Source organism: Shewanella sp. SP2S2-4, from assembly GCF_031932025.1.
Classification (GTDB): Bacteria; Pseudomonadota; Gammaproteobacteria; order Enterobacterales; family Shewanellaceae; genus Shewanella; species Shewanella baltica.
Map to the genome: position 1 here is coordinate 1 of NZ_JAUOER010000035.1, position 50,622 is coordinate 50,622.

48 protein-coding genes are annotated in these 50,622 nt (G+C 45.5%); 24 read left to right on the forward strand and 24 right to left on the reverse strand.

Annotated features, from left to right (window positions below; all coding sequences use genetic code 11):
• Positions 1-559: 559 nt before the first annotated feature.
• From Q4Q54_RS20305 to Q4Q54_RS20315, 3 genes are all read right to left on the reverse strand, one after another.
• Positions 560-769 (reverse strand): cold-shock protein, encoded by a 210-nt coding sequence (locus Q4Q54_RS20305; protein WP_011789734.1) that lies wholly within the window; start codon positions 767-769, stop codon positions 560-562.
• A gap of 306 nt (positions 770-1,075) precedes the next feature.
• A complete protein-coding gene (gene rlmA, locus Q4Q54_RS20310) occupies positions 1,076-1,891 on the reverse strand; it encodes a 23S rRNA (guanine(745)-N(1))-methyltransferase (protein WP_311989412.1) in 816 nt (271 codons plus the stop codon).
• Positions 1,892-1,931: 40 nt separating this feature from the next.
• A complete protein-coding gene (locus Q4Q54_RS20315; protein WP_311989413.1) occupies positions 1,932-2,774 on the reverse strand; it encodes a hypothetical protein in 843 nt (280 codons plus the stop codon).
• Positions 2,775-2,950: 176 nt separating this feature from the next.
• On the opposite strand from Q4Q54_RS20315, the gene sbcB reads away from it, so the two are divergent.
• Both sbcB and cdd read left to right on the forward strand, forming a co-directional pair.
• On the forward strand, positions 2,951-4,363 hold the full coding sequence (sbcB, locus tag Q4Q54_RS20320) for an exodeoxyribonuclease I (RefSeq protein ID WP_311989414.1): 1,413 nt from the start codon (positions 2,951-2,953) through the stop codon (positions 4,361-4,363).
• 210 nt (positions 4,364-4,573) lie between these two features.
• Positions 4,574-5,464, forward strand: a complete 891-nt coding sequence (gene cdd, locus Q4Q54_RS20325) for a cytidine deaminase (protein WP_006087443.1) — start codon at positions 4,574-4,576, stop codon at positions 5,462-5,464.
• A 282-nt stretch (positions 5,465-5,746) separates the two neighbouring features.
• Here cdd and Q4Q54_RS20330 read toward each other — a convergent pair whose 3' ends face one another.
• The 3 genes from Q4Q54_RS20330 to Q4Q54_RS20340 all read right to left on the reverse strand — a co-directional run bounded on the left by Q4Q54_RS20330 (position 5,747) and on the right by Q4Q54_RS20340 (position 7,109).
• Complete coding sequence (locus tag Q4Q54_RS20330; RefSeq protein ID WP_311989415.1) at positions 5,747-5,977, reverse strand: DUF1289 domain-containing protein; 231 nt, start codon at positions 5,975-5,977, stop codon at positions 5,747-5,749.
• Positions 5,952-6,302 (reverse strand): VOC family protein, encoded by a 351-nt coding sequence (locus tag Q4Q54_RS20335; RefSeq protein ID WP_107404793.1) that lies wholly within the window; start codon positions 6,300-6,302, stop codon positions 5,952-5,954. The genes Q4Q54_RS20330 and Q4Q54_RS20335 overlap by 26 nt, the downstream gene beginning before the upstream one ends.
• 102 nt (positions 6,303-6,404) lie before the next feature.
• Positions 6,405-7,109 (reverse strand): DUF445 domain-containing protein, encoded by a 705-nt coding sequence (locus Q4Q54_RS20340; RefSeq protein ID WP_311989416.1) that lies wholly within the window; start codon positions 7,107-7,109, stop codon positions 6,405-6,407.
• Between the two features lie 506 nt (positions 7,110-7,615).
• Between Q4Q54_RS20340 and Q4Q54_RS20345 the strand changes: the two genes are divergently transcribed.
• The 3 genes from Q4Q54_RS20345 (at position 7,616) to Q4Q54_RS20355 (ending at position 12,251) form a co-directional block, all read left to right on the forward strand.
• A complete protein-coding gene (locus tag Q4Q54_RS20345) occupies positions 7,616-7,996 on the forward strand; it encodes a VOC family protein (protein WP_106650202.1) in 381 nt (126 codons plus the stop codon).
• 254 nt (positions 7,997-8,250) lie between these two features.
• The gene (locus Q4Q54_RS20350) at positions 8,251-11,523 is read left to right on the forward strand and encodes a DUF748 domain-containing protein (RefSeq protein WP_311989417.1); all 3,273 of its coding nucleotides are present in this window, start codon (positions 8,251-8,253) and stop codon (positions 11,521-11,523) included.
• A gap of 371 nt (positions 11,524-11,894) precedes the next feature.
• Positions 11,895-12,251, forward strand: coding sequence for a glutaredoxin family protein (locus Q4Q54_RS20355; RefSeq protein ID WP_107947090.1), 357 nt, complete (start codon positions 11,895-11,897; stop codon positions 12,249-12,251).
• 183 nt (positions 12,252-12,434) lie between these two features.
• Here the strand turns inward: Q4Q54_RS20355 and Q4Q54_RS20360 are convergent, their stop codons facing one another.
• Entirely contained in the window at positions 12,435-13,124 is a 690-nt protein-coding gene (locus tag Q4Q54_RS20360; protein WP_311900295.1) for an energy-coupling factor ABC transporter permease, read from the reverse strand.
• 132 nt (positions 13,125-13,256) lie between these two features.
• Here Q4Q54_RS20360 and Q4Q54_RS20365 point away from each other — a divergent pair, with 132 nt between their 5' ends.
• On the forward strand, positions 13,257-13,718 hold the full coding sequence (locus Q4Q54_RS20365; RefSeq protein ID WP_011846514.1) for a hypothetical protein: 462 nt from the start codon (positions 13,257-13,259) through the stop codon (positions 13,716-13,718).
• 164 nt (positions 13,719-13,882) lie between these two features.
• Here Q4Q54_RS20365 and Q4Q54_RS20370 read toward each other — a convergent pair whose 3' ends face one another.
• From Q4Q54_RS20370 to Q4Q54_RS20385, 4 genes are read right to left on the reverse strand one after another with little or no spacing between them, the layout of a single operon-like run.
• Positions 13,883-14,062: a Trm112 family protein gene (locus tag Q4Q54_RS20370; RefSeq protein ID WP_006081200.1), complete on the reverse strand. Its 180-nt coding sequence runs from the start codon at positions 14,060-14,062 to the stop codon at positions 13,883-13,885.
• On the reverse strand, positions 14,049-15,068 hold the full coding sequence (gene lpxK, locus Q4Q54_RS20375; RefSeq protein WP_311989418.1) for a tetraacyldisaccharide 4'-kinase: 1,020 nt from the start codon (positions 15,066-15,068) through the stop codon (positions 14,049-14,051). Before lpxK ends, Q4Q54_RS20370 begins: the two co-directional genes overlap by 14 nt.
• A complete protein-coding gene (gene msbA, locus Q4Q54_RS20380) occupies positions 15,069-16,877 on the reverse strand; it encodes a lipid A export permease/ATP-binding protein MsbA (protein ID WP_106650197.1) in 1,809 nt (602 codons plus the stop codon).
• Between the two features lie 32 nt (positions 16,878-16,909).
• A complete protein-coding gene (locus Q4Q54_RS20385) occupies positions 16,910-19,282 on the reverse strand; it encodes a DNA internalization-related competence protein ComEC/Rec2 (protein ID WP_311989419.1) in 2,373 nt (790 codons plus the stop codon).
• Positions 19,283-19,314: 32 nt separating this feature from the next.
• Here Q4Q54_RS20385 and Q4Q54_RS20390 point away from each other — a divergent pair, with 32 nt between their 5' ends.
• From Q4Q54_RS20390 to Q4Q54_RS20415, 6 genes are all read left to right on the forward strand, one after another.
• Entirely contained in the window at positions 19,315-19,824 is a 510-nt protein-coding gene (locus Q4Q54_RS20390) for a DUF2062 domain-containing protein (protein WP_311989420.1), read from the forward strand.
• A 344-nt stretch (positions 19,825-20,168) separates the two neighbouring features.
• Positions 20,169-21,341: an NnrS family protein gene (locus Q4Q54_RS20395; RefSeq protein WP_311989421.1), complete on the forward strand. Its 1,173-nt coding sequence runs from the start codon at positions 20,169-20,171 to the stop codon at positions 21,339-21,341.
• 138 nt (positions 21,342-21,479) lie between these two features.
• Positions 21,480-21,884: a phosphate-starvation-inducible protein PsiE gene (locus Q4Q54_RS20400; RefSeq protein ID WP_106650194.1), complete on the forward strand. Its 405-nt coding sequence runs from the start codon at positions 21,480-21,482 to the stop codon at positions 21,882-21,884.
• 158 nt (positions 21,885-22,042) lie between these two features.
• Positions 22,043-22,345: a PilZ domain-containing protein gene (locus tag Q4Q54_RS20405; protein WP_106650193.1), complete on the forward strand. Its 303-nt coding sequence runs from the start codon at positions 22,043-22,045 to the stop codon at positions 22,343-22,345.
• Between the two features lie 76 nt (positions 22,346-22,421).
• Positions 22,422-23,090 (forward strand): AAA family ATPase, encoded by a 669-nt coding sequence (locus Q4Q54_RS20410; protein ID WP_106650192.1) that lies wholly within the window; start codon positions 22,422-22,424, stop codon positions 23,088-23,090.
• Positions 23,077-23,421, forward strand: coding sequence for a ribbon-helix-helix domain-containing protein (locus Q4Q54_RS20415; RefSeq protein WP_106650191.1), 345 nt, complete (start codon positions 23,077-23,079; stop codon positions 23,419-23,421). The genes Q4Q54_RS20410 and Q4Q54_RS20415 overlap by 14 nt, the downstream gene beginning before the upstream one ends.
• A gap of 150 nt (positions 23,422-23,571) precedes the next feature.
• Here the strand turns inward: Q4Q54_RS20415 and Q4Q54_RS20420 are convergent, their stop codons facing one another.
• On the reverse strand, positions 23,572-23,814 hold the full coding sequence (locus Q4Q54_RS20420) for a YecH family metal-binding protein (RefSeq protein WP_106650190.1): 243 nt from the start codon (positions 23,812-23,814) through the stop codon (positions 23,572-23,574).
• Positions 23,815-23,942: 128 nt separating this feature from the next.
• On the opposite strand from Q4Q54_RS20420, the gene Q4Q54_RS20425 reads away from it, so the two are divergent.
• The 5 genes from Q4Q54_RS20425 to Q4Q54_RS20445 all read left to right on the forward strand — a co-directional run bounded on the left by Q4Q54_RS20425 (position 23,943) and on the right by Q4Q54_RS20445 (position 29,322).
• Complete coding sequence (locus Q4Q54_RS20425) at positions 23,943-25,640, forward strand: sensor histidine kinase (RefSeq protein ID WP_220592619.1); 1,698 nt, start codon at positions 23,943-23,945, stop codon at positions 25,638-25,640.
• Positions 25,637-26,347 carry a two-component system response regulator BtsR gene (gene btsR / locus Q4Q54_RS20430; RefSeq protein ID WP_311989422.1) on the forward strand — a complete coding sequence of 237 codons (711 nt, stop codon included), beginning with the start codon at positions 25,637-25,639 and terminating at the stop codon, positions 26,345-26,347. Before Q4Q54_RS20425 ends, btsR begins: the two co-directional genes overlap by 4 nt.
• A gap of 197 nt (positions 26,348-26,544) precedes the next feature.
• Positions 26,545-28,005, forward strand: coding sequence for a carbon starvation protein A (locus Q4Q54_RS20435; RefSeq protein WP_311989423.1), 1,461 nt, complete (start codon positions 26,545-26,547; stop codon positions 28,003-28,005).
• 182 nt (positions 28,006-28,187) lie between these two features.
• The gene (locus Q4Q54_RS20440) at positions 28,188-28,571 is read left to right on the forward strand and encodes a VF530 family protein (RefSeq protein ID WP_006087426.1); all 384 of its coding nucleotides are present in this window, start codon (positions 28,188-28,190) and stop codon (positions 28,569-28,571) included.
• Positions 28,572-28,863: 292 nt separating this feature from the next.
• Positions 28,864-29,322 carry a FlxA-like family protein gene (locus Q4Q54_RS20445; RefSeq protein ID WP_311989424.1) on the forward strand — a complete coding sequence of 153 codons (459 nt, stop codon included), beginning with the start codon at positions 28,864-28,866 and terminating at the stop codon, positions 29,320-29,322.
• A gap of 95 nt (positions 29,323-29,417) precedes the next feature.
• On the opposite strand, the gene Q4Q54_RS20450 is transcribed toward Q4Q54_RS20445, so the two are convergent.
• From Q4Q54_RS20450 to Q4Q54_RS20480, 7 genes are all read right to left on the reverse strand, one after another.
• On the reverse strand, positions 29,418-30,380 hold the full coding sequence (locus tag Q4Q54_RS20450; RefSeq protein WP_311989425.1) for a hypothetical protein: 963 nt from the start codon (positions 30,378-30,380) through the stop codon (positions 29,418-29,420).
• A 57-nt stretch (positions 30,381-30,437) separates the two neighbouring features.
• The gene (gene ribA, locus Q4Q54_RS20455; RefSeq protein ID WP_006087423.1) at positions 30,438-31,052 is read right to left on the reverse strand and encodes a GTP cyclohydrolase II; all 615 of its coding nucleotides are present in this window, start codon (positions 31,050-31,052) and stop codon (positions 30,438-30,440) included.
• A 273-nt stretch (positions 31,053-31,325) separates the two neighbouring features.
• Entirely contained in the window at positions 31,326-31,682 is a 357-nt protein-coding gene (locus Q4Q54_RS20460) for a YibL family ribosome-associated protein (RefSeq protein ID WP_107947079.1), read from the reverse strand.
• 114 nt (positions 31,683-31,796) lie between these two features.
• Entirely contained in the window at positions 31,797-32,258 is a 462-nt protein-coding gene (gene nrdG / locus Q4Q54_RS20465) for an anaerobic ribonucleoside-triphosphate reductase-activating protein (RefSeq protein WP_311989435.1), read from the reverse strand.
• A gap of 119 nt (positions 32,259-32,377) precedes the next feature.
• Complete coding sequence (gene nrdD, locus Q4Q54_RS20470) at positions 32,378-34,495, reverse strand: anaerobic ribonucleoside-triphosphate reductase (RefSeq protein WP_259521933.1); 2,118 nt, start codon at positions 34,493-34,495, stop codon at positions 32,378-32,380.
• A gap of 259 nt (positions 34,496-34,754) precedes the next feature.
• Complete coding sequence (locus Q4Q54_RS20475; RefSeq protein ID WP_311989426.1) at positions 34,755-35,444, reverse strand: hypothetical protein; 690 nt, start codon at positions 35,442-35,444, stop codon at positions 34,755-34,757.
• 120 nt (positions 35,445-35,564) lie between these two features.
• Complete coding sequence (locus tag Q4Q54_RS20480; protein ID WP_311989427.1) at positions 35,565-36,113, reverse strand: MarR family transcriptional regulator; 549 nt, start codon at positions 36,111-36,113, stop codon at positions 35,565-35,567.
• Between the two features lie 147 nt (positions 36,114-36,260).
• Between Q4Q54_RS20480 and Q4Q54_RS20485 the strand changes: the two genes are divergently transcribed.
• A complete protein-coding gene (locus Q4Q54_RS20485; RefSeq protein WP_311989428.1) occupies positions 36,261-37,274 on the forward strand; it encodes an NADP-dependent oxidoreductase in 1,014 nt (337 codons plus the stop codon).
• A 130-nt stretch (positions 37,275-37,404) separates the two neighbouring features.
• On the opposite strand, the gene rssA is transcribed toward Q4Q54_RS20485, so the two are convergent.
• Entirely contained in the window at positions 37,405-38,352 is a 948-nt protein-coding gene (gene rssA / locus Q4Q54_RS20490; RefSeq protein ID WP_311900213.1) for a patatin-like phospholipase RssA, read from the reverse strand.
• Positions 38,353-38,601: 249 nt separating this feature from the next.
• Between rssA and Q4Q54_RS20495 the strand changes: the two genes are divergently transcribed.
• From Q4Q54_RS20495 to Q4Q54_RS20510, 4 genes are all read left to right on the forward strand, one after another.
• Positions 38,602-39,957: a DEAD/DEAH box helicase gene (locus tag Q4Q54_RS20495; protein WP_006087417.1), complete on the forward strand. Its 1,356-nt coding sequence runs from the start codon at positions 38,602-38,604 to the stop codon at positions 39,955-39,957.
• A 202-nt stretch (positions 39,958-40,159) separates the two neighbouring features.
• Positions 40,160-40,597 (forward strand): DUF3010 family protein, encoded by a 438-nt coding sequence (locus tag Q4Q54_RS20500; RefSeq protein WP_006081174.1) that lies wholly within the window; start codon positions 40,160-40,162, stop codon positions 40,595-40,597.
• Positions 40,598-40,644: 47 nt separating this feature from the next.
• Positions 40,645-41,169 carry a M48 family metallopeptidase gene (locus tag Q4Q54_RS20505; protein WP_006081173.1) on the forward strand — a complete coding sequence of 175 codons (525 nt, stop codon included), beginning with the start codon at positions 40,645-40,647 and terminating at the stop codon, positions 41,167-41,169.
• Positions 41,170-41,259: 90 nt separating this feature from the next.
• Entirely contained in the window at positions 41,260-41,715 is a 456-nt protein-coding gene (locus tag Q4Q54_RS20510; protein WP_311989429.1) for a hypothetical protein, read from the forward strand.
• Between the two features lie 374 nt (positions 41,716-42,089).
• On the opposite strand, the gene Q4Q54_RS20515 is transcribed toward Q4Q54_RS20510, so the two are convergent.
• From Q4Q54_RS20515 to Q4Q54_RS20530, 4 genes are all read right to left on the reverse strand, one after another.
• Positions 42,090-43,391, reverse strand: a complete 1,302-nt coding sequence (locus Q4Q54_RS20515) for a peptidoglycan DD-metalloendopeptidase family protein (RefSeq protein ID WP_311989430.1) — start codon at positions 43,389-43,391, stop codon at positions 42,090-42,092.
• Positions 43,392-43,656: 265 nt separating this feature from the next.
• A complete protein-coding gene (locus Q4Q54_RS20520; RefSeq protein WP_311989431.1) occupies positions 43,657-46,713 on the reverse strand; it encodes an SMC family ATPase in 3,057 nt (1,018 codons plus the stop codon).
• Entirely contained in the window at positions 46,710-47,855 is a 1,146-nt protein-coding gene (locus Q4Q54_RS20525; RefSeq protein ID WP_311989432.1) for an exonuclease SbcCD subunit D, read from the reverse strand. Before Q4Q54_RS20525 ends, Q4Q54_RS20520 begins: the two co-directional genes overlap by 4 nt.
• A gap of 400 nt (positions 47,856-48,255) precedes the next feature.
• Positions 48,256-49,026, reverse strand: a complete 771-nt coding sequence (locus tag Q4Q54_RS20530; RefSeq protein ID WP_106650169.1) for a TSUP family transporter — start codon at positions 49,024-49,026, stop codon at positions 48,256-48,258.
• Positions 49,027-49,183: 157 nt separating this feature from the next.
• Between Q4Q54_RS20530 and Q4Q54_RS20535 the strand changes: the two genes are divergently transcribed.
• A complete protein-coding gene (locus Q4Q54_RS20535; RefSeq protein ID WP_311989433.1) occupies positions 49,184-50,071 on the forward strand; it encodes a LysR family transcriptional regulator in 888 nt (295 codons plus the stop codon).
• 147 nt (positions 50,072-50,218) lie between these two features.
• Positions 50,219-50,581, forward strand: a complete 363-nt coding sequence (gene tnpB / locus Q4Q54_RS20540) for an IS66 family insertion sequence element accessory protein TnpB (protein WP_311989434.1) — start codon at positions 50,219-50,221, stop codon at positions 50,579-50,581.
• The last annotated feature ends 41 nt before the right edge of the window (positions 50,582-50,622 follow it).

Here is a 50,622-nt window from a genome sequence, read left to right on the forward strand (position 1 = left end):
GCATGTTACCAATGAACACAGTGCTGCATAAACAGACTCTAAAGCGTTAATAGTGCCCTGCTGCTTCTGATCCTCCAGATTCATACAACAAAAAAGTGATGGGATGCACACGCAGTCGGCCTAGAGAGTTAAGTTACGCTATGGCTAAATACTGTGTTGAAAGGTAAAAACCTGTAATATAACTGAAGCAAAAACATGGAGGATGAATCGAGGAAGCTTTATTGAAGATTAACTCTCTGAAAATGAGGTGTTTTGGAGATGAAGAGGAAATCTGGAAGCGAGAGCTAACAGTTAAATTAATACGGTAGGCTAAGAAAACGGTTGAGCAACTTAAGCTCATGCATCTAGCAACTGTATATTTTACTTTCTTACTTTCTTACTTTCTTACTTTCTTACTTTCTTACTTTCTTACTTTCTTACTTTCTTAGAAGACTACCCACTCTAGTAGAGCATCTAACCTAGAAGAATATTTTAAATTTCACACAAATAAAAAGAGCCATGGAATAAACCATAGCCCTTTAATCCATTGCTATCAGCTCTAGGCTAACAGCACTGAAAATTAACCAATGATAGTTACGTTTTCAGCTTGTGGACCTTTTTGACCTTGAGTCACAGTGAAAGACACTTTTTGGCCTTCATCAAGAGTTTTGAAACCGTCAGAATTGATCGCACGGAAATGTACGAATACGTCTGGACCAGATTCTTGCTCAATGAATCCGAAACCTTTGTCAGAGTTGAACCACTTAACAACACCAGTAACTTGAGACATGATATAAATCCTGTAAATAAAAAATTAAAGCCTTAACGGCGGTGGAGCTGGAAAATGCCGGTATTACTTATGTTTACAGGACGAACTGGTCGTATTGAACACATAAATATAAGCCCAACCTTCAAGCTGATAAGACTATAAACCATTCTAAAGATAAGTCAACACACTGCGACACTTTGGATTATTTATTTTGCCTAAATCTACTTTGCGGTTTTGCAACCGGCTAGCAGAACATTCAGTTCATGCTGCTTAGCATTTACAGTTAAACATTTTAAATAATTTATTTCAATAGCTTAATCTATTCACTTATCTTGAAATGCGATGCACTTCAATTTGGAAATCCAATTCACAGCTTAGTCCTTGCAGAGCAAATGCTCGCTTTTGCGCATCGGTAAACTTCCAAGCGTAAGGCGTCATTTCTAAAAAATGAGCAATGTGATCACTTTTTGTCAGTTCAAGCTGAGAAATTAGGCGTTCCTGATGCAGGCACTCAAAACCAGCAATATACGCAGCAGATACAGGATGCAATCTAGGTTCTGCATATATTTGTTGCTTCAAAGCGAAGTGATGCGAAGGTCCGGGAGAGACTGTTATCAAGATACCACCATCGGCCATAATGCGTTGTAACTCTTCAACTTTGGAAGGGGCATAAATGCGAATGGCAAGATCGACACTTTGAGAGGCGATGGGCATCTCATAGGCACTTGCCACACAAAATGCTAAATTGGGGTAGCGTTTAGCCGCATATTTAATTGCTGACTTAGAAATATCTATGCCTTGTAAATCACAATCATGGTGCTGACTCAACACATTGAATAAACGCTGGCTGTAGTACCCTTCCCCACAGCCTATATCAAGGATCTGTTTTGCATCAGCACCAAACTCGATCGCGAGTTCATTCACTTTATCACTCAAGCCTTGATAATACCCTTCGTTTAAAAATTCACGCCGAGCAAACATCATCTGCTTGTTATCACCAGGATCTTTTGAGTTTTTCTTCTGTACGGGCAATAAGTTGACATAACCCTCTTTAGCCATGTCAAACTTATGTTGCTGTGGACAACCCCAAGTGCGCTCCGTTAACGTCAGCGGCGCGGAACACAGAGGACATAAATAGTGCATAGTGGACTCTTATCTTTAACTAAATTTGGGCAAGAAAGGTTTACGTTTCGTCTTCCATTAATCGGTCAACCATCTGGATCAGTTCAGGTGGCGCAAGTAACTCATAACACTCTAATTTTCTTAATAACTTGTCTGTGTTATCAGCATCATTAGCGGCGCGACTATAATTGGGACGCTCAAACATATGGGTATAGGTTCTAAATAACCACTGTTGTTTCTGAAGTAACAAGGGATCGAGCCTTAATACCTCGTCGGCAAGGCTAGCCTGACATTGACCAAGCTCCCCACGTAGAAAAGCTTGTAATTCTAACCTAACTTGCTCAATTTCGGTCATGTAAATGGCGAGGGATTCAGATGATGCGGCATAATCGTATTGCCTTGCTAACAGAGCTTTAGCGACCATTAGCGCTTTAGGTTCATGCAAAACACGTAAATCGGCTTCTAAAGGCACTAACTCAAACTTTGAATCCGCTTGTAAAGCAAACGTTAAGCAATTATATACGACTGAATTATCTTCATCTAAACCATTAGTCATGTCTAAGGTAAAAGATACACCCCGTCTCAATTCTGCCGCGCAAAATTTTGCAGCAGTGCCCATTCGCGTATAGAGCCGAAAACCTTGCCCAAGACTTCGAGTGATCGGTGTATTAAAGGCCTGTGCACTTTGCGGTAACGATTCAACTTTAAGACCCATAAACGGTTGAAAACGAATCGCAATATTTTGTGGGGTTCCAGCTTCAGCAATAACGATAACCTCTAGTAAAGGCGCACTGAACGCCTGTAACACAATAAAATCACTGATATCGTCGGGTAACCGCAACGTGAGTATCGACGCCTTTTCGGCATCAAGCACCATAGGCTCATTTAGAAATTGATGATACATAAGACATTATTCCCCTGTTCAGCCGCGATTGTACCTTTGAATCTGAATGAAGATCACCAATTAAGTCTTTATATTCTCAAGATAATGACTTAATTACCTTAATGGTGTAAATGTTCATTCGGGGAGTTTCGGTGTTAAGATGTTATTATTCGATAAACTGTCATTTGAATTTAATTATGTCTAATCATTCCCAGCCAAGCATATTTTGGCACGACTACGAAACATTTGGAGCGAACCCAGCGAAAGACAGACCCTCGCAATTTGCGGGCATTCGCACGGATTTAGATCTCAATATCATCGGCGAGCCTGAGACATTTTATTGCAAGCAAGCCCCTGATTATTTGCCGTCACCAGAAGCGATATTGATCACAGGGATCACTCCGCAGTTAGCCAATTTAAAAGGCATCCCTGAAACTGAGTTTATGGGGCGTATTCAAGCACTGTTTAGCCAGCCAAACACCTGTGTCGCGGGCTACAACTCACTGCGTTTTGATGATGAAGTGACCCGTTATGGCTTTTATCGGAACTTTATCGATCCCTATGCCCGTGAATGGCAAAATGGTAACTCTCGTTGGGATATCATTGATTTAGTGCGCGCGTGTTACGCATTTAGACCCGAAGGGATCAATTGGCCAACCAAGGAAGATGGATCTCCTAGTTTTAAGCTAGAACATTTGACCCAAGCGAATGGTTTAAGCCATGAGAAAGCCCATGATGCCATGTCTGATGTGTATGCAACCATAGCCATGGCAAAACTCATTCGCGAGAAACAGCCTAAGTTATATCAGTACTATTTTGACTTGCGCCGTAAGCAAGCGGTGAGCGATCAAATCGATGTGCTCAATATGCAGCCGTTAGTACACGTGAGCTCTAAAATTAGTGCGCGCAATGGTTGTACGACGTTAATTTCCCCCGTGGCGCACCATCCAACCAATAAAAATGCGGTTATTTGCGTTAATTTAGCCATGGATTTAACGCCACTCTTTGAGCTAGATATTGAGCAAATTAAGACGCGTATGTATACGCCAAGAGCCGATCTTGCCGAAGACGAATTACCGATCGCGGTAAAACAAATTCATTTAAATAAGTGCCCTTTTATCACTTCGGCTAAAATCCTCAGCGATGAACATGCCGCTCGTTTAGGCATAGATAAAGAATTTGCCAGAGAGCAATATAAACGCCTTAAACTTCACCCAGAACTACGTGAAAAACTGGCGCTATTATTTGAGCACGATGACAGCAGAGCGACCACAGATCCCGATTTGATGCTGTATTCTGGTGGTTTCTTTAGCCAAGCTGATAAAGCGAAAATGGAAATCATCCGTCATACCCTACCGCAAAATTTAGCGGCGCTAGACTTGCAGTTTGATGACCCACGTATCCCTGAAATGCTGTTTCGTTACCGTGCCCGTAATTACCCTGAACTACTCGATTACGAAGAGTCACAGCGCTGGCGTGAATTCTGTCAAAATCGCTTAGCCGATCAAGACTACGTACTTAAATTAGAAAATCTGCTGCAAGATACGCAAGCGGATGAGACTAAACAGAAGTTACTGGCTGCCCTCTGTCATTATTTGCGTGAACTTTAAGTTTAATCAATTCAAGCTTAAGTCTTTTATTTAATAGTCTTAAGCTTGTTTATATTCGTGAATAGACTCACTCTATTAGTCGCATAACTTAAATTGTTTACTATCGAACACACACATTTGCAGCGTATAAACGCGAGCTAACTCGCATTTATGCTGTAACAAAATTACTAGAATGTTCTTCCATGAACTTAACAAATAAGGAATCGGGAAATGCAAGATAGATTCATTCGTAGCATAACCCAACTGCCAACGCCGTTAGCCGATGCTCTCATTCCGATGTTGCACCAGAATTTTGCTGGACACTTAGATGCGCAACAACTTGCCACGCTCACAAGTGCAAGCAAGATGACCGAAGCAGAAGTGTTACTGGCACTGCTGCCGATAGCTGCTGCACTGGCGAAACCGCCTATTAGCGAGTTTTATGTCGGTGCGATTGCCAAAGGCAAAAGTGGCGATATCTACATGGGGGCCAACTTAGAATTACCCGGTGAAGCGCTGTTTCATTCTGTCCATGCAGAACAAAGTGCGATCAGCCATGCATGGCTCAGCGGTGAAAGCCAAATTGTTGATATCATAGTCAATGCCAGCCCTTGCGGCCATTGCCGTCAATTTATGAATGAGCTGGTTGAAGGAAGTAAGATCAGCATTCATCTACCCGCACAGGAAAGCCATCCACTGGCGTATTATTTACCCTATGCCTTTGGCCCAAAAGACTTAAATGTCACTTCGCCTTTAATGGCTAAGCAACAAACTGAATTTGCTTTAGATAGTGCCGATCCTATGATCATCGAAGGTTTAGATCATGCCGGTTTAAGTTACGCGCCTTACACTCAGAGTTTTGCTGCCGTGGTTTTAGAAACACGCGATGGCGCAACCTATTGTGGTCGCTATGCAGAGAACGCGGCATTCAATCCTTCTATGTTGCCGATGCAGATGGCCTTGTCGAATCTCGTTCGTCATAATCGCGAATTTAGCGATATCAGCCGCGCGGTGTTAATTGAATCATCTCAAGGAAAAATCAGTTTAGTCGGCGCGACTATGGATGCACTCCATACCGTTGCCGCCATCGAACTTGAGCACATAGTCATCGATCCCGTGTAACGCCTGCTTCAAAATGCCAAGGGGCTTCAAAATGCCAACGGCGAAATACGTTAATGCGTATTTCGCCGTTGGATTGTTCGACTAATACTTCAACATCAAGTGATCACCCGCTAATGCTAACGGCTAAAACGTCGAAGTAGCAGTCCTCAGCTTTAATGTCCAATCCTCAAACGTGACGCATAGTGCTCAAACGCAAACGCTAGTACTTAAACTTAACTCTGAGTATTCAAATGTGAAAGCTAACTAGGCATAAATGGTTAACCTCAGCACAATTATGCAAGGCTACTCACTATCCAGAGTTCTATTTACGCCACTTCTTCTCGCCTGAAGCTCAGCTTTACGCTGCGCCATTCTGGCAAAACAAGCTTGCCGCTCCACATCTGACATAGCGCGCCAGGCTAAAATCTCATCGAGATGCCTAAAGCAACCTAAGCAAATATCTTGCTGATCTAAACAACAATTGCGTATACAGGGATTGGCATTAGGATCATTCTGACCAGACGGCATATTCATTGCCACAGGGTTCAGTGAAGTGGAATCGGCGACCACCGGGGAAACTAAAGATGTCTGCCGTGATTGCGCCGCCAGCGGCCACGACAGCCGTCAGAGTCAATTCTAAGTTCTGGCTGTAGATCACAATCAGCGGGCAGCCTTTTGCGAGGGTAAAATCCACCTCGGCTTGATAGAAGCCACCTGTGATCCCGACATCCATAAAGCAGCTGTATTCAGGACCGTAATCGACATAGGTCCAGCCAAATACCTGGCTAAAAAAGGCCTTAGAACTCGCAATATCGCGGCTCGGGATTTCCAAATAATTGATGCTGTGTTGAAGGTTCATAGACTTCCTTGCTATTTAATGAGGGACAAAATGATAGGCACAAAATGTATGAATAAAAAATGGGAGCCAAAGCTCCCATTCCATCCGCGGCTTTAACTCAGGTTAACCTTGGATTAAGGCTGCAACAAGTCCAATCAGACCACCAAACACCCCGCCCCAGATCACTAACCAACCTAAATGCGTTTGGATCATGTCCTGAACGATTTGTTTCACCATTTGCGGTGTCAGCTCGTTTAACCTTTGTTCCACTATATTGGCAATTTTAGTTTGCAGATCGGCCATCACATTTGGCTGTTCGATTTCTTGTTTCAACAGCTCGTGGAATGCATCACTTTGCGCCATTTCAACTAAAGAAGCTTTCATCTTCACAATAAACGGCTCTTTTAGCGGTAATAACGCATCCGTACCGCCGAACATAGACAACATGCCGCCAAAGGAAGATTGCGCGACTGTGCTAATTAAGGCATCGAAAGAAGGCGCTAAATCGACCTTCTCAATCACGGGGGCCAAGTCTATTTTACTCAGCCCTTCTTTTTCCGATAGGAATCGGTCGATATTTTCTGTGGTAAAAAACTGCTTCATCATCAAATGAGCAATGCCCGCCTTAAACTCTTCGAAACGAGAAGGCACGACTCCTGAGCCATAGAGTCCGGGGACTTTCTCAAACAACATATAAACTGCAACCCAGTTGGTAATCGCACCCGATAAGGCAAACAATCCGACATTCAAAACAATTGCCGACTGCATCAGGTAGCCCGCAACCACCAAAGCCGCCGCCAATAAATTTGTTACTAAACTCTTATTCAATCTCGTATCCCCTAAGGTGGCATCGATAAGATGCAAAACTAGCCTATATTAACAAGTTAACGGGAGTCAGGTCTAACACTCAAACCACAGTAAACGAACTCGTTTTCAAATCTGTTTTCTGTGCTAAGTCTTGGCGCGACAAGCTGCATCCAGCACATCACCAAAGCCACAATGTTATTGAACCACTAACAGCCGACTGGCCTATCCAAAATAAGTGAATCCCCTTGTAGAACATTAAGTTAATTTAATGTCATACAAGCTCAAAAAACAGAAATTTTAATTTACCGCCTGTGAATTATCAACCAGCCTCAACTACACTCAATTTGGGTCAGAAACCCGAAATAGGCTTCCCAAATACAAACTCAGAATTCAGGGCTTAAATATAGCGTTTGGGTACAAGGCTTAAACACTGGCTTTAAACACAAGCCTTAAACTCAAGCCTTAAACACAGTCACTGAACAACGACTCAAATAAAAAGTTAACCACAATAAATTAAGGATGCGCTTATGGAATCGGCTTTTAATACTGCAGGTGCGTTAAGTTGGCATGAACTCACAACCAATAACACCGAAGAGGCCATGTGCTTCTATGCTGAGATTTTTGGCTGGCACTTTAAAACCGTCAAAATGCCCCACGGCCATTATCATATTATTGAAAATCAGGGCGTCAGCATTGGCGGAATTACCGACAGTTTAATCCCCACTCTTCCATCACATTGGACTGGCTATATTACCGTTAGCGATGTGGATCAAGTGGCTATCAGTGCCAAAAAACTCGGCGGTGACATTCTGTTTGGCCCTGAAGACATTCCAGAGGTGGGCCGTTTTTGTTGGATAAAAGACCCACAGGGCGCCATTATTGCGGCCATTAGCTATTTAAAACGCTAATGTAAAAACTGACCTAAACATCATGATGAGTTTCGACTCAAGGGATACGCCGCAGGTTGATACAGATGTAGCTATCAATGTAGAAGATAGGTTGTCATTCAGCAACGACGGGGGTCGGAAGAAGTTGTCGTCGGGTAATGCTAAGATTTCATTGATAAAATATAAATAATCTCTGGAAACATTAGCGTTAATCGCTAGAATGTTCGCACTTATGGCAGTTTTCCCCTGTCTTATGCATTGGAGCCTTGATATTAATGCTGACCCAGCTATCGCAATTCAAACACACTTTTTTTGCTCTCCCAAGGTACCTGCGTGTGCTTGTTTACCTCACCGCCGTCTACCTTAGCTATGTCTGCACATTAGGCTTAATCCTGCCCTATGCGATAACCACGCTGGCACCCGAAAAACTCTCTGCTTTACTCGGCCGTCCCGTCACCCTCGGGGATATCCGCATCAATCCCTTTAATTTCAAAGTCGAAATCGACCAACTGGCCATTAAAGAAAAAGACGAAAAACCGTTTGCAGGCTTAGCGCAAGTCCAATTCGAAGTGAACTTTTGGCAATCTGTTTTTAATCGCGCCGCCGTTATCGAAAACATACACATACAAGCGCCCTACGCACACATCATCCGCGTGGAGAAAAAAGGCAAAGCTGGATTCAACTTCGACGATATTCTGCAGACCTTGAACGAGCATTCCTCCGCGAGCACAGAAACAACACCCGCAGAAGCCAGCGCCCCCGTTCGTGTCCTGCTCAACCAATTTGTGTTAGATGCAGGGCAATTTAACTTCGATGACAAAATTACCCATGCTCAAATTAATTATCCCAATATCAATTTAAAACTCAGTCAGCTCGATACTGAATATTTGATGTCGGCATTGTCGGCCTCAGTAGCACCAGCCACAAAAGCAAATAAGACTGAAGCCAACCCGACACCAAACGCCCAATCATCCTCTGATACTGGCTCTGGCTCTGGCTCCCAAGTTATGCCAATTCAGCACAATCACTATGCGATACAACTCAGTGATGATCATGCTGGTGAAATCAGTTTGCAGGGGCAATTCCAACTGTTCCCACTAAAAGTTGCGGGTGACGTCCACATCGCCAAACTGAAACTGAGACCACTCTGGCGATTTATCGACGATCAATTTAAGCCAGCACTTACCGATGGCGAGATCACGGCTAAGACTCAGTATCAAGTGGATCTTGCCGAGAATGGCGAGTTACAAGTCACCAGCAACAATGGCCAGTTTATTGTTGAAAAACTGAACTTTAACGACCAAGAGCGCTCAGTGGTCAAGCTGCCAATCTTTGCCCTCGACGGTATTACAATGGATCTGAAGCAGCAGCAAGTACGCATCAATAAGCTTCACAGTGATGGCCTTACTGTAAACGCCATTTTGAATCAAGATGGACTCGATCTCGCCAGCTTGTTCATGCCGAAATCCGCCAGTGCGTCTACAAGTGCAGCGCCGCCAGTTGCTAATTCCATAGATGCTAAGCCGGCAGATGCTAAGTCACTAGAAGCCAAAAATGTTGAGAGCGTACAAGTCGCGCAAGTGGAAGAAAAGCCTCAACAGCCAATCAAGCAAACACCAGTAACGGCGTCAACAGACACTTGGTTCGTGCAACTCGATGCGCTCAATATTGAAAACTACGATCTTAATCTGTCGGAGCAAAAGTTAACTGAGACACCGCAGCAATGGCGTGTGTATCCACTTAATTTTTCAACAAAAACTATCACCAGCGCCTTGGCCGAGCCGATTGAATATGCGCTACAACTCAGCATTAATGACAAAGGTACTTTAAGCTCCCAAGGCCAGGTCGATGTGCCAGGCGAAGCCATAGATGCCGATATTCAACTCGATAAGCTCGCGTTAATCCAGTTCCAACCGTATCTTGCCCCCTACGTGAATATCCAGCTTAAGAGTGGTTTATTAAGCTCTGCAGGCAAGCTCACGGCTGATGCCAAGGGTAAAGCCATTTACGGCGGCAGTGTTGAGCTCGATGATTTAGCCATTCATGACAAATTGCGTAATGCTCCGCTGGTCAAATGGCAAAAGATGAATATCAATCAGCTCGATTTTGACCAACAAAAAAATCAAATCAAAATCGATCACTTAGCCTTTAATCAACCCTACGCCAAAGTGGTGATCGCTAAAGATAGAAGCACTAATATCAGCGACCTTATCGTCGAAGCGCCTATTGCAGCTTCAGTAACGAATAGTGCGACAACGAACAGCGCGCCCCCTGCTAAGCAAACCGCAACCGAGCCGCAAATGGCGAGCAAGTCAGCAACGCCTGAGCTGAGCCTCGATATTCAAAAAATTAGCTTTAGCCAAGGCTCGGCTTACTTTGCCGATAACTCACTGACCCCGAATTTTGCTTCGGGAATTGAGCTGCTTGAAGGCAATATCACTCACCTGTCATCCACGCCAGGCACTAAAGCCTCGGTCGATATCAAAGGTAAGATTGACAAGTACGCGCCTGTAACCCTAAAAGGCGATATTAACCCTTTGTTAGACATGCCATATTTAGATCTCGATTTGATCTTCAAAAGTGTTGAGCTAACCTCAGTCAATCCTTACTCAGGCACCTATGCGGGTTACTACATAGATAAGGGACAGTTATCACTGTCGCTGAACTACAAACTCGATCAGAACAAGCTCAAGGGCAATAACCATCTAGTCATAGATCAACTGAAACTCGGTAAACCCAGTAATAGTGACCTTGCCACTAGCTTACCTATCACGCTCGCCATTGCGCTGCTACAGGACCGTAACGGCGTGATTGATTTAGGCATGGAAGTCTCAGGCGATTTAGACTCACCCAGCTTTAGTGTCGGCAGCATCATAATGACGGCGATTACCAATGTGATCACTAAAGCCGTCACTGCGCCCTTCACTTTCTTAGCGGGGCTGATAGGTTCAGACGAAACCTTAGACAAAATCAGCTTTGCCGCCGGTCAATTCAGCCTAAGTGAAGATGAGCAGAAAAGTTTAGATAAACTCGCCAGCGCCTTACTCGACAGACCTATGCTCAAGCTCAGCGTTGAAGGTGAAGTCGATGCCATCAATGACAGCCAAGCCATTGCTGAGCGTATCATGAAGCGCAAATTGGCTAAGTTAGCCAATATCGAGTTCAGTGCGTTACCTGATGATTTAAGTCCAAGCCAATTCCCGACCCAAGGGCCGCTCGCCGATGCGCTAGTGAAGCTCTATGAGCAGGAAGTTAAATCCGATCCGGCACTAATAAAAGACACAGTTATCGCAGAGGCCAAAGACGCACAGCTTTCCGATGACGAAATCACCACCCGCTGGCATATCGCTTTATATAATCTGTCAGTAAAAGCGCAGAATGTTAACGATGGCATGTTGGGTAATTTGGCCCAAGAAAGAGCCAAAGCCGTTAAAGCTTACCTTGTGGACGTGAAAGAGATTGCCCCAGAGCGGATCTTCTTGCTCGAAAGCCGAGTGAGTTTAACCCAAAATGTGGCCCAAGTGAGCCTTACCATAGATGCGCAATAGACGCGCAATAGACGCGCAATAACTCAAGCAATGGGTTAATGTTGCTGTGTTTACGATAAAAGAAGCCCGCTAAAGTTCAGCTTTAGCGGGCTTCTTTCTTATGGTGAAGAGCATGCCTAAATGTATAGCTAAGCGCATATCTAATTGTTACCGCTAAGCGAAAACGCTGTCCTTGTCGCCAAAGAATCTTCTACCTGTTAATCCACACTAAAATGTTGGCCGCGCTTTGTGCCATAGGTTACACTCTGCGGCCTTTATGCAACTGGGATCGCACGCACGAATCGCTAAATCTCAGTTTCGTCGCACATTTGCGACGGCGCCATTGACACACGAATCACTTTTCAACACACATTATCATTGAGGTCACTGACATGTTTATCATTCGCTGGATTTTAGGCAGGATCATTCTGTTTTTAAACTTCGTATTTAGCCCTAAAAAGCGCCAACGTCCACTGGCAGAGCAACAACAGATTGATACTCAAACTCAAGCATTGGCCCTGTATCAGTATCCAGCTTGCCCATTTTGCGTAAAAGTCCGCCGTGCAATGCGCCGTCAGGGACTCAATATAGTGACCCTCGACGCTAAAAAAGCGCCACACAAAGATGAGCTCGTCGCCCAAGGTGGCAAACAGCAAGTGCCTTGTCTGCGCATTGAAGAAAACGGCCAAGTACAGTGGTTGTATGAATCTAAAGAAATCATTAACTACTTAGACCAACGCTTCGCCTAAATCGCGGTGCAACAGTCTGTGTAAATCTCCAAATAAGTGCGCCCAGTACCTTTTTTAATGAACTGTTCAATCGACTTTTCAATGGACTTCCCAATGAACTTTACAATGGGTTTTCCGTTGAAATATCGAGGTTTCGGGCGCAGTTCTTTTATTAGGTTGTTTTATCGCATTCTTTTATCACATCTACTTACGCCACAAATATTCTCGGTCGGAATAATCAAATAACCACTGGGGTTGATACACCACCAATAGCGTTACCGCCATGCCATTAAGCAATGCCTCGGGGAACGCCAGCAAAGGGATTAGCATCAAGTAGTCATCCACTAACACATTCCAATCGTAATCCGCTGCAGACCATAACCACATCGCCCAACTCATTTGATGAAACACAGTTGAAAGGCCCGCATTGATAAAACCGCCGACGAAGATAAACACAAAAATGTGTTTAGGAAATAAATGGTAACTACGACTGTATAAAATAAAACATAGGAACAGCGGCGCAGCCATAGCGAACAGACTAAAAGCCCCAAAATCAGCGGGCTGTTTTAGTACAAAAAGACTAAAAAAAGCGCTCGGCAACAGTAATGCCACGGTCGCAAGACGCCAACCGAACATCAGCATACAGGTCACTATTCCCAGAAAATGCAGATGCAACCCAGTTTGAATACTGGCATTTAACGACCACAGCGCATTGACGCCCACCAGCGTCAGTAACAAGCGTAACTGCAGGTTTTTATCCCGTCGGATCTGTGCCAACTCGTCTTTTGGCCATATTGCATAAAGCCATAACGCCAAGAGCATAAGGCATATGCCTTGAGTCAGGCTCATATCCCACTCGATTTGCGCCCATTTATTCGACCAAAACGCCAACATTAATCGCCCATCCTTAATCCATTGCGCCAATAGAGTCATACTCAGTCCATGAAGATGCCATAAATCCATGAACTTTAGGGTCATCTTAAGGTATTCTGCTGTCAGTTAATAACCTAAGAGTTAAATTTGATTATGCCGCTTCGATACCTCAGCCTTGCCATCTTAAGTTGTTTCTCGCTCATCGCCTGCAGCAGTGCCCCCATAGATCCTAGTGAACTTGCCGGGAAATTACGGGATAAGTTAACCACAGATATTAAAGCCGATGGCCTTAAACTCTTCAGCTACACTGCGCGGCTGGTCGATGATAAATCTAACATGGGTGATGCAGACCGCCCTTTCCCGCACGATGCCCGCGTACGTAGCATGCAAGATCCCCGTGAACAACGCCGCGCGATGCAAGATCTACAGGACTCATTAGAAGTTTGGGGACGACAAGTCGAATTAGGTTTAACGAAAACCCTTGAAATGACAGGTTATTGCCGCGAAGGTTATATCGAATTGAGTCGGATTATCGAACCCGGGCGAGGCGAAATTCGTGGTGAATGCCAAGAAGGCGCGACCAATGCCGATAAACAGAAATTTGTGAACTATTAGCGAAGGTTTGAATCACTCAAATTTGCGTGGCTAAGGTCTGAGCATAGAAAAAACGCAAGATTGGATAAGCACTGTTAATCGGCTAAAAATAGCGAAAACAATAATAAGAGAAGCTCAAAAAGGTAAGTATGCGCGTATTAGGCAATACGCGCATTCACATCATACTAGACTGATTCAGTCAGTGGCACGGCACGATTTTCCAATAACACTGGGATACCTTCAGTGATCGGATAGGCCAGCTTATCCGCCTTACAAATCAACTGCTGCGTCGTTTTATCGTACTCAAGTTTTCCCTTACACACAGGGCAAGCCACTATATCTAACAATTTTTTATCGAATGCCATGGAAGTTTCCTTGTTTAGCTGCAGCCACCTCGCGAAGACGTGCGAGCAGCTGCTCATCAAATTGTGGGGATAGCTTGGCATTGACCGCCAAATACCACCAGTTCTCTTGTGCAAAATCGCGACATTTAACCGCATCTTTTTCTGTCATCAACAGCGGCAAGTCTTGGGCTAAATCACGTAATTGGGTTTTATCGTAGGACTGATGGTCATCAAAACCCTGGCATAGCGCCAGTTGATAACCTTGGGCGCGCAGCGATTCAAAGAAACGCGCAGGGTTACCAATACCCGCCATCGCAACCAGCGGCTGAGATTTATCGAAACTGTAATTACTACAGTTTACATCGCATTTAACGGGCTTCACTTCAGTTGGGGCCAGTTGCATTTCGAACTGACCTTTTGCTGCAGGTCCGCCATTACAGACGATAAAATCCACGGCATTGAGACGCCACGCGCCTTCACGCAGCGGACCTGCCGGTAACAACAAGCCATTACCTAAACCGCGTTGACCATCAATCACCACCAGCTCGATATCGCGCCCCAACGCATAGTGCTGCAGCCCATCGTCGCAGATGATAACATCGACACCAAACTCAGCAATAAGCGCATTGGCCGCATCGACGCGTTTAGCGCCAACTACCATAGGCACTTGAGTGCGCGCCACTATCATAGCTGGTTCATCACCCACCTCTGCTGCACTCGCACCTAAATTAACCGTTTTAACGCCTTGAATATCAACGCCGTAACCACGACTGATCACACCGGGTGTAAACCCATGCTGGCGCAATAATTCAATCAGATAAATCACGGTTGGCGTCTTACCGCTGCCACCGACGGTAATATTACCAACAACGATGACAGGCACAGGCATTGCCGTTTGTGGTTTGAATCCGAGGCGAAACAAGGCGCGGCGCACATAAGTGATCACCGCGAATACGCCCGATAAAGGCAACAAGAGCCATCGCAGTGGATGGCCCTGATACCAGATTTTATTCACTAAGGCCTGCATCTAACTACCAAATTGCATTTGGTACAATTTGGCGTACATGCCATCTAATTCCAATAGCGACTGGTGCGTCCCACGCTCGACGATACGTCCCTGATCAACCACTAGAATTTGATCGGCACTCTCGATAGTCGACAACCTGTGGGCGATCACTACTGAGGTGCGGTTTTGTCTGAGGTTATCTAAGCCTTTTTGAATCGCTTTTTCCGACTCAGTATCTAATGCCGAGGTCGCTTCATCGAGGATCAACACAGGCGCATCACGCAACATAGCGCGCGCAATCGCAATCCGCTGTCTTTGACCACCGGATAATAACACGCCATTTTCACCCACTTGGGTATCAAGGCCTTGGGGCAGCTGATCAATAAACTCCATCGCATAGGCCAAGGTCGCCGCTTCAATAATCTGCTCACGCGTCGCTTCACCGGGATAGGCGTAGGCGATGTTGTTAGCAATCGTATCGTTGAATAAGGTCACCTGCTGCGATACCAAAGCCACTTGATTACGCAGCGATTTTAGCGAGTAATCGTAGATGCTGACATCATCGAGCAAAATGTCGCCGGATTCGAGCCCCGTATAAAAACGGGTTACTAGACTGGCAATAGTCGACTTACCAGAGCCAGAACGACCGACTAGCGCTAGGGTTTGACCCGGTTTAACTTCAAAATCGACATCTTCCAGCGCTCGACGATCTTGGCTGTCATAGCTAAAACAGACCTTATCGAAACGTAGATGACCCTTAGCGCGCTCGACGGTATAAGTGCCTGTGTCAGACTCAGGTAGCGTATCCAATAATTCAAACACTGTGGTACAAGCTGCAATACCCCGTTGGAATTCAGCGTTCACTCGGGTTAAGTTTTTGATGGGTTGCAACATGGCCATCATAGCGCCAAGAATTGTCGCGAAGGTGCCGGCGGTAAGATCGGCTTTCATGCTATCTAAGCTTGCCGCATAAAGTACAAACGCTAAGGCGAATGAGCCGATAATCATGATCAACGGCTGACTAATGGCCTGCGCCACAGCTAACTTCATATTTTGATGGCGGTTTTGATCGTTCACTTTAGCAAAACGGGTAGCTTCGGTTTCTTGTCCACCAAAAGCCAATACGTTTTTATGGCCCTTAATCATTTGCTCAGTCGTAGCACTTACACCACCCATAGCGGTTTGAATTTGCTTAGAAACTTTACGGAAACGACGACTGACCACAGTAATGACCATGCCCATAATCGGCCCGATCACTAAGATACACAGGGATAACTTCCAAGAGTTATAGAACATCAGTGCCAGCATACCCAATACAGTTACACTGTCGCGGACGATAGAAATCAAAGCGCTACCCGATGCTCTGGCAATTTGCTCAGTATCGAAGGTGACTTTTGAAATCAAGTTACCGGTATTTTCCTTGTCCATGTAACTGACTGGCAGGCTCAGATAATGCTCAAACACTTGCTGACGCATGTCCATGATCAAACGTGCACTCATATATGAAATGCCGTAGGTCGAGACAAAGTTGGCAAAACCGCGCAGTGTAAACATGACGATAACCACAAGCGGCGCCATCATCAGCACATCGTTGTTCGCGTGGAAACCTTCACTGGTTGGCAATGCTATGCCGTTGGTGACCGCAGCGGGTGCGCCGCCGGAAAAACCCTTATCAATAAAGGGGCCGATGAAAGCGATAAAGGCGGCATCGACGAGACCATAAATAATTAATCCCGCAACTGAAAGCATAAACATGCCTTTCATCTGTTTTATATAGCCCAGTAATCGTTTGAAAACTGTCCACATTTCGTCTTTAGGAGATGTTGTCATTGATAACACTAAATTATGGCAAAGTAGCCATTCTACTCTGGATTAATCAAGTCACCAAATCTAAACAGAGAGTTGTACCAAAATGGCGCTAAATCACCACGATAGGTCTTTACCTCTAACTCAGGCTGCTGAAAAATCACACTAATCTGCCCTTCTGTCCCTGTGGTCAAACTCCTTATCTCTCGTCGCTGATACCGTTCAACCACAGTAGATTTAGGAAAACCATAACGATTAGCAAAACCCGCAGGGAAAAGCACTAACTTAGGGGCTACGGCATCGATAAAGGCCTCTGTCGACGAGGTTTTGCTGCCATGGTGCGGCGCCACCAGCACGTCGCTTTGTAACTCGTTTCGGTCACTTAGATCACCGTTCACACTTAGATCACCGCTCACACTCAGCTCACGGCTTATACTTAATTCACGACTTAATAGTGCCGCTTCGGTTTGTTTTTCAATGTCCCCGGTGAGTAGCAGACTTTGCAAGCCATCATCGATGCGTACCACACAGGAGCCATTATTTCCCGCCAACACTTGAGGCGGTGAGAGTAAGTTAAAGCTCAACCCTTGCCATTGAATTTGCCTTGGGCGGCAATCTTGGCCGCTAAAGCCTGCCACATCTGTGATCACCCAAGCCTTAGGATAAGCCTCAATCAAGACAGGCGCGCCGCCTGCATGATCGTTATCGCTATGGCTGATAACAATATAGTCAATCTCTTGAATACCTTTGGCTTTTAGGAAAGGTAATATCACTCGCTCCGCATAACTGAAATCATCACCAAAGGCGGCGCCCGTGTCATAGATGACTCCCCTGCCATTTTTTTCAATCACCACGGCTAAACCTTGGCCCACATCGAGTAAATGCATGGCCCATCGATGGGTTTGCACGGGAGACCACAGCGTCATACAAAAAAGTAATACGGGCATAAACAACAAACTCAATAGGCTTAGCCAAGCAATATTGTTTTTATGCTTAGGCACATAGCGCCATAACACACCACCAACGAACGTGCAGACTCCTAAGGCTAATAGGCTGTCAGAGAGTGCTAACCAATGAGCGGGTAAGTGCTGACTGATATCGAGTAACTGCGCATAGGGCGATAAACTCCAATCACTGAGGCGAAGCAGTCCCAACCAAGAGAACCCAAACGTAGTTCCAAGCCACCAGCAGACAAATCCCGCCATTGCTAAGGGGATCACTACAAAGCTAAACCAAGGAACTGCCAAGATGTTCATCCACAAACTGTGTACACTCACGCCGCCAAAGAGTGCCGCTTGCAGTAATCCAAGCCCGAGACTCAAGCGCCATTGGATTGCCCAAAACTGTATCATCCCTGTGCGTAAACGCGCCCCTCGACTCGACGCTGGGGTAAATGCCCTTGGTTGGACTTCTAAAGTGTATAAGATGATGCCTAAGGCACAAAACGACAGCCAAAATCCCGCACTTAAACAAGCGAGCGGATCAAGCAGCAATACAATGAACAGGGCAAATAACAAGCGCTCCCACGCGGTAGAAAATCGCTTTAATAAACTCAACAGCATTAACAGCAGAATCATCACCAATGCCCGCTGAGTCGAAATACCAAAGCCAGCAAGATAGGCATAAAATGCGGCGCCTATGCCCGCAGCGACTAAAGCAAGGGTGATATTACGTCGACTTTGATGTGGCACTAAGTGACTAAATCCAAACAAAAAGCATGTGTAAATCCATGCTGCGACGACTGAGAGATGCAAGCCGGAGATCGCCACTAAATGACCCGTACCCGTCTGCCGTAGTGCTTGCCAACGTGCTTTTGTGATCAACTGCTTATCACCCATAAGCAAGGCGAGTAAAATATCACCTTGCGGCAAAGAGGCTAATTCAGGCGTCAATGCGCTTATCAGCTCGTTACGCAGTGAAGGTGAAACCTCCAGTAAATGTGCCTCAATCACTCGCCCTTTACCGACAACATGTTGGCTGATTAATTGTTTCTGCTCATTGTAGCCACCTTGATTTAACACGCTAGCAATGCGCTTAGGCATCAAGGTAAACTGCCAAACCTGACCGACATCGACTTCTGGCGGATCTTTCCACGTGAGTCGCAATTTTGCATTTAGCCCTAAGATTAAATTTGGTTTAATGACCGATATATCCAAACTTAGCCAGTCGCTGTTTTGACTAACTAGTGATATGATTTCGCCCCTAACCTGTATAGGTTGTTGTAACACTGGAAGATCCTGCCTAGATAATCCTAAGCAAAAACCAGTTAGCCATGCCATTGCAAAAAGTGCACCTGCACAAACAGGGACTTTTCGGTATAAAATTAGCGCCCCAACAACAAGGTAGGGTATGTAACTGACTGGCGGCAGCGAAGGCCACAACATCGCTGATAACAAGATGGCACTAAAGCCAAACATGAATCGATTCATAGTGAATTAAGTTAAGACAGCAATTTCAGCCTATGCCAAAAAAATTAATCAAAAGATTTATGCCTAAGCCTGAAACCTTGCGTGAGCATAAACACTTACGCATGTTTGGACGCTTATTACATAATCCCAATTTGTGGGCGCTAAATCGCAAATCCGCTCCTGGCGCATTCGCAGTGGGATTATTTGTCGCCTGGATCCCTATGCCATTTCAGATGGTAGTGGCTGCGGCTTTTGCCATTCTATTTAACGTTAATATTCCCGTTTCTGTCGCATTAGTCTGGATAACCAATCCCTTAACTATGCCAGTGATGTTTTATGGCGCGTATTTACTCGGCGCTAAGATACTCGGCCATGCGCCGCAAGATTTTGCCTTCGAAGCCAGTTGGCAATGGATTGAAGCCTCCCTTGCCACCATAGGTCCGGCGTTTTTACTGGGATGCCTTGTGCTCGGGGTAATTTTTTCCGCAGTGGGTTATTTATTGATTACTAATCTGTGGAAATATTCGATTATGTTTAAGTGGCAAAAACGTAAGAATAAATAACCTCGCCTTTCCCACCGCTTATGCTGATGCAGTTTTAGCCAAAAGCTAATTAACCTTAGTAACAGTATAAGCGGTTCAATATCTTAGCTTATTCTTCATGACCTAATGTGCCCCCAAATCGCTCTTCTTCCACTCGCTTTACATCCTGTCGTTTTAACGTCTGTCGCGCGCTCACTCCTTTCACGCTAGAGATTGTCGTTTCTCATGTTGAGCGCCATCTGTGCAGACTAGATTGCGTCTTAAACAGACGCCGCACCAGGAATACTCATATTGGGATATATACATTCATTTTAATTGCAGCTTAAAATATCCGACAGATTTAGTCAGATACTCAAGAGCCAATTATGTTGAATATTGATGAGCCCGCACATTTACAACCACAAATCGCCTTATTCAGATTAGGCTTTCGGCCTTTTTTCCTGTTTGCGAGTTTATTCAGCGTATTGGCATTAGGGATCTGGGGAGGATTTCTTTCAGGGATCAATCTGTTGCCGCAATCCGTTAATCCACTTTGGTGGCACGGTCACGAAATGATTTTCGGATTTGTCTGCGCCGTCGTCGCTGGCTTTTTATTAACGGCGGTGCAAAACTGGACGGGCCAAGCTGGGATTAAAGGAGTTGGGTTGTTGGGGTTATTCAGTCTGTGGTTATTGCCACGGCTATTATTACTCATGCCGGTAGCGATTCCCTTTACGCTCATCATGTTTATCGACTTACTATTTTTGCCGCTAACGGCGTTAATACTTGCCAAAGCCGTGATCCGCGTTCGTCAATGGCGCAATTTTGTATTCATCCCCATTCTCACCTTGCTCACCCTGATGAATGCACTGAGTTACTACGGCGTACTAACAAATCAATTTGAATGGATAAACATAGGCTTATATGGTGCAGTTGCGTTAATCAGCATCATAGTCGCACTCTTAGGTGGCCGAGTGATCCCTTTTTTCACCGAGCGCGCAACACAATGGCAGCGTCAAACTGCGATTCCAGTGCTCGAATGGCTGAGCTTTATCAGTCTCTTTGGATTAGTCATTAGCTTGATCCTACAAGAGCAAATATTGCTCCGTAGTATGGCAGGGATTGCGAGTATCGTTTTACTGCTGCGCTCGCATCGCTGGGGTTGGCATGCCTGCTGGCGCGTACCTTTGCTCTGGTCGCTGCATCTTAGCTATGTGTGTATCCCAATTGGTTTAGCACTGATTAGCTTGGGTTTCCCCTTATCCGTTGGTATGCACGCGATAACGGTTGGTGGGTTAGCTGGGATGATTTTAGCTATGATGGCGCGGGTTTCGTTAGGCCATACGGGCCGAACACTGCAACCGCCAAGCATAATGAAGTATGCCTTTGGCTTAATCCTGCTTGCGGCAGTGTTTCGAGTATTAGCAGGGATAATCCCGCTATGGTCGGCATCATTACTGCTGGCCGCCATAACATCTTGGGTCATCGCCTTCGGCTGTTTCTGTATCTGCTATGGGCCTATGTTGTGCCAAGCCAGAATTGATGGTCGACCTGGTTAGGACATGTTAATACTGAATTTGGCACTTAAATGTAGATTGAACATATCTGTGAATTAAGTCACACAGCATAACTGCGCTTTTCCCTACAAGCTGATTTTTACTGTTACTATTTAAAAAAACATCAAGTAGGGAATGCCCATGCCATTTTATCACCAATATGGTTCTAAGAGCCTCAAAGCTGTAGAACACTTAGTTCTGTTTATTATTGCCATTGCCACTATCGTCGCGATAGGCCAAGAAATTGTGCATATTGTCTCTGTCCGTATGGTTGCACTAGCGGATTTACTCCTGTTATTTATTTTCCTAGAAGTCTTAGCCATGGTGGCGAACTACTATGAATCAGGTAAGTTACCCGTGCGTATGCCACTGTATATCGCAATTGTGGCCTTAGCTCGTTACCTCATTTTAGATATGAAGAGTATGGAAGATTGGCGTATTGCCGCGATATCACTGTCGACGTTAATTTTAGCGGCAACTGTGATCGTCATTCGTTGGGGTCAATTAAAAATGCCCTATCCGAAAAACCAAGAATACGACAATTAATCAAGCACCTGAGTTGGTGCTATTGAAGACGAATTCAATAGCACCTGCTGTCCTCCTTTTAAAACTATTATCAAAGACCTAGCTTTCACATTGGTATTCTGCCAAAAAGCAATTATGCTAGTTTTACTGAGATCAATAATTTACGGGGCAATTGAGTTATGGGTGACCATACTACTGGTTTTGAAGAAAAACGCACATCACTGCGAGTGGACATGGAAGCGGAGCGTGTCGTCTTACATTGGATTGATGCACAAGGCATAAAGCAAACCGATGAAGGCGTGTGTATCGACTTAGCCAGACGCGGTATTTTATTCGATTATAAACGTCCCTTTGCACTGGGCGAACTCATCGAAGTGACCTTTAATCCCGATTCCACCCAGCAAAATACCGTCAAAGGACAAGTCTGCCGCTGCGCAAAATGCCACGACCAAAGCTATCACATTGCCATGCAACTGCTTTAATTTAACTTAAATTTCGCAGGTTTAATGGGTCTGTTCTACACTCAATGAATTGAACGATTCATGAAGGGGCGTCACTATGATCTTGCTGGTAGGTGGTGAAAAAGGTGGTAGCGGAAAAAGTTGCCTCGCTCAAAATCTTGCCGTTTATATCAAGCAAAAATTTCAAGCAAACGTCCTTATGGTCGATTGTGATCCCCAGCGCACCACTTCAGATTGGATCCAAGCGAGAAATAATGATCCCAGCCTGCCCAGCATTAACTGCATTCAGCTTTATGGCAAAATTCGTAATGATTTACTCAGCCTCAATGAGCGTTTTGATTACGTGATTGTTGACTGTGGTGGTCAGGATAACTTGGCCATGCGCGCTGCCATGTCGGTAGCCACTTATGTTGTGATCCCCCTCAGACCCAAAAGACGCGATCTTAAAACATTACCCCACATGGAAGACATGCTCAGCACTTGTAAGATGGTGAATCCTAAAATGATCGCCACCATAGTGCTAACCCAATGCCCTGCGCTTCCTACACAATTTAAGCGTATTTTAGAGGCTAAAGATGTGGTGCAATCCTTTGGATTAAGAGTGTTGAACTCCGTCACCTTTTGTCGAAATATTTATGATGACAGTGAAGAAAAAGGCTCCTCTGTGGTCGAAATCGAACCCGATGGAAAAGCCGCCGATGAGATCCGCGCTATAGCGGATGAATTATTTGCTATGCCACCAGAAAATAGCTATGAGCTTAACTGATCTTAAACGTAAGAAACCTAAGCAAATCATCAAGCCGGTTTCTGTCGATGATTTCATTGAAGATGCCAATAACTACGCCTTAGGTAAGGCGAGTTTATTAGCCGCGGCTCAGACTCAAGCGACAGTTAAGGGCTTAGATAAAAAGTCGACTAAGATGTATCGCCACGCGACTTTTACCCTGACAGAAAAGAGTATTGCCCAGCTCGATGACTTATCGAAATCCACCAGCATTGCAAAATCTCGCTTGCTGCGTATTTTAATCCATGAGTTTAGCCAACTCACACCCGCGCAGCAGAACCAAATTGCCAATAAACGCCACGACGAAACCTAAACTTCTAAGCCGATAAAGCCAAACGGTAATATTCGGTCACGCTCAATGTCTTTCTATGAGCAAACGTCTCCACACTCTAATGATTTTGTATTACGCATCTGTTCTCTTAAACAGTTACGCGATTGCCAAAATATGTATAGCCACAATCTATTAATGCTCACACTTTCTCCCCGCGGCCAGTTCAATGCCTTGGGGCGTTTCATGGAACTTACCTTTCGCTACGAGTAACTGAATTAATGCTTCAGCGCTAAGATCGGCGGCACTACAGGTGTGGTATCGAGCCGCAAAGCCAAACTTTTGTCCCATTAGGGATAATAATTCAGGCTTTATAATAGCGGTACCTTGCGCTACCATCAGCGCCATAACATCATGACCGTGAACAGAATTGGACATATGTCCTCCTAAAGATGCAATATTATTGTTCTTTATATCCTAACGGTTAAATTTGAACCCTGATCTCGCGCACAGACTTTCTAATTGATACCACTGCGCTGACATCTGTGACGATAATGTGAGCCATTATGTCCTTGATCCTATTATTGACCCAACAGATGTCGCTGTACTTAGTGATCGTTTACTTAGTCAGTAAAACGCCGCTGTTTAAACTGTTTGCCGAAACCTCCCCTCGTCTGCCGCATAAGATTTTTATGTATCTGATTTTTTCGAGTTTCTGCATCATGGCCACCTATTTTGGTGAGCAAACATCAGGCGCTATTGCCAACACCCGTGCTATGGGCGCTGTATTAGGTGGATTATTAGGCGGCCCAGTTACTGGTTTTCTGGTAGGACTAACCGGTGGCCTTCACCGCTACAGTATGGGCGGCTTTACTGAAATAGCCTGCGCCATTTCCACCACCTTAGAAGGCTTATCCGCCGGGATGATCAGCTTTTATTTAAGACGTGCGGATAAAAGTGAGCTTATTTACAATCCATTACTCGTGTGCCTAGTGACTTTTTATGCCGAAATGATGCAAATGAGCATCATCTTACTGGTCGCTCGCCCCTTCGATGATGCGTGGGAATTAGTGCGCCAAATCGCGCCGCCCATGCTGTTAGTCAACTCCGTGGGAGCGGCACTCTTTATGAGCATGATCCGCGACCAAAAAACCATGTTCGATAAACTTTCCTCCAGTTTTTCAACGAAGGCGTTAAAGATAGCCGAGCGCAGTGTCGGACTCCTATCCAAAGGATTTAACGAAGAAAGCAGCAGCCGTGTGGCCCAAATCGTTATCGAAGAAACTAATGTAGGCGCAGTAGCCATCACAGACAGGGAAAAACTGTTGGCTTTTATTGGCATAGGTGCCGATCATCATCTGCCTGGTACGCCAATTTCTTCCAAGATCACCTTAGAAGCGATCAATCAAAATAAAGTCATGTTCGCCGATGGTGTTGAAATGCCCTATTCATGTTCTATTTCAAGCAACTGCCGCTTAGGCTCGAGTTTGGTGATCCCGCTGCGCAGTGATACCGAAGTCATTGGCACCATTAAACTCTATGAGCCTAAGAATAAGCTGTTTTTGAATATTAACCGCACCTTAGGTGAAGGTATTGCCCGTCTGTTATCGAACCAAATTCTTTATGGCCGATTTGAGCAACAACAAAATCTGCTGACTCAAGCCGAATTGAAATTACTGCAAGCGCAGGTTAATCCGCACTTTCTGTTCAATGCACTCAATACCATTAGCGCGATTATCAAGCGCGATCCCGATATGTCTAAGCAGTTGCTGCAGCAGTTATCGCAGTTTTTACGGATTAATTTAAAGCGAACGACAGGTTTAGTGACGCTCGGGGATGAGCTCGATCACATCGCGTCCTATCTCACCATTGAAAAAGCGCGTTTTATTGATAAATTACAAGTCAGTATCGCGATACCTGAATCACTCTACCATTGCAAAGTACCGGCCTTTACCCTGCAGCCGATTATTGAGAATGCGGTAAAGCACGGTACTTCGCACATGATAGAGCAAGGGCAGATTAAAGTGACGGGCAAGCTCGAAAATGATGTGTTGGAATTAGAAGTCACAGACAATGCCGGATTATATCAACCCGTTGAGGGCTCTGAAGGCCTAGGGATGAACTTAGTGCATAAACGCATTCAAAATATTTTTGGTGAGCAATATGGTGTCACTGTGGAATGCGAAGCGGATGAATTGACTCGCGTTACTATAAGATTACCCATAGAAAATACTGAGATATCCAATATGGACACCCGCTCGTGATCACTTGTTTAATTGTCGACGATGAACTGTTTGCTCGTGAAGAATTAGCCGATCTTTTGGGGCAAGAACACGACATTGAAATTGTTGGCCAATGCGCTAATGCCATTGAGGCGTTACAAAACATAGCCAAAGACAAACCTCAGTTAATTTTTCTCGATATCCAAATGCCGCGCATTTCGGGCATGGAACTTATCGCTATGCTCGACCCCGATAACATGCCAAAGATTGTGTTTGTTACCGCTTACGACGAGTTTGCCGTCAAGGCCTTCGATAACCATGCCTTCGATTATTTGCTTAAACCGATAGATGCCGAGAGACTTAATAAAACCCTCACTCGGGTGCGTAAAAATCTGACACCTCAAATCATGGATCCCATTACCCCAAAGCGTCTGGAACATATACCCTGTTACAGCGGCAATAAACTTAAGGTGATTGCCATCCAAGATGTGGAATATGTGTTCAGTGATTTAAGCGGCATCCATGTGGCCAGTACGAAAGGCAAAGTCCATACCCAATTGACCTTAAAAGTGTTTGAAGAAAAAACCCCACTGGTGCGCTGCCATCGGCAGTATTTGATTTCACCTAAGGCGATTGCCGAAATTGAGCTGTTAGACACGGGCGCCGAAGTCACCACCCATTCGGGGGATAAAGTGCCCGTATCACGACGTTATCTAAAGAGCCTTAAACAGCTGTTCGGCTTCCAATAACTCAAGCAAAAAGCCATCTTAGCGGGTATTTTTAGTCACAAAATGGCTAACAACACCCGCCGTTAACATACGATTGCAACCACTCAAGCCCACCTATTACCGCTCACATTGCATTTTCGACCACTCATTAAGATTACGAAGTTTTATATCAACAACTTGTTTACACTCGCCAGAACTCAAATGGGGAGATAACAAAAATGATGTGGTTCCTACTCTGTGTCGGTCTGCTGATCGGCGGCTACTTTATCTATGGCGCCTTTGTCGAGAAAGTCTTCGGCATTAACGCTAATCGTCAAACACCCGCTTTCGCTCAAACTGATGGCGTCGACTTTGTGCCTATGTCTAAGGGTAAAGTCTATTTAATTCAATTATTAAACATCGCAGGCGTAGGCCCAATCTTTGGTCCTATCTTAGGTGCTCTCTATGGTCCTGCGGCCATGTTGTGGATTGTGGTTGGCTGTATCTTTGCGGGTGCCGTGCATGACTACTTCTCTGGCATGTTGTCAGTGCGCAACGGCGGCCAATCTGTGCCAAACCTTGCGGGTAAATATTTAGGAAAGAGTGCCAAACACTTCATGAACGTGTTTGCTATCGTGCTGTTATTGCTGGTTGGTGTGGTCTTTATCTCTGCGCCTGCAGGTTTACTGGGCAAGCTTACCGGTTGGGACGTCAGTATTTTCGTCGGCATTATCTTCGTCTACTACCTGATCGCAACTGTGGTGCCAGTCGATAAAATTATCGGTCGTCTGTACCCCTTCTTTGGCGCTTTACTGTTCTTCATGTCGTTCGGTCTGGCTTTCGCGATTATCCTATCAAGCGAGCACACCTTACTGCCGAACGTGCAAGCGGGCGATTTCTTCCAAAACTTAAATCCAAATGACATGCCACTTTGGCCTGCGCTATTCATCACCATCGCCTGTGGCGCGGTATCGGGTTTCCATGCAACTCAATCACCATTAATGGCACGCTGCGTTGAAAACGAAACCAATGGTCGCTTCGTCTTCTTTGGCGCTATGATTGGCGAAGGCATTATTGCACTGCTTTGGTGTGCGATTGCATTGTCATACTTCGGCGGTGTTGAAGGCTTAAGTGCGGGCATGTCAGGCAACCCTGCCAACGTGGTCTATGAGGCTTCTACTGGTCTGTTAGGTGCTATTGGTGGCTTTATGGCTATCCTAGGTGTAATTATTCTGCCGATTACTTCAGGTGATACGGCTTTCCGCTCTGCGCGTTTGATTCTGGCTGAATTTTTCAACATGCCACAAATCTCACTGCCAAAACGCTTAGTGTTAGCTCTCCCACTGTTTGTTATCGGCGGTATGTTGACTCAAGTGGATTTTGGTGTCATTTGGCGCTACTTCGGTGTGGCAAACCAAACCACCGCGGTATTAATGCTGTGGACGGCTTCGGCTTACTTGTTACGCCATAACAAACTGCATTGGATTGCGACTATTCCAGCGATGTTTATGACCACAGTGGTCATCACCTTCCTGCTGAACTCGTCAACCTTAGGTGCAGGCTTACCGATGACGGTATCAACCATAGCGGGCGTGGTCACCACCTTAGTGATTACAGCGCTGTTGATTGTTAAAACCAAAGGTAAAGGTGAGATTGATTTACCGGTAGAAACTGAGCTTAAAGAAACAGTCAAAGACTAGTAAAACAGTCCGAATAACCAAGCTAAAACAGGCGCTTTATTGCGCCTGTTTTGCTCATACTGCTCCACCAATAACTGCAGACTCTGGTGTGAGCGAGCAAGGTATTCAAGCTTGACTCGATACCATTGCACACTGTATCAGGCATACAAAACTGCTATACTCCCGCCATAGCACACTGCAACATGCATAATATGAATCAATCGAATAACCCGCTCCACGGCATTAAACTGGAAACGATCATCACTTACTTAGTCGAGAAATACGGCTGGGAAGAATTAGGTGAGCGGATTAACATCCGCTGTTTTACCCACGACCCAAGCATCAAATCCAGCTTACGTTTTTTAAGAAAAACAGAGTGGGCGCGGGATAAAGTCGAATATCTTTATTTAAGAGCCAACAAATTACCGTTACCGCCACCTAAAGCCGAAGCGAGTCAAACCGCTAAAAAGCCTGCGGCAAAAGTCGCGACTAAAAAGCCCACTCAAACCGCTCCCGAAAAGCCGGCTAAAAGTGATAAACCCAGCTCAGATGGCACAGTAAACAGTCATATTTGGGGCAATAATTAATCTTCGCCTCTGCAGCCATAAAACGTAAACAGCCCTAAAATAAGGGCTGTATTGTCGTGATTAACCTGCTGCGGATCTATTTTCACTAACCTATTTGTACTCACCTACAGCCTCAATCTATTTGCGCTAATCTATTGGCGGCGAATAGCGCTCACTTATCGATTTTGAACCAATAGCTTGCACTCTTTTTAGCTGAACAACCAAAAATTGACTTCAGTTTTCAAATCTATGGCCGATACCGACTGTTATAGTGACTTGAGTATCAACGCAGTTTGCATCAATGGAGTGTTAAATGAACATTAATGGAATAAACAGTAGCGCAACTGGCTCAGCTTTCACCGCCATATCAAGCGCATATATCGCAGCGACACCAGCCACAACACAAACAGCGAATAGTGAGTCCGCTGACTCACAAGATACCCAAGACACTGTCTCCATTTCTAATGCGGGCCGCGCGGCTTTATCCGCAGATGTGGGCGCAACCTTGAGAGACAAAGCCTCAGCCAAAAAGAATGAAGTCGACAATGCCTCATCAGAAGAACCCATGACGTTAATTGATCAGCAGATCCAAAAAATAAAAGAGCAAATCAAGGCACTCCAAGAAATGTTGGCCAAGCTTGAAAATGATGACTCAGAGACCGCAGATCAGCAACGTAAGATGATCCAAGAACAAATAATGCAGCTGAGTAGTCAGATAGCAACCTTGACTGAGAAGAAGATGCGCGAAGCCCAAAAAAAGGAATCGGCTTAAATTAAGCGGTGATAATCCTGTGCTAAGTTAACCCATGTTCACAACATCGACATGTTCAAGCGGTTTATATATTCAAGCCGTCTAGTTGACCCTACTTAGATGGGAAAGCTGAACATCAAACGCCAAATGTTCAATCCATCACCACGGCGATAGCTGAATCCAATACGATCAACACCCAGCAATTCGCCCCCAAGGGGCTTAGAAAACGCGAGGGAAAAACCAGCCTCATAACTGCCTGAAACTATGGTATCTTGCTCTATCTCGCTGATAAATCTGAGCTCATTGAAATACCAATAACCCACAGCAAAGATCCTTGGTTGCACCTGCAGATCCCACCATTGCCAGCGCGGCGCTAATCCTAAATCAACGCCAGTTTGTAACACCGCAAATTGATCGGCAAACTTGCCATAGTGCTCACTGTACCCGGCAAAGCGTAATCTCGACACCCACACCGCATCTTGCCCAGCAAGGGTGAAATCATACAAGCTACTGATCCCTGAGGCGATAATGGCAACGTTATCGTTTTTATCGAAGTTAGTACCAAAACCGATATCTAAATACCCTTCCATTCGAGTGTTTTCGCTCGCCTGCCAGTGGTGCTCAAAACCTGGGGTAATGGTCATAGTGCCTATCGACGACGGTAACTCGCCTTCGGTGATATCTTTGGCTAAATAATCAAAAAAGCCGAAGGAGATAGGTAAACGTAACCAAGTCTGGCTTCCGCTATCTTTCTTTAAATCAAAACTTAACGGAATGCTGACAACGGTCGCATTTTGGTTGGCGGCGCGATACACACCAGTGCCGAGATAACTACCAAAGGCATAAACAGAATTAGGATTACTGCTCGACTCAATCGGATTGCTGCCATTGGCATTACTGCTAGGCACATGACTGATAGAAACAGGATCGACAGGCACGCCAGAATTGTTCGCTTGTGTCGCAGGTATAAACGTATTGGCGGGGGATGCACTATTGGCGAAAACGGCAGGAACAATGCTCAGAAATACTAAGCAAATTAACGACAAACATAATGGCAACCGACTGAAAAAATGGCTCAATTGACTTAAACCTTACTCATTTCTGACTCAATCGGTCGACCCATCATAAATACAAAGCTACTTATTTTCATCCATAAAATGATATTCAGACATCATGTGTCCAAGCTCAGTGGATTTGGTTTTTAAGTAGGCTTCGTTGTAACGATTCTTACCAACTTGCAGCGGTACGCGCTCAACCACTTCGATGCCAAACTCCTTCATCGCTTTCACTTTACGAGGGTTATTGGTCATCAAACGCACATGCTTCACGCCTATCTGTTCCAGCATAGGTTTGATCATGTCGTATTTACGCATATCGGCCTCAAAACCTAACTGCTCATTGGCTTCAACGGTGTTGGCACCTTTATCTTGCAGCTCGTAGGCGCGGATTTTATTCAACAAACCAATGCCACGGCCTTCTTGGCGCAAATAGAGGATAAAGCCACTGCCCGTTTCCGCAATATTTTGCATCGCCGCTTGTAACTGAAAACCACAGTCACAACGCAAGCTAAATAACGCATCGCCAGTTAAACACTCGGAATGAATTCGACCCAACACAGGTTCATCCGCACTGAGCGTACCGAATGTGAGCGCAACATGCTCTTTGCCTGATTCTGTATCTTCAAAACCATGCATGGCAAACACGCCCCAAGGAGTGGGTAACTTTGACGTCGCGACATATTTTATCGACATACTTAACCTTAACGACAACTCTCATTCCATGAGACGAATAAGATCCCTAGAAACAAACGAGGATTAGGCACTTAGCCAACTAAGCGCACTATTCTAAAGTGTTTTTGAACAATCAAGAAATACTTTAGTGTTTTAATCAACTAAACCAAACATGAATGTCATTTTCGATGGGCAGCACGAAGGAATGGATTAAAACGAAGCTATGCATAAAGTACTAGGCGCACAAACACGTGATCGACACTCGATCCCGTGTCAGTGACAGCCTAACCCACATTAAAATTTTGCGGGCGCGTATCCAGTGACTTCCTTAAGCCCCATTTCACGGCCGATAGCCGTCATAGGGTGGATCACCACAAGACCTTTGACAGACTTTTTCAGTTTGCCCATGTCCGCTTGTTCTTCTTTAGTCAAAGCGCGATGGAAAGGCAAACCTTTGATATCTGAACCTTGCTTATTCAATAAGCGGGTTTGTTGGCCTTTCACACTGCCAATTTGCTTAGTGACTGCAGCGATTTCGCGCTTGAACTGGGCAATAATGACGTCATCGCCTCTTTGTTCAGCCGCAGCAAGTTTACGACGAAATTTATCTAATTTATCGTTAAGCTGCTGCAGTTCTTGCTTTAAATTCATTCTGTTACCTTAAATTACCTAAGTTAGCCACAGTAAAATCTTAGCCTGATTATGCTAGCGTCTGTGTCAAGGCCTGAGATTATAGCAGCAAGTTACAGATCCTCGTTACCGCTTTTATAACAAACGAATGATCTGATTGCTGCTACCGCGAAATACGAGACTTGGATCGGCAAGACTTTGTTCAAATTTCCCATCCACCATCACATCAATATAGGCCAACACGGCGCGCTGTTCATCACTCAACTCATCGAGCACATAACCCGTCCAAAGCCAAATATCTTTACCTGCACACTCAGCCTTGACTCGTTTGACGAGCGCCAAAATGGCACTGAGATTGACAGGCAATAAAGGATCGCCCCCCGAGAGCGATAAACCACGGCGTACAATCCGCTGATCATTGAGATCGGCAATCATCCTATCTTCCATCGTCTTATCAAACACATGCCCAGAACGGGGATCCCAAGTACTTTGATTGTAACAACCGCGGCACTGGTGCTCGCAGCCAGAGACAAACAAGGTCGCACGGGTACCAGGGCCATTGACCACATCGATAGGGAAATATTGATGGTAATTCATTGATAGTACTTCATAGTGCATTTCATCTTTTAACATTGGGACTTATCCCATGGCACTATTTGATTTGATGCCACGTGATGCCACGGAATAAGTCTAACAAGCAGAATAAAATAATAGTGTTACAAGTGTTTGATCCTACGTTTTACTTCTTCCTGTTTACCATAATTGAAGGGCCGCGCATCTGGGCTGCCTAAGTAACCGCACACTCGGCGCGTCACTGACACTCGACTTGGCTCATGGTTGCCGCACTTAGGGCAAGTGAACCCTTTACTGGTACAGCTAAATTCGCCAGTAAAGCCACAGTCGTAGCATTCATCAATTGGCGTGTTAGTGCCATAGTAAGGCACGCGGCTATAACTATAATCCCACACGTTTTCCAGCGCTTCGAGGTTATGCTGCATGTTGGGATATTCGCCATAACAAATAAAGCCGCCGTTCGCAATTGCGGGATATGGCTGTTCAAAATCAATTTTATCGTAGGGATTTACGCTTTTTTCCACATCGAGGTGGAAACTATTAGTGTAATAGCCCTTGTCCGTCACACCTGTGACTAGGCCAAATTGCTTCGCATCCAGTTTACAAAAACGGCTGCAAAGACTCTCACTTGGCGTGCTATACAGACTAAAGCCATAACCTGTTTCAGCCTTCCACGCATCCGTGGCGGCTTTAAGATAGGCAACAATAGCGACGGCTTTGTCCCTTAATTGTGCATCGTCAAATACATGGGTTTGGGTGCCATAGAGTGCATTCATGGTTTCATGCAGGCCAATGTAACCGAGTGAAATCGACGCGCGACCATTTTTAAAGATTTGAGAAACATCATCATCGGCGCGTAAACGCACACCACAGGCCCCTTCCATATAGAGGATAGGTGCCACACGGGCTTTAACGCCATTGAGTCGCTCAATGCGAGTATCTAACGCTTTACGGGCTAAGACTAATCTGTCATCTAAAAGATGATAAAATTCCGCTTCATCACCCTTAGCTTCCAAGGCAATCCGCGGTAGGTTTAAGCTCACTACCCCGAGATTATTGCGTCCTTCATGCACGAGCTCGCCATTTTCCTCATAGGTGCCTAAAAAGCTGCGGCAACCCATTGGGGTTTTAAATGAACCTGTGACTTTCTCGACTTGCTCGTAATTGAGAATATCGGGATACATGCGCATAGTCGCGCACTTGAGCGCCATCTGTTTGACATCGTAATTGCAATCGCCAGCTTTGTGATTAATGCCATCACGAATCGCAAACACTAACTTAGGAAAAACTGCCGTCTTACGATTTTTACCCAATCCCGCCATCCGTACTTTCAGCATAGATTGCTGAATTAAGCGGGATTCCCACGAGGTGCCTAACCCAAAGCCAAAGGTCACGAATGGTGTTTGGCCGTTGGCGGTATGCAAGGTATTAACCTCATACTCCAAAGACTGAAATGCATCGTGACATTCTTTTTCAGTTTGCGCCGTGGCAAAAGCTTTGGCGTCGGTGATCTTCCAATTCAAGGCGATTTGGTAGTGCTTGTCGTAGCTCTTAGCGACAAATGGCGCCAACACTTCGTCGATACGATTAATGGTCGTGCCGCCATAAATATGGCTCGCCACTTGGGCAATGATCTGCGCGGTGACGGCTGTCGCCGTTGATATAGACTTAGGGGTTTCAATTTCGGCATTTCCCATTTTAAAGCCATGGGTCAACATACCAGCCAAATCAATCAGCATGCAGTTAAACATCGGGAAAAAAGGCGAGTAATCTAAGTCGTGGTAGTGGATCTCCCCCGCTTCATGGGCAGCAACCACGTCCTTTGGCAAGATATGACTCTTGGCATAATGTTTGGCGACTATGCCCGCGAGCAAATCCCGCTGAGTTGGGATAACTTTCGAATCTTTATTGGCATTTTCATTGAGTAACGCCGCATTACTTTGCTCGACTAAACCACGGATTTCGAGGTTTAATTTACTGGTCGCTTCACGGCACACATCTCGGTCGTGACGGTATTCGATATAAACCCGCGCCAAGGACTTATACGGCCCTTCCATCAGTAAATTCTCAACCGCATCCTGTAGATGATGGATATCAACTTCGGTTAAGGTCGCAACGCTTTGACTGATACACGCTGCCACTGTCGCTGCATAGTCGCCATCCTCTATTCCAACTGAGTTTGCAGCGGCATTCACTGCATCCCGTATCCTTGTTTCATCAAAAGGTGTGCGGCAACCATCCCGCTTAATTACGACTGGCATTGTTCAGTTCCTCTCCATCTCGCCTAAAAACTAACACTACATCTAGTGATTTTAAAAGCATAAAACACAATATGTAGAGCATTAGGCTACAACGACGATGAAGCGTCCATGATCCAGATCATAGTTTTTAGGATGAAATAAAAGAACAAACCAGAACTGCAGCTAGGCCCAATTATCTGAAAATTGCGCCTTGACCTGCTGATTAAACCCAGCTAGTTGATGCCTGAAATCAGTGATGATCAGGCTCCATAACTCAAGATTAACGCTTAGCGAGTGCAAGATAACTACTGAGTTGGCCTGATGCCGACTGATGCGAGCCCATAGACGAAGCGAGTTGCATCATAGATTTAAGCCCCTGCCATTGCTGTTTTTGGGCATCCGTTAGCGGTGGCTCAGAATTTAAATAATCCGTTAATTGACCAAGGACTTTGGTGGCTTTTTGGGCGAGCACCGGCGATTGAGCATCATCCATATTGATCAAAACGTTTTTCGCATCGACCAAGGTATTGATCAGGGGGTCATTCGGTGATTTTTTGGCTAATGCTTTGAGCTCATCATCTAAGAAATCTTGCAGCGACTGCTTACTCGGCGTGGTTGTGCTCGGAACTGTAATACCGTTTTTCGATAAACGGTCGAGTTGCACGTCCGATAAAATGCCGTCTTTTTGTAAACGTGACACTAATGCGGGAATATCGGCGACACCAAATTTGCCATCAGCAAAAAAATCCTTCGCCATCGACTGAATTTTCTGTGCACGTTGCGCCCGTGGCGACAGCGCTATCTCATCGGCTTTACCCGCGTCGGGTTTAGCGGCATCCGTCTGAGTTTTCTTGGTCTCAGTGGTCGCATCGGTTTTGGCCGTACTCGTTTTTTGGCTATTGGCACCATAGGCATCGGCGATACTGCTACTGCTGCGATTAAGATTGAAGGCATTTAAAATAGAATTCATCGTCAAAAATTCGGCGTCTAAGACTCAATGACAGTTTTAAAGCAAAAACTAAGCCAATCAAGTATTAATCTATGCAGAGCCTGAATTCTCGGGTAGCGAACAGCACCAGTAGCTTTATCTCTAGGACTGTAAATCTTCAATAAGGGCAAGACATTGCCGCCTCAACAAATCGAGTGCCTCTGCATCCATTTGTACTTTATTCAGCAAGGTTTGTTTCAAGGCTAGGACTTCATGCTTAATCGCCTCTCCCTGAGCCGTCAGAGTGATCAATTTTTTCCGCTCATCTTCAACGCAGGCCAAACGCGTGATCAAGCCTTTTACCTCTAACCGCTTAACGATAGGCGTTAGCGTCCCCATATCGAGCTTAGTCGCCGCCGATAGCTGGGTTTGACTACAGCCATTTTGACGCCACAGGGTTTGCATCACCAGATATTGAGGAAAAGTTAACTCGTATGCCTCGAGTAAAGGCCGATAAGCGCGCACTAAGGCATTGCTCGCAGAATATAACGCGAAGCACACATTATCAGATAAACACAGTGCATCCCTTGGCTCGAGGTTCTGTACCTCTGAATTTTGTGGCTCTGGGTTATGTGGCTCTGGGTTATGTGGCTCTGGGTTTTGACTCTGCTCTTTAGATCCGAGCTCTGGGTGAGATAAACAATTTTGCACGTTTAAGCGCCTGTCATTCAAACATAGCGCTATCTTATCCGATCCGCCCCATCGCATCTAGTTTGCGCGCAAAGTATTTGCATTGTGTCATGAAGCCACGTACAGTTGACGCAGTTAGTTTGCGCACAAACAAAAGGTTAATTTTTTATGAATAGCACTATTACTGAAACCCGAGAAATCCATTTAGCCAGTCGCCCTGAAGGCATGCCTACGGCAGAGAACTTTGCTTTAGTAAATAAACCCTTATCACCGCTCGCCGATGGCCAAGTGTTGATAAAAAACCTGTGGATGTCGGTCGACCCTTATATGCGCGGCCGCATGGTAGATCGTAAGAGTTATGTTCCGCCCTTCGCCTTGAATCAAGTCTTAGAAGGCGGCGCGATTGGTGAAGTTATCGCGTCTAAAAACAGTGATTTCCCAGTAGGCACTAAAGTCAGCAGTATGTTAGGTTGGCGCGAGCACGCTGTCACCGACACGGCTGGACTGACCGCTCTGCCGCAAACCGAATTAGACAGTTCACATTTCCTCGGCGTGCTGGGTATGCCGGGCATGACAGCGTGGACGGGACTGACTCGCATCGCAGATTTAAAAGCAGGTGAAACCCTGTTTGTTTCTGCCGCATCAGGCGCCGTCGGCAGTGTTGCTTGCCAGATTGGTAAACTGATGGGTGCTCGCGTAATCGCCTCTGTGGGTTCAGACGAAAAAGCGGAATTGCTGCGAAGCTATGGCGTTGATGCCATCATCAATTACAAAACCTGTGGCAATCTCACCCAAGCGCTCACAAAATCCGCGCCAGAAGGGATTGATGTGTACTTTGAAAACGTCGGTGGTGAGCATTTAGCCGCAGCGCTGAGCAATATGAAAGATCATGGTCGTATCGCCGTTTGCGGTATGATTTCGCAGTACAACGACACTGCGCCAACACCTGGTCCAGACAACTTGGCCCTGATAGTGATGCGTAAACTTAAGTTAGAAGGTTTTATAGTATCCGAACATTGGGCGCATTATCCTGAGTTTGCCGTGAAAATGGCTCAATGGTTAGCTGAAGGTAAAGTCAAAGCCGAACAAACCATTTATCAAGGGCTTGAACAAGCACCAGATGCCTTTATCGGTCTGTTTGAAGGTAAGAATCGCGGTAAAATGTTGGTGAAATTAGCGTAACTCGCCATCAAAGCGACATAAATGCTCAGTTTTAGATAGCAAGACTCAGTTTTAGATAGCAAAAAGTCGGTATAACGCGAGTTGTACCGACTTTTTCTATTTGATAGTCAACTGTTTATCTTTTAACGGATTAGCCCTTCCACAACGCAGCTTCAATCAAGTGAGCCACCTTCTCCACAGCAGCCTCGCCAGCGGCAATCGCCTCATCGGCACGGTGAAACTCCATAGTGCCGATATTGCCAACCTCAGGCACAATACAAATATCTGGCGGATCGCCCATCAAGCGCGCCCGTTTATGTCTTTGCTCTAAAATGCCCATAGATTGCGACATTACAGCAATCATGCCAGGATTCGATTTAGTGCCAAGTGAAAACTTATCGGTCAGATTGCTGACATAATCTCGGCCACGGGCAAACAAATCCATAAATCCAGTTTCTTGTCGCGCAGGCATATCCATTTCAGCTTCAACGTTTTTTTGGCTCGTCATACTCACCGGCAATACTTGGATGCGACCTGAATGATAACCATATAAATCCACAGCGATCACCACATCGACGCCCATGGCACGGCTGACAGAAACAGGCACTGGATTCACCACAGCACCATCGACAAGCCAGCGGTCACCTTGTCTCACGGGCGCCAAAATCCCCGGCATAGAGCAAGAAGCCCGCACCGCTTGACGTAAATCCCCTTCAGTAAACCAAATCTCCTGCCCGGAGTACAAGTCGGTCGCAACCGCCGCAAAGGGACGATTGAGGTTCTCAATATTCACATCCCCTATTCGAGCTTGCAGCACATCAAATACTTTATCACCGCCGATAAGACCGCCTTTACGCCATCGAATGTCCATCAAGCCAAGTACGTCCCAGCTAGAGAAACTCCGAACCCATTCTTCTAATTCAGGTAAATGGTCATGGGCGTACGCGGCACCCACTAAAGCGCCCACCGAACATCCCGCAACTTTATCGGGTTTGATCCCCATGGCGGCAAGGCCATTCAACACGCCAATGTGTGCCCAACCTTTCGCAGCGCCACTGCCCAAGGCAATACCAACCGAAGGGGTTGTTCCGTTAGCCATAAATCATTCTCCTGTTGCTCAATCCACTACACGATAACGTAAAATCATTTCATATCCAGTGTCAATTGGTGAAACCAAGGCAATTAAGTACTTGTAACATCAATGTAAACAAATGCAGGCAACTAAGTGTAAATGGCACACTTTCGCGATAAATCAACGCGTGAAGCAGAGATAATCACCGATGTGGATAGCTGAGTTAGGGCGATTAAGGCTATAATCTGCCCTTACTAAGATTTAGGGGATATACCTTTGCAATTTACCGATTTTTCTCTGGACCAGCGTCTGCTTCAAAGCATAAAACATATGGGGATCACAGAACCCACCGCCATCCAGGAACAAGCACTGCCTATCGCATTGGCAGGTAAAGATTTAATGGCGTCATCAAAAACAGGCTCAGGTAAAACCTTAGCGTTTTTGTTACCCGCATTGCAAAGAGTCATTTCTACCCGCTCACTGTCAAAACGCGATCCTAGAGTATTGATTTTATTACCGACCCGCGAACTAGCACATCAAGTGTATAGTCAGCTTCGCCTGCTGGTCGCCAACACCCAATACAAGGCCATCAGCGTTCTAGGCGGTGAAAACTTTAACGATCAAGCGAAAGCCCTAGCGAAAGAACCGCATTTTATTGTCGCGACGCCGGGCCGTATCGCCGATCATTTAGAGCAAAAACATTTATTCCTGAATGGGTTAGAGTTACTCGTGCTCGATGAAGCCGACCGCATGTTAGATTTAGGCTTTGCCCCGCAGTTGAAAGCCATCAACGATGCTGCCGATCATAAACGTCGTCAAACGCTGATGTTTTCTGCCACGTTAGATCATGACGAAATCAATGATATCGCGGCAACGCTGCTAAAAAATCCAGCGCACGTGGCGATTGGCGCGGCTCACTCTGAGCATAACGACATTCACCAACGCATCTTCTTATGTGACCACTTAGACCATAAAGAAGCGTTATTAGCCCGTTTACTTAAAGATGAAACCCACAAGCAAGTGATCATCTTTACTGCGACGCGCCCAGATACAGAACGCTTAGCCGCTAAATTAACTGCGCAAGGTTTTGCAACCGCCGCACTCAGCGGTGATTTAAAGCAAGCCGCACGAAACCAAATCATGGACCAATTTGCCCGTGGCCAACAACAAGTCCTAGTGACAACCGATGTTGCCTCTCGTGGTTTGGATTTGCTCAATGTGTCTTTGGTCGTCAACTTCGACATGCCTAAATTTGCCGAAGAATACGTGCATCGTATCGGCCGTACTGGCCGTGCTGGCGCGAAAGGTGATGCGATATCGCTCGTCGGACCTAAAGATTGGGACAACTTTAAGAAAGTCCAAGTGTTCCTTAGAAAGACCTTTGAGATCAGTACGATTCCAGGTCTAGAAGCTAAATTTAGTGGTCTAAAAAGCAAAGCCAAACAGACACCAGCAAAACGTGTTGCTAAAGCCGAGCTTGCTAAAGGTAAGAGCAAAAGAACTAAAGCAGCCACACCGGCGCCTTCACGGGATAAGCGTTTTATCACGGGCGTGGACATTGGCGATGCACCAATGCGTAAAAAGCCTGCTGCGGCGAAATTACTGCAAGACAATGATACAGAAGAAGTTTAGAACAAATTAAAGCATACATGCCGGTGGATTTAACATCAGATTTTATTTCTGATACACAACACATTGGCTGATCGAATACTGGGAATTGACGCACTAAGCGCATCAGTCTGTCGCCAAGCGAATCAAAAGCGCAGGGTAAACACTGATCCTCACGTCATTTCCAGCTACAATAGCGCTATTATCGATATTTTGAAGGTGTAACATGAGAGTTTGTGGTGTTGAATTAAAAGGTGGCGAAGCCATTATCAGTTTATTGAGCTATGAAGGTGAAACCTTCAATGTGCCAGAATGCCGTAAGGTGTCTTTCACCGTTTCCCAATCTGCTACCACAGAAGCTATTCGTGAGTTTCACTTCGCTTTTCATAAGCTTATGCAAGATTATCGCGTTGATGAAGTTGTCATCATTGAACGTGAACAAAAAGGTAAATTGGCGGGCTCAGCCACAAGTTTTAAACTTGAAGCCGCGATTCAATTAGGTGAATTACCTGTCAGCTTACTGTCTCCTGTCACTATCAAAGAGCAAAACAAGCGCAATCCACCACAGGTTGATTTCGATAGTTTAGATCTTAAAAAAGTGCAGCAGTTAGCTTTCGAAGCCGCTTACGCCCAGCAAAATCGCCGTATTTTCGGCAAAGTTTAAGTAATGCGATGACTCAGGCTCCGAAGTCATTCGGAGCCAAATTCCCTATGAATCCATTAAAATACTTAAGCGGTTACAGCCCAGATATTCAACAGCAGGTACAGCAACATCTCGATGCTGGCACATTACCTAAGCTACTGTTGAAACGTCATCCTGTCATACATAGCGTTCGCAGCGATAAAGCGCTGTACGACTACACCCAAGCGATTAAAAACCAATTTTTACGCCAGTCGTCACCACTCTCGAAAGTGATCTTCGATGACAAAATTAACATTAGTCATCATGCACTTGGCTTACATTCCTACGTCGCGCGAGTTCAAGGCAATAAAATCAAAGCTAAGAACGAAATTCGCATATCTTCACGTTTGAAGCGTGTACCGGAACCCTTATTGCGTATGGTCGTTGTACACGAATTAGCCCATTTAAAAGAAAAAGATCACAACAAGGCTTTCTATAATTTGTGTACTCATATGGAGCCGGATTATCACCAGTTTGAATTTGATTTACGCTTATTATTGACCTGTATCGACGCCAACATATCCCCTTATTCCGCAGATAAAGCCGACACTTGACCTTAGTATATTTTTCGCCCACAACTTGACTGATAATAGTTTTCATTTAGAATACTGAAGTATCTCACGCTGCAGAATTCAGTAACGACAATGACGAAACAGAATATCGATAAACTTTTGAGCAAGTGGTGTAAAAAACAAGCTAAAAAGTTACTCAAAACACAGCCGAGATCTGTTCCAAGTTCAGGAAAAGCGATTCCATCCTTATCTCATCTGAACACCCTGACTGATAAATCTTTGACGAATAAAAAAGCTCAGCGTAAGCACCTCACCAAATTACTCACGAAACATATTTCACAACAAGAATTTGCCCATAGCAATAAATCCGCACTCAAGAAACAGTTAAAACTGGCAAAGGCTAAATTTATTGCCGCTAATGATGCAACATTTTCATCGACTATGATTACTCGGCTCACTCCTTTACCCACAGAACGCAGCTTTGCATTACGTCCTTTTAAAAAGTCTCCCTGCGGTGGCTGTCCCGCTCTAAAAGGTAAACTGTGTAAGTGTGCATTAAAAGTGATGCAAAGACGCCAAGCAAGCTGATAGACGCTATTTAACGCTACGTATTTAGTTCTGTTCAGTCCCTAATAAAGAGTGCTAGTTAGCTTTAAAGGTCATTAGCTGCCAAATTGAGTCTCTTAACTGTCAAAAGAATAACTCGCTATAACCCCCTAACTGAAGCTCACCACATCCGCTCTATTTATCCCCTTCTGTGTATATCACTAGTACTGCGGATCGAATAAATTTAAAGCTTCCTTACAACTTGTAAGAATACTTGTGATAGCAGAAAAATATCTACAACAAGAAGAATGATGGAAACAAAAATGCCGATGAAATTTACATTTCATCGGCATTGGTAAACTCTTCAAGAAAAGCCAGTACTATCGTTTATTCAGACTTGGCGAGACTTAGTTCTATTAGCCAAGGTTCATCATAGCTTCACGACTCTTCACCATATTGGTAAATGTGCGTAAATCTTGATTCGCTAACTTGCTAGACATAGGAATATCCGCTTTCAACGGGTCAACAGGTTTACCATTGATATGGAATTCATAATGTAAGTGTGGGCCCGTTGAGCGACCAGTATTTCCTGATAAAGCAATCACTTGGCCTCGTGTTACTCGTTGACCTTTACGCACAAGCGACTTAGATAAATGCAGGTAACGGGTACGATACTTACCGCCGTGGTCAATCACAATATACTTACCAGCGAACTGGTGATCAGTCACTAAACTAACAACACCATCACCTGGAGCAATCACTTTAGTGCCGATAGGCACTGAAAAGTCGGTTCCGTTATGGGGTGAAATACGGCCAGTAATTGGATGCTTACGATATGGATTAAAACGGGAACTCATGCGGGGTTGTTTAGCTAATGGATAACGCTGGAATGCACGTACTAAACTCTGGCCCTTGGCATCGTAATAACTGCCGTCAGTATATTGAAATGCACTAATTTCAGAACGACCGGTTTTAATACTCACGCCTAAAATTTGGCTACTGCCCGTCGCTTCACCTTCAACATATTGATCATTTACCAAAACAGAGAATTTATCGCCAACGCGTAAATCACGGGCGAAATTCAATTTTTCTTTGAGTAAATCTTCAATCCGCTGAATGTCTGCCGCAGCTAAACCCATTTTTTGTGCAGAGACGTAGAATGAGCCTTTAATATCGCCAGATATAATACGATTTTGCCAAACGCCTTCAACGTTGACTTCTTCAACATTAAAACTGCCGTCTTCATAACGTGTAAACACCACTTGGCGAGCGGCGTTAAAATAAAGTTCTAATTTCTGTAATTGGCCTTCGTTATCGAGCCAAAATTGCATTCTGTTACCAGGCAATAAGGTATCAAGTGCCAAAATATTTAAATCAGCTTCTAACACCTTATACATGGTCTGCTGATCAACACCCGCTTTCGAAAATAACCCACTTAAGGTATCACCAGAAACGATAATTCGCTCAAACTGTGGAGCGTTATTAATAAGGGTTGCTTGATCTTGGACTTCAGGTTCAGAAACTTGGGGGAGAATATTTTCAATATCGAGGGCAACAGGGATACGCTGAGCAGTTGGCACAACATGACCATTATTCGGCATTAGCATAGCAGCGCCAATCAACAAACCACCCATTAATAGAATGTTTTTTTGGGTCGATGATAAGTTCTGCAAACGGGTTTGCGATAAGTTGATAAAGTTGGGTTTGCCTGTCTGCAACGCTTTTCACCTTTCGTTAACTTTGCGTTTTATTTTTGAACCAGTCCCTATGAGGGAAGCCCGAATTTTTTCCAACTTATCCCAAAAATCCCATTATGACAAATGCTATTTCGTACTTTTACCTGACTATTAACAAGAAACATGCGCCAGTTGGCATTTTCAACTCAGTTTGCGCACATTATCCCAATGTTAAACACGCAAGAGTCACAATAAATAACATATACAAAACAGCAGGTTATTTATTGTACTCTGAGAGAACGACCGACTAAGGCAAAACTATCGTCATTTCGCTCCCATGTGAGGTTTTATTGATGTCGATGCGAGTATTTATCTGCTCTTTCATCTCAGAAACGTGCGAGATCACCCCTATCATGCGACCTGAAGACTGCAGATCCATCAAGGTTCGAATCGCCAATTCCAATGAATCTTGGTCTAAACTGCCAAAGCCTTCATCGATAAATAAGGTGTCGAGTTTGATCCCCCCAGCATAAGCTTGCACCACATCGGATAGCCCTAACGCCATGGACAAGGCCGCCATAAAACTTTCGCCGCCGCTTAAGGTTGCCACAGGGCGCACTTTTGAGATGTAGGCATCTTCCACTTCTAACTCGAGCCCAGACGCCTTGTTGCCCTTTGCTCTATCTTCCTTACGCAGCAAGCGATAACGTCCCTTACTCATCAGATGCAGCCTATGGCTCGCTTCGAGTAACACATCGTCGAGCAGTACGCTTAACACAAAACGCTGCAAACTGATCTTATTGCCTGTTTTCCCATTCGCCACATCGGCAAGCGTGCCGATAACTGCATATTCATCGTCTAACGCCTTAGCTTTCGTATCTGCAATACTCAGCTGGGTTTGAGTTTGGGTCAGTAGTACTGTGCGAGTGTGAAGCAGCTGCCATACCTGCTCTGCTGCGTGTAATGCTTGCTGCGCCGACTCAAGCTCGGCAGCGAGCTTAATGCTATCGGGTGGTACTTTATCTTTGAGCTTCAGCGCTAACTGCTCGCACTGCGCCTTGGTCAAAGCACTGCGCTGCTGGTAAGCCTCAATCTCGCTGGCTAATGCATGCAGTTGATCTTCATCCAGCATGGCCGCAAATAAGGCCTGTTGGTCGGTAAATCCCGCTGCGACTAATTGCTGATTGAGTTGCTGCTGGGCACGCGTTTGCTGAGCTAATGCCGCCTCAGCGGTATTTTCGGCACCATTCAATGCAGCTTTAGCTGCAACAAAGGTTTGCCCTGTTTGTTGCTGAAGCGCCCTCACGTCAGCAATCTGCTGTTTAATCTGGCTTATCTGTTGCTGGTTTTGCGTGATTGCTGCGGTTAATGCCTCAAGCGTTGCAAGCGCAGGTGGGACGCTTTGCTGCATGTGCGCCAACTGCCCCTGCAATAAATCCACTTTAGATTGCAGCGCACTATCGTGTGTTTGTCCTTGCTCCAGCTTTTGTTGCAGATGCGTTTCCTGCGCGTGCAACAAAACAATTTCTTGCTGTAACTGCTGCAAATCTTGATGAGCTTGCTCAGCTTGCGTGAGTGAGAAAGCATATTGCGACAAGGTATGCGCATGTTCATCTTGAGAAATATCAACCGCTGTGCCCAATTGGGCCGCGAGATCTTGCGCTTGTTGCTGCAAGGTTTCTAACTGTGTCTGTAATCCGCGATATTCCGCTCTGGCTTTGCTCAGGACTTCTTGGGCCATCGTTTCAGCGTCTTGGGCCAATTGCAGCACTTCATCACTTGGGAGCGGCTCTTGGCTCTGTGCTGGCTGTGGATGGGTTTGGCTGCCACAGACAGGACAAGGTTCATCTTGCTGTAATTGCCGCGCTAAAATGGCTGCCTGTCCTTGGTGCCAAGTCAATAATAGGGCTTTATGCGCAACCTGTGCTTGCTGATGCTCGGCATTGAGTTGTTGCCCTTGCGCTTTCGCATTGGCAAGTTTTGCCTGTGTCGACGATACCCTTGCCGCCACTTGTTGCCATTGCTGATAAGTCGACAATAACTGCTGTTGCTGCTGGTGCGCCTGTTGCAATGAGAGGCGAGTGTCGCTATTGGCCTGCAATGGTGGCAAAGCCGATTCCAGTTCACGGCGTTTTTGAGTCACTGTGGTTAACTCATTTTTACTGATCTGAAGCTGTGCTTTAGCCCTAACTAACTGCGCTTGCTCTTGCTCGAGGGTTTTATTGAGTCTATCCAGCTCCCTAAGCTGCGGCCCTAGCGCATTCAGTTGCTGTTTGGCTTGTTCCTGCTCCAGTAGCGACGCTTCCAATACGGGTAAGTCTTGCGCTTTGAGCTCGGCATAATCAAAGGCTAGCTTGGCCTGAGTCAGTGCCGTTTGCGCATTGCTAAAGGCGAGATTGGCGGCTTTTGCTTCTTGTTCACGAGCCAAAAACACCTCAACCATAGGCGCAAAACGCTGCGCTTGATTAGCTAAGTTCAGCTTATGGGTTTGCGCGACTATGCTTTCTTGCTGTGCCTCAAGCGCTGCTGCCGTTTGAGTTAAGGTATCCAATTGTGCAAATTCGGCCAGTAGATGCTGGGCGGCATCACTGGCTTTAATCACTAATTGTTGCTGTTGTAATGCCTGTTCCTTGGCACTTTGAGCGAGCACAAGTTCAGGCGTGAGCTTGGCTAATTCGCTGCTAAGCTCGTCATCGGATGCTAGGCCAGCACTTTGCAAAATACCATCGCGACGGCTACGTTGATCTTTCACTAAGGCGCTGATATCGGCAGCCTTATTTTTTAAGGTATCTTCAATCCGGCGATAAATATGCGTTTGAAATAACTGACTAAATATCAGTTCGCGCGCTTTAGAATCCGCCATTAGTAATTCGCGAAACTTACCCTGAGGCAGTACCATCACTTGGCGAAACTGCTCAACATCGAGCCCAGTTAAGGCTTCAATCTCAGCGGTGGCCTCGGACACTTTGCTGGCGACTAACAAGCTTTCATTGCCATCGGCGTCAATTTTATAGAGCTGTGCTTCGCTTTTTTGCACTGTCGAGCCGTCACCGCTTTTCTTAACTCTGTCTTGCTCTGGCACCCGGCGAATACGATAGCTGTTATTACCGAGCTGAAAACTGAAAGTGACTTCTGTTAGTAGACTAACGTCAGCCATATCACAGCGCATTTGGCTGCCTTCACGCTCATTACCTGTGGTTTTTCCATAAAGCGCAAAACAAATGCCATCGAGCAAGGTCGTCTTACCCGCACCAGTAGGGCCGTTGATGAGAAATAACGGATTAGTTCCAAGGGCTGTAAAATCAAGAGTTTGAGTCGATGCAAAAGGGCCAAAGGCTGACATGGAAAGGCTAAGGGGTCTCATGCTTGACGCTCCTCATTGTGTAGCTTAGTCAGGAGTTCATCCATCACGGCTTGCTGTGCTTGCGTTAAGGATTCACCAGACACTTGAGAGAAAAAGTCACAGAACATGTCCATCTCACCTTTTTTGATATGGTCCCGGCTCAAGGCGACTTGCTGCTGCCCCGCCATCAAGCCTGTCCGCTCTAAATGCAGCACATTCGGGTAGACCGCCCTGAGTTTGCCCATAGCGTCTAAAATGGCATGTTTATCGAGGAGCCTGACCATAAGGTAATCTTCACGCTTGATATCCGTTTTACCTTTGGCGAGTAAGGTGTCTAACTCCCCTTCTAAGATGCGAACATCACGCAGCGAGGTTAACGGCAATAAACGGATATCAATCGGCGTTTGCGCGCCTAGTTCAACTAAGGTCACCGACTTGTGTTGATGTTGTTCACTAAAGGAATACTTCAAAATCGAGCCTGAGTAGCGCACATGCTCGGCGCCTTTGTATTGCGGTCCGTGCAAATGCCCAAGGGCAACATAATCAAACTCAGTAAAGAGCTTTGGTGATATTTTATCGGCGCCACCAATACTGAGCGGCCGCTCTGATTCTGATTCACTGCCACCATCCAAAAAGCAATGACTTATCACCACTTTGGGTAAGCCTTGGCTATCGTGCTGGCGCACTTTTTCAAGTAATACATCCATAGCCATTTCATGGCTCGACGCCTCACACTCAAACACTTGCCACACTGTTGCTGGTTCAGCGTAAGGCAAGGGATAAAAAACCACATCACCACTTGTGCTCGACAAAGTAATAGGATGAATGTCAGCACTCAAGGGCCCCACAATATATAAGCCACTTGCCGCCATTTGTTTTGCCGCAAACCCTAAGCGCTCGTGGCCATCGTGATTACCGGCAATCATAATCACTTGCAGGCCTAAATCTTGTACTAAACGGTTGAGTACATCATCTAATAGCGCAACCGCGTTTGCTGGCGGAATCGATCTGTCATAAATATCCCCCGCCACAATCACTGCATCCACCTTATGCTCAGCTGCTAAGGCAATAATCTGCTCGAGCACAAAGGCTTGATCATCCAGTAATGACTGATTGTGCAACTGACGACCTATGTGCCAGTCCGAGGTGTGGATAAATTTCATAATCGCTCTTTTAAAGAAGTGGTAGCGCTAAACCCGAGTATGTACCAGCACATCAATGCAAAAAGAAGGCACACGAGATAAACACTGCACGCATATAAATCGGGTTGAATCGTATTAAATAAAAACATCGCGTTTAAATGCACATAGAAAAGTGAGAAGCCTAAAAAGTGCATTAAAATTGACAAGTTATACTATTCAAAAACCTTGAAAGAGTACACCTATTGCAAAGTAGGAGGGATATTTAGATCATCTTTAGAGGATATTCTGAGCGATTTCCACCTCTGCTTCACTTTTAAGCCAAGGAGGGCATCACTCAGATAATATCAATTAACTTAAGCTTACGTGCCAAGATTAACTTATTCACCGCTTAAGGCTAAATTTATTAATAATAAACAATCTATTAGAACAAGTGATATTGCGTTGCTAGGAGTTTAAAGCTCATAGCAAGGGACATAGTGACCACTAGCGGCTTGATGATCTTAGTGCCTTTAGTCACCACCAAACGTGACCCCAAAGTCGCACCAATCGCTTGCCCAGCCAGCATGACTAACCCCAATAACCAAATCACTTTGCCACCCAAGGCAAAGAAAATCAGCGAAGCTATATTGGTTGAGAAATTAAGTAGTTTTGCATGGGCAGTCGCCTTAGCCAGACCAAACCCCGCTAACGATACAAACGCCAGTGCAAAAAAGCTCCCCGTACCAGGACCAAAAAAACCATCGTACAATCCCACGCCTAAAGCAGCAGTAAAAGCAAATGCGGTAGGTGTTAACACTTGATGCTTATCGTCTTCAGAAATCTTTTTCGAAAATAAGAAGTAACAACCAATTGCCAAAATCAAGAATGGCAACATTAATTCCAGCACTTTAGTATCGACGAGTTGAACGAGAATCGTGCCTAATGCCGCGCCGATAAACGCACAGAACAAGGCTAATTTAACGGATTTAAGATCCACTAACCCTTTGCGGACGAAATACAAGCTCGCAAAAAAACTACCACCACAGGCCTGTAGCTTATTTGTGCCTAAGGCAACCGCAGGCGGCAAGCCTGCCCACATGAGTGCAGGGATCGTCAACAAACCACCACCACCGGCGATAGAGTCGATAAAACCAGCCACCATAGCGACGGCAAAAAGTATCGCTGCGATCTGTAGAGTCAGTTCAAATTCCATAATGATTTATTATTCTTCTGATAAAAAAGGGAGTAATTGCTGAGCATTAGACTGCGTTTGCCAAATAAACGCAAAGGAGTTATTGTCGCCACTGCGTGAACTAAACTCACGCAAAATCTATAATCCGGTTCGGATTTGCCCAGTTATAGGAGATAAAATGTTGACCGAACTGCCGCCACTCAATTCCCTCCGCGCTTTTGAAGCCGCCGCGCGCTTGCAAAGTATGACACTGGCAAGCAAGGAGTTGCATGTCACCCATGGTGCGGTCAGTAAACAAATCCGAGTATTAGAGGATTATTTGGGTTTTGCGCTTTTTGTACGCCTACATAAAAGAGTCAGTTTAACCGATGAAGCCAAGCGCTATTTGCCCCATGTCCAAGCCGCGCTGCAAACCCTGTCAAGTGCAACGAGTGACCTACGTCGTCAGCCATCTAAGCCGCAGACCTTAGCCATCAATGTGCTGCCAAGCTTAACCATTAATTGGCTTATTCCAAGAATGGAGCAGTTTAAATCCCGCCATCCCCACCTTTATGTTGATTTGTCGATTGGCGACTTTGCCGTGGACTTTAGTCAAGGCCGTTATGATATTGCGATTCGCAGCTGCACAGCCATTCCTAAGGGAGCGAATTATATCAAGCTGATGGATGAAGATTTGTGTTTAGTTTGCGCGCCATCGTTAGCGCCAAAACTGCAAAATATTGAGGATATCAATCACGTCACCTTACTGAAACACACTACAAGACCTGAACTGTGGGAATATTGGGCAGAAAAAGTGGGCTTAACACTCACTCAAGCGCAATCCTTTGGCGTCGAGCATTTCTACATGCTGAGCCAAGCGGCAGCCAGTGGCATGGGTGCAGCACTAATTCCGCGATTTTTTATCGAAGAGCAATTGGCAAACGGTAGTTTAGTCATCCCCTTCGACGCCCCTTTCACTAGCCCCTATCGATATTACTTACTCACGCCCAAGTCTCCTAGCTTGCCGTTAAAAGCCCAAGCCTTTATTGACTGGTTATTAGAAGTGTTTGCCCTTTATCGCCACTAAACAACATTTGGAATGTCACAGTTTCAGCAAGCTGCGATAACGCTCTATGTGACAAATGAGTAAGCGTCCGGCAAAGCACACCTTCATAACTTAGCTGTCAGTCGTCATCATCATGGTGCCACTACTTAATGTTAATGGGGGAACACTATGTTTGGCAACGGCACCCGCCTCGATGTCACTTTGATCTGTGGCAGTACTGACATGCGTAAGTCGATAGATGGCTTGAGCAATATCGTCGCCTATGAGTTACAGCAAGAACCCTGCAACGAACGGCTGTTCGTCTTCTGTAACCAGCGGCGCAACAAGCTGAAAATATTGCAGTGGGCCGCCAATGGCTTCTGGCTGCATTACAAACGGCTCGAGCTGGCGACCTTCGACTGGCCCGGCATAGAAGATGAACAACTGAGCCTGCAGATAAGCTCCCAACAGCTCGACTGGTTACTCGCCGGTTTGCCGCTGACCCAGCCACAGGCCCATCCCAGGCTCTGTTATCACTACCATGACTTATAACTGGTGATCATAAGAAAAGTTTTTTGACCACCAATTAATCT

Excerpts from the sequence above, each read along its gene's own strand:
- Q4Q54_RS20505 (WP_006081173.1), top strand. The coding sequence starts at position 40,645 with ATGAATCCATTAAAATACTTAAGCGGTTACAGCCCAGATATTCAACAG.
- sbcB (WP_311989414.1), top strand. The coding sequence starts at position 2,951 with ATGTCTAATCATTCCCAGCCAAGCATATTTTGGCACGACTACGAAACA.
- Q4Q54_RS20330 (WP_311989415.1), bottom strand. The coding sequence starts at position 5,977 with ATGAATATGCCGTCTGGTCAGAATGATCCTAATGCCAATCCCTGTATA.
- rlmA (WP_311989412.1), bottom strand. The coding sequence starts at position 1,891 with ATGCACTATTTATGTCCTCTGTGTTCCGCGCCGCTGACGTTAACGGAG.
- Q4Q54_RS20410 (WP_106650192.1), top strand. The coding sequence starts at position 22,422 with ATGATCTTGCTGGTAGGTGGTGAAAAAGGTGGTAGCGGAAAAAGTTGC.
- Q4Q54_RS20400 (WP_106650194.1), top strand. The coding sequence starts at position 21,480 with ATGCCATTTTATCACCAATATGGTTCTAAGAGCCTCAAAGCTGTAGAA.
- Q4Q54_RS20390 (WP_311989420.1), top strand. The coding sequence starts at position 19,315 with ATGCCAAAAAAATTAATCAAAAGATTTATGCCTAAGCCTGAAACCTTG.
- nrdD (WP_259521933.1), bottom strand. The coding sequence starts at position 34,495 with ATGCCAGTCGTAATTAAGCGGGATGGTTGCCGCACACCTTTTGATGAA.
- rssA (WP_311900213.1), bottom strand. The coding sequence starts at position 38,352 with ATGGCTAACGGAACAACCCCTTCGGTTGGTATTGCCTTGGGCAGTGGC.
- tnpB (WP_311989434.1), top strand. The coding sequence starts at position 50,219 with ATGTTTGGCAACGGCACCCGCCTCGATGTCACTTTGATCTGTGGCAGT.
- lpxK (WP_311989418.1), bottom strand. The coding sequence starts at position 15,068 with ATGCAGGCCTTAGTGAATAAAATCTGGTATCAGGGCCATCCACTGCGA.
- Q4Q54_RS20435 (WP_311989423.1), top strand. The coding sequence starts at position 26,545 with ATGATGTGGTTCCTACTCTGTGTCGGTCTGCTGATCGGCGGCTACTTT.
- cdd (WP_006087443.1), top strand. The coding sequence starts at position 4,574 with ATGCAAGATAGATTCATTCGTAGCATAACCCAACTGCCAACGCCGTTA.
- Q4Q54_RS20365 (WP_011846514.1), top strand. The coding sequence starts at position 13,257 with ATGCCGCTTCGATACCTCAGCCTTGCCATCTTAAGTTGTTTCTCGCTC.
- Q4Q54_RS20475 (WP_311989426.1), bottom strand. The coding sequence starts at position 35,444 with ATGAATTCTATTTTAAATGCCTTCAATCTTAATCGCAGCAGTAGCAGT.
- Q4Q54_RS20460 (WP_107947079.1), bottom strand. The coding sequence starts at position 31,682 with ATGAATTTAAAGCAAGAACTGCAGCAGCTTAACGATAAATTAGATAAA.
- Q4Q54_RS20440 (WP_006087426.1), top strand. The coding sequence starts at position 28,188 with ATGCATAATATGAATCAATCGAATAACCCGCTCCACGGCATTAAACTG.
- Q4Q54_RS20530 (WP_106650169.1), bottom strand. The coding sequence starts at position 49,026 with ATGGAATTTGAACTGACTCTACAGATCGCAGCGATACTTTTTGCCGTC.
- Q4Q54_RS20520 (WP_311989431.1), bottom strand. The coding sequence starts at position 46,713 with ATGAGACCCCTTAGCCTTTCCATGTCAGCCTTTGGCCCTTTTGCATCG.
- Q4Q54_RS20420 (WP_106650190.1), bottom strand. The coding sequence starts at position 23,814 with ATGTCCAATTCTGTTCACGGTCATGATGTTATGGCGCTGATGGTAGCG.
- nrdG (WP_311989435.1), bottom strand. The coding sequence starts at position 32,258 with ATGAATTACCATCAATATTTCCCTATCGATGTGGTCAATGGCCCTGGT.
- Q4Q54_RS20485 (WP_311989428.1), top strand. The coding sequence starts at position 36,261 with ATGAATAGCACTATTACTGAAACCCGAGAAATCCATTTAGCCAGTCGC.
- Q4Q54_RS20315 (WP_311989413.1), bottom strand. The coding sequence starts at position 2,774 with ATGTATCATCAATTTCTAAATGAGCCTATGGTGCTTGATGCCGAAAAG.
- Q4Q54_RS20370 (WP_006081200.1), bottom strand. The coding sequence starts at position 14,062 with ATGGCATTCGATAAAAAATTGTTAGATATAGTGGCTTGCCCTGTGTGT.
- Q4Q54_RS20350 (WP_311989417.1), top strand. The coding sequence starts at position 8,251 with ATGCTGACCCAGCTATCGCAATTCAAACACACTTTTTTTGCTCTCCCA.
- Q4Q54_RS20415 (WP_106650191.1), top strand. The coding sequence starts at position 23,077 with ATGAGCTTAACTGATCTTAAACGTAAGAAACCTAAGCAAATCATCAAG.
- Q4Q54_RS20385 (WP_311989419.1), bottom strand. The coding sequence starts at position 19,282 with ATGAATCGATTCATGTTTGGCTTTAGTGCCATCTTGTTATCAGCGATG.
- Q4Q54_RS20355 (WP_107947090.1), top strand. The coding sequence starts at position 11,895 with ATGTTTATCATTCGCTGGATTTTAGGCAGGATCATTCTGTTTTTAAAC.
- Q4Q54_RS20500 (WP_006081174.1), top strand. The coding sequence starts at position 40,160 with ATGAGAGTTTGTGGTGTTGAATTAAAAGGTGGCGAAGCCATTATCAGT.
- Q4Q54_RS20335 (WP_107404793.1), bottom strand. The coding sequence starts at position 6,302 with ATGAACCTTCAACACAGCATCAATTATTTGGAAATCCCGAGCCGCGAT.
- Q4Q54_RS20510 (WP_311989429.1), top strand. The coding sequence starts at position 41,260 with ATGACGAAACAGAATATCGATAAACTTTTGAGCAAGTGGTGTAAAAAA.
- Q4Q54_RS20305 (WP_011789734.1), bottom strand. The coding sequence starts at position 769 with ATGTCTCAAGTTACTGGTGTTGTTAAGTGGTTCAACTCTGACAAAGGT.
- Q4Q54_RS20445 (WP_311989424.1), top strand. The coding sequence starts at position 28,864 with ATGAACATTAATGGAATAAACAGTAGCGCAACTGGCTCAGCTTTCACC.
- msbA (WP_106650197.1), bottom strand. The coding sequence starts at position 16,877 with ATGACAACATCTCCTAAAGACGAAATGTGGACAGTTTTCAAACGATTA.
- Q4Q54_RS20425 (WP_220592619.1), top strand. The coding sequence starts at position 23,943 with ATGTCCTTGATCCTATTATTGACCCAACAGATGTCGCTGTACTTAGTG.
- Q4Q54_RS20345 (WP_106650202.1), top strand. The coding sequence starts at position 7,616 with ATGGAATCGGCTTTTAATACTGCAGGTGCGTTAAGTTGGCATGAACTC.
- Q4Q54_RS20395 (WP_311989421.1), top strand. The coding sequence starts at position 20,169 with ATGTTGAATATTGATGAGCCCGCACATTTACAACCACAAATCGCCTTA.
- ribA (WP_006087423.1), bottom strand. The coding sequence starts at position 31,052 with ATGTCGATAAAATATGTCGCGACGTCAAAGTTACCCACTCCTTGGGGC.
- Q4Q54_RS20360 (WP_311900295.1), bottom strand. The coding sequence starts at position 13,124 with ATGTTGGCGTTTTGGTCGAATAAATGGGCGCAAATCGAGTGGGATATG.
- Q4Q54_RS20535 (WP_311989433.1), top strand. The coding sequence starts at position 49,184 with ATGTTGACCGAACTGCCGCCACTCAATTCCCTCCGCGCTTTTGAAGCC.
- Q4Q54_RS20525 (WP_311989432.1), bottom strand. The coding sequence starts at position 47,855 with ATGAAATTTATCCACACCTCGGACTGGCACATAGGTCGTCAGTTGCAC.
- Q4Q54_RS20405 (WP_106650193.1), top strand. The coding sequence starts at position 22,043 with ATGGGTGACCATACTACTGGTTTTGAAGAAAAACGCACATCACTGCGA.